42 protein-coding genes and 1 pseudogene (2 of these 43 running past the window's edge) are annotated in these 57,671 nt (G+C 39.9%); 21 read left to right on the forward strand and 22 right to left on the reverse strand.

What is annotated here, in order from left to right; all coding sequences use genetic code 11:
- From glpA to EJF25_RS13455, 6 genes are all read left to right on the forward strand, one after another.
- Positions 1 to 1,438, forward strand: partial view of an anaerobic glycerol-3-phosphate dehydrogenase subunit A gene (glpA, locus tag EJF25_RS13430; protein ID WP_125041575.1) — the 3' portion only. 185 nt of this gene lie to the left of the window's left edge; the window shows 1,438 of its 1,623 coding nt (coding positions 186-1,623); the start codon falls outside the window, past its left edge; its stop codon occupies positions 1,436 to 1,438.
- A gap of 9 nt (positions 1,439 to 1,447) precedes the next feature.
- Positions 1,448 to 2,692: a glycerol-3-phosphate dehydrogenase subunit GlpB gene (gene glpB / locus EJF25_RS13435; RefSeq protein WP_125041576.1), complete on the forward strand. Its 1,245-nt coding sequence runs from the start codon at positions 1,448 to 1,450 to the stop codon at positions 2,690 to 2,692.
- Between the two features lie 7 nt (positions 2,693 to 2,699).
- Complete coding sequence (gene glpC / locus EJF25_RS13440; RefSeq protein WP_125041577.1) at positions 2,700 to 3,956, forward strand: anaerobic glycerol-3-phosphate dehydrogenase subunit GlpC; 1,257 nt, start codon at positions 2,700 to 2,702, stop codon at positions 3,954 to 3,956.
- Between the two features lie 33 nt (positions 3,957 to 3,989).
- Positions 3,990 to 5,333, forward strand: coding sequence for a glycerol-3-phosphate transporter (glpT, locus tag EJF25_RS13445; protein ID WP_125041578.1), 1,344 nt, complete (start codon positions 3,990 to 3,992; stop codon positions 5,331 to 5,333).
- 397 nt (positions 5,334 to 5,730) lie between these two features.
- A complete protein-coding gene (locus EJF25_RS13450) occupies positions 5,731 to 7,404 on the forward strand; it encodes a glycoside hydrolase family 20 protein (protein ID WP_160119416.1) in 1,674 nt (557 codons plus the stop codon).
- Positions 7,405 to 7,710: 306 nt separating this feature from the next.
- The gene (locus tag EJF25_RS13455; protein WP_125041580.1) at positions 7,711 to 8,394 is read left to right on the forward strand and encodes a tetratricopeptide repeat protein; all 684 of its coding nucleotides are present in this window, start codon (positions 7,711 to 7,713) and stop codon (positions 8,392 to 8,394) included.
- 29 nt (positions 8,395 to 8,423) lie between these two features.
- Here EJF25_RS13455 and EJF25_RS13460 read toward each other — a convergent pair whose 3' ends face one another.
- The 4 genes from EJF25_RS13460 to EJF25_RS13475 are packed head-to-tail and all read right to left on the reverse strand — an operon-like array spanning position 8,424 to position 11,244.
- Positions 8,424 to 9,704, reverse strand: coding sequence for a zinc-dependent metalloproteinase lipoprotein (locus EJF25_RS13460; protein WP_125041581.1), 1,281 nt, complete (start codon positions 9,702 to 9,704; stop codon positions 8,424 to 8,426).
- A gap of 60 nt (positions 9,705 to 9,764) precedes the next feature.
- Positions 9,765 to 10,526 carry a biotin--[acetyl-CoA-carboxylase] ligase gene (locus tag EJF25_RS13465; protein WP_125041582.1) on the reverse strand — a complete coding sequence of 254 codons (762 nt, stop codon included), beginning with the start codon at positions 10,524 to 10,526 and terminating at the stop codon, positions 9,765 to 9,767.
- Positions 10,510 to 10,866, reverse strand: coding sequence for an MmcQ/YjbR family DNA-binding protein (locus EJF25_RS13470; protein WP_125041583.1), 357 nt, complete (start codon positions 10,864 to 10,866; stop codon positions 10,510 to 10,512). The genes EJF25_RS13465 and EJF25_RS13470 overlap by 17 nt, the downstream gene beginning before the upstream one ends.
- A 12-nt stretch (positions 10,867 to 10,878) precedes the next feature.
- Positions 10,879 to 11,244, reverse strand: a complete 366-nt coding sequence (locus EJF25_RS13475) for a YraN family protein (protein ID WP_125041584.1) — start codon at positions 11,242 to 11,244, stop codon at positions 10,879 to 10,881.
- Between the two features lie 67 nt (positions 11,245 to 11,311).
- On the opposite strand from EJF25_RS13475, the gene EJF25_RS13480 reads away from it, so the two are divergent.
- Both EJF25_RS13480 and EJF25_RS13485 read left to right on the forward strand, forming a co-directional pair.
- Positions 11,312 to 11,545: a hypothetical protein gene (locus EJF25_RS13480; RefSeq protein WP_025074073.1), complete on the forward strand. Its 234-nt coding sequence runs from the start codon at positions 11,312 to 11,314 to the stop codon at positions 11,543 to 11,545.
- Positions 11,546 to 11,549: 4 nt separating this feature from the next.
- Positions 11,550 to 11,987: a nucleoside deaminase gene (locus EJF25_RS13485; RefSeq protein ID WP_125041585.1), complete on the forward strand. Its 438-nt coding sequence runs from the start codon at positions 11,550 to 11,552 to the stop codon at positions 11,985 to 11,987.
- Positions 11,988 to 12,039: 52 nt separating this feature from the next.
- Here EJF25_RS13485 and EJF25_RS13490 read toward each other — a convergent pair whose 3' ends face one another.
- The 3 genes from EJF25_RS13490 to EJF25_RS13500 form a co-directional block, all read right to left on the reverse strand.
- Positions 12,040 to 12,345, reverse strand: coding sequence for a DUF4834 family protein (locus EJF25_RS13490; protein ID WP_125041586.1), 306 nt, complete (start codon positions 12,343 to 12,345; stop codon positions 12,040 to 12,042).
- A 66-nt stretch (positions 12,346 to 12,411) separates the two neighbouring features.
- A complete protein-coding gene (gene pssA / locus EJF25_RS13495) occupies positions 12,412 to 13,119 on the reverse strand; it encodes a CDP-diacylglycerol--serine O-phosphatidyltransferase (protein WP_125041587.1) in 708 nt (235 codons plus the stop codon).
- Between the two features lie 10 nt (positions 13,120 to 13,129).
- Complete coding sequence (locus EJF25_RS13500; protein WP_125041588.1) at positions 13,130 to 13,816, reverse strand: phosphatidylserine decarboxylase family protein; 687 nt, start codon at positions 13,814 to 13,816, stop codon at positions 13,130 to 13,132.
- 161 nt (positions 13,817 to 13,977) lie between these two features.
- Here EJF25_RS13500 and dnaE point away from each other — a divergent pair, with 161 nt between their 5' ends.
- The 3 genes from dnaE (at position 13,978) to EJF25_RS13515 (ending at position 18,547) form a co-directional block, all read left to right on the forward strand.
- Positions 13,978 to 17,784 (forward strand): DNA polymerase III subunit alpha, encoded by a 3,807-nt coding sequence (dnaE, locus tag EJF25_RS13505; protein ID WP_125041589.1) that lies wholly within the window; start codon positions 13,978 to 13,980, stop codon positions 17,782 to 17,784.
- 62 nt (positions 17,785 to 17,846) lie between these two features.
- A complete protein-coding gene (gene trxA, locus EJF25_RS13510; protein ID WP_125041590.1) occupies positions 17,847 to 18,161 on the forward strand; it encodes a thioredoxin in 315 nt (104 codons plus the stop codon).
- A 50-nt stretch (positions 18,162 to 18,211) separates the two neighbouring features.
- Positions 18,212 to 18,547: a hypothetical protein gene (locus EJF25_RS13515; protein WP_125041591.1), complete on the forward strand. Its 336-nt coding sequence runs from the start codon at positions 18,212 to 18,214 to the stop codon at positions 18,545 to 18,547.
- Between the two features lie 78 nt (positions 18,548 to 18,625).
- Here EJF25_RS13515 and EJF25_RS25720 read toward each other — a convergent pair.
- The 8 genes and pseudogenes from EJF25_RS25720 to EJF25_RS24915 all read right to left on the reverse strand — a co-directional run.
- A pseudogene (locus tag EJF25_RS25720) lies at positions 18,626 to 19,422 on the reverse strand (RHS repeat-associated core domain-containing protein); the annotation flags it as partial.
- Between the two features lie 426 nt (positions 19,423 to 19,848).
- Entirely contained in the window at positions 19,849 to 20,394 is a 546-nt protein-coding gene (locus EJF25_RS13525; RefSeq protein ID WP_125041593.1) for a hypothetical protein, read from the reverse strand.
- Complete coding sequence (locus tag EJF25_RS26340) at positions 20,379 to 22,097, reverse strand: RHS repeat domain-containing protein (protein ID WP_306308333.1); 1,719 nt, start codon at positions 22,095 to 22,097, stop codon at positions 20,379 to 20,381. The genes EJF25_RS13525 and EJF25_RS26340 overlap by 16 nt, the downstream gene beginning before the upstream one ends.
- A 135-nt stretch (positions 22,098 to 22,232) precedes the next feature.
- Positions 22,233 to 22,997 (reverse strand): hypothetical protein, encoded by a 765-nt coding sequence (locus EJF25_RS13535; RefSeq protein ID WP_125041594.1) that lies wholly within the window; start codon positions 22,995 to 22,997, stop codon positions 22,233 to 22,235.
- Positions 22,998 to 23,126: 129 nt separating this feature from the next.
- Entirely contained in the window at positions 23,127 to 23,639 is a 513-nt protein-coding gene (locus EJF25_RS13540; RefSeq protein WP_125041595.1) for a hypothetical protein, read from the reverse strand.
- A gap of 1 nt (position 23,640) precedes the next feature.
- Positions 23,641 to 27,159 carry an RHS repeat domain-containing protein gene (locus tag EJF25_RS25730; protein WP_125041596.1) on the reverse strand — a complete coding sequence of 1,173 codons (3,519 nt, stop codon included), beginning with the start codon at positions 27,157 to 27,159 and terminating at the stop codon, positions 23,641 to 23,643.
- A 166-nt stretch (positions 27,160 to 27,325) separates the two neighbouring features.
- Positions 27,326 to 30,496 carry an RHS repeat domain-containing protein gene (locus EJF25_RS13550; RefSeq protein WP_125041597.1) on the reverse strand — a complete coding sequence of 1,057 codons (3,171 nt, stop codon included), beginning with the start codon at positions 30,494 to 30,496 and terminating at the stop codon, positions 27,326 to 27,328.
- A 158-nt stretch (positions 30,497 to 30,654) separates the two neighbouring features.
- Positions 30,655 to 30,750 (reverse strand): smalltalk protein, encoded by a 96-nt coding sequence (locus EJF25_RS24915; protein ID WP_160119417.1) that lies wholly within the window; start codon positions 30,748 to 30,750, stop codon positions 30,655 to 30,657.
- A gap of 2,159 nt (positions 30,751 to 32,909) precedes the next feature.
- On the opposite strand from EJF25_RS24915, the gene EJF25_RS13555 reads away from it, so the two are divergent.
- Positions 32,910 to 34,142, forward strand: coding sequence for a spore maturation protein (locus EJF25_RS13555; RefSeq protein ID WP_125041598.1), 1,233 nt, complete (start codon positions 32,910 to 32,912; stop codon positions 34,140 to 34,142).
- Between the two features lie 12 nt (positions 34,143 to 34,154).
- Positions 34,155 to 34,568: an rRNA maturation RNase YbeY gene (gene ybeY, locus EJF25_RS13560; RefSeq protein ID WP_125041599.1), complete on the forward strand. Its 414-nt coding sequence runs from the start codon at positions 34,155 to 34,157 to the stop codon at positions 34,566 to 34,568.
- A 216-nt stretch (positions 34,569 to 34,784) separates the two neighbouring features.
- Here the strand turns inward: ybeY and EJF25_RS13565 are convergent, their stop codons facing one another.
- From EJF25_RS13565 to EJF25_RS13590, 6 genes are all read right to left on the reverse strand, one after another.
- Entirely contained in the window at positions 34,785 to 37,337 is a 2,553-nt protein-coding gene (locus tag EJF25_RS13565) for a zinc-dependent metalloprotease (RefSeq protein ID WP_125041600.1), read from the reverse strand.
- A 17-nt stretch (positions 37,338 to 37,354) separates the two neighbouring features.
- The gene (locus tag EJF25_RS13570; RefSeq protein ID WP_125041601.1) at positions 37,355 to 38,266 is read right to left on the reverse strand and encodes a hypothetical protein; all 912 of its coding nucleotides are present in this window, start codon (positions 38,264 to 38,266) and stop codon (positions 37,355 to 37,357) included.
- A 10-nt stretch (positions 38,267 to 38,276) separates the two neighbouring features.
- Complete coding sequence (locus EJF25_RS13575) at positions 38,277 to 39,734, reverse strand: RagB/SusD family nutrient uptake outer membrane protein (protein WP_125041602.1); 1,458 nt, start codon at positions 39,732 to 39,734, stop codon at positions 38,277 to 38,279.
- 13 nt (positions 39,735 to 39,747) lie between these two features.
- The gene (locus tag EJF25_RS13580) at positions 39,748 to 43,287 is read right to left on the reverse strand and encodes a TonB-dependent receptor (RefSeq protein WP_125041603.1); all 3,540 of its coding nucleotides are present in this window, start codon (positions 43,285 to 43,287) and stop codon (positions 39,748 to 39,750) included.
- A gap of 21 nt (positions 43,288 to 43,308) precedes the next feature.
- Positions 43,309 to 44,505: a FecR domain-containing protein gene (locus EJF25_RS13585; RefSeq protein ID WP_125041604.1), complete on the reverse strand. Its 1,197-nt coding sequence runs from the start codon at positions 44,503 to 44,505 to the stop codon at positions 43,309 to 43,311.
- Positions 44,506 to 44,761: 256 nt separating this feature from the next.
- Positions 44,762 to 45,331 carry an RNA polymerase sigma-70 factor gene (locus EJF25_RS13590; RefSeq protein ID WP_125041605.1) on the reverse strand — a complete coding sequence of 190 codons (570 nt, stop codon included), beginning with the start codon at positions 45,329 to 45,331 and terminating at the stop codon, positions 44,762 to 44,764.
- A 1,340-nt stretch (positions 45,332 to 46,671) separates the two neighbouring features.
- On the opposite strand from EJF25_RS13590, the gene mnmG reads away from it, so the two are divergent.
- The 7 genes from mnmG (at position 46,672) to EJF25_RS13630 (ending at position 54,369) form a co-directional block, all read left to right on the forward strand.
- Complete coding sequence (mnmG, locus tag EJF25_RS13595) at positions 46,672 to 48,558, forward strand: tRNA uridine-5-carboxymethylaminomethyl(34) synthesis enzyme MnmG (protein ID WP_125041606.1); 1,887 nt, start codon at positions 46,672 to 46,674, stop codon at positions 48,556 to 48,558.
- Between the two features lie 50 nt (positions 48,559 to 48,608).
- A complete protein-coding gene (locus tag EJF25_RS13600; protein WP_125041607.1) occupies positions 48,609 to 49,139 on the forward strand; it encodes an adenine phosphoribosyltransferase in 531 nt (176 codons plus the stop codon).
- Between the two features lie 75 nt (positions 49,140 to 49,214).
- Positions 49,215 to 51,047, forward strand: coding sequence for an excinuclease ABC subunit UvrC (gene uvrC, locus EJF25_RS13605; RefSeq protein ID WP_125041608.1), 1,833 nt, complete (start codon positions 49,215 to 49,217; stop codon positions 51,045 to 51,047).
- A gap of 482 nt (positions 51,048 to 51,529) precedes the next feature.
- On the forward strand, positions 51,530 to 51,982 hold the full coding sequence (gene dtd / locus EJF25_RS13610) for a D-aminoacyl-tRNA deacylase (RefSeq protein WP_125041609.1): 453 nt from the start codon (positions 51,530 to 51,532) through the stop codon (positions 51,980 to 51,982).
- Positions 51,983 to 52,050: 68 nt separating this feature from the next.
- Positions 52,051 to 52,389: a nucleotide pyrophosphohydrolase gene (locus tag EJF25_RS13615; RefSeq protein WP_125041610.1), complete on the forward strand. Its 339-nt coding sequence runs from the start codon at positions 52,051 to 52,053 to the stop codon at positions 52,387 to 52,389.
- Positions 52,376 to 53,278: a deoxyribose-phosphate aldolase gene (deoC, locus tag EJF25_RS13620; RefSeq protein ID WP_125041611.1), complete on the forward strand. Its 903-nt coding sequence runs from the start codon at positions 52,376 to 52,378 to the stop codon at positions 53,276 to 53,278. The genes EJF25_RS13615 and deoC overlap by 14 nt, the downstream gene beginning before the upstream one ends.
- Before the next feature lie 410 nt (positions 53,279 to 53,688).
- Positions 53,689 to 54,369, forward strand: a complete 681-nt coding sequence (locus EJF25_RS13630) for a DUF1266 domain-containing protein (RefSeq protein WP_125041612.1) — start codon at positions 53,689 to 53,691, stop codon at positions 54,367 to 54,369.
- Here the strand turns inward: EJF25_RS13630 and EJF25_RS13635 are convergent, their stop codons facing one another.
- Positions 54,370 to 55,344 (reverse strand): polyprenyl synthetase family protein, encoded by a 975-nt coding sequence (locus tag EJF25_RS13635; protein ID WP_125041613.1) that lies wholly within the window; start codon positions 55,342 to 55,344, stop codon positions 54,370 to 54,372.
- An 87-nt stretch (positions 55,345 to 55,431) separates the two neighbouring features.
- Here EJF25_RS13635 and polA point away from each other — a divergent pair, with 87 nt between their 5' ends.
- On the forward strand, positions 55,432 to 57,671 hold the 5' portion of the coding sequence (gene polA / locus EJF25_RS13640; protein WP_125041614.1) for a DNA polymerase I. Its footprint extends 601 nt past the window's final position; 2,240 of the gene's 2,841 nt are visible here — the first part of the coding sequence; it begins with the start codon at positions 55,432 to 55,434; its stop codon lies off the right edge, out of view.

Below are 57,671 nucleotides of genomic sequence, written 5' to 3' on the forward strand. Positions count from 1 at the left end.
TGTAAACGACCATGAATCGGCCGCTGAATGTATTAAAGAGAATATAATATTGCGCCGTATAGCAAGTCACTGTGTAGAAGGGACTTCCGGTTTATTTATTTCTTTACCGGAAGATGATATAAATTATCAGTCAACATTCATAAACAGTTGCCGGAAAGCGGGAATTGAAGCGGAAGCGATTGATCCGAAGGAAGCACTTCTTCTGGAGCCTTCGGCAAATCCTAGTTTGATTGGGGCGGTAAAAGTCCCGGATGGTTCTGTTGATCCGTTCCGATTGACTATTGCCAATATTCTGGATGCACGTATGCATGGGGCAACTACTCTAACCTATCATGAAGTGATTGAATTCATCAAAGAGCAGGATCGTGTAGTGGGTGTTTGTGTGCTTGATCATAAAACGAAGGAAAAGAAAAACTTCTATGCACCTGTCACAGTAAATGCCGGAGGTATTTGGGGGCATCATATTGCAGAGTTGGCAGGAGTCAGAGTAAATATGTTCCCGGCTAAGGGAGCTCTGTTGATTTTCGGTCATCGTGTGAATAATGTTGTGTTGAACCGTTGCCGTAAACCTGCCGATGCGGATATTTTGGTGCCGGGGGATACTATTTGTGTAATTGGTACTACCTCCAGTCATATTCCATATGATGAAATTGACCATATGCATGTTACACCGGATGAAGTCAGAATCCTTTTGGAAGAAGGAGAGAAGCTGGCACCTTCATTGGCTACTACCCGTATTCTTCGTGCGTATGCCGGAGTTCGTCCTTTGGTGGCTGCCGATGATGATCCTTCCGGTAGAAGTATTAGCAGGGGTATTGTGTTGTTGGATCATGAAAAACGCGATGGACTTGGTGGATTCGTAACCATTACGGGCGGAAAGCTAATGACTTACCGGTTGATGGCGGAATGGGCAACTGATCTGGTTTGTAAGAAACTAAGTGTAGATAAGGTTTGTCGGACGGCTGAAGTTGAGTTACCCGGATCAAGAGGAGTGGTAGACATAAAGGATAAGAAAGAATCTGTCACTATCTCAATGGTGAGAAAGGCGGAAGAAGGACGACATGGTGAACTTGCCAGCAGGATTGCCAATAATAATAAATTTGATGACAGTCTTGTGTGTGAGTGCGAAAGTGTAACGGTCGGTGAAGTAGATTATGCTTTTAATGAGTTGGATGCTGATACGTTGGTTGCACTTCGTCGTCGTACTCGCTTGGGGATGGGGACTTGCCAGGGAGAACTTTGTGCTTGTCGGGCTGCCGGATTATTGGGGAAGGCACATCAGTGTTCCGGTCGGGCAAAAGCGGACTTGGTTGCTTTTTTGAATGAGCGTTGGAAAGGTATGTATCCCATTGCCTGGGGTGAATGTTTGCGTGAAAGTCAGTTTTCGGCGTGGGTGTATGACAATGTATGTGATTTAGGCTCGACTGACAAAATATGATAAAGACTTATGAAATTTGATACAATCATAATAGGAGGAGGGCTTGCTGGATTAGTCTGTGGTATCCGTTTGCAAGAGAAAGGACAGAACTGCGTTATTATATCCACCGGACAAAGTGCATTGCATTTTTCTTCCGGATCTTTGGACTTATTGGGTAAGTTGCCCGATGGTTCCGAAGTCGTTCATCCGTTGGAGGCTATTGGACAATTGGAAGAGTTTCATCCTTATCGAAAGATTGGGGTTGAGAAAGTAAAGCAATATGTAGAAGATACCAATCTGTTCATGGAACGTTGTGGAATTTTGGTACAAGGTAATTCGGATAGAAATCATTATCGGCTGACTCCGATGGGAATGTTGAAGCAAACTTGGCTTACATTTGAAGACTTTACTACGTTTGAGAATCGTGAGAAGTTTCTCTGGTCGCGTGTAGCCATTATTAATTTTGAAGGATTTCTGGATTTTTACACACAGTTTATTGCAGACTCATTTGAGGCGCATGGAGCTATGTGTACAGTTTCTTCTATCAGTTTGCCTCCCGTAGAGAAATTGCGATCTAATCCTACGGAAATGCGTTCGGCTAATATAGCGCGTGTATTTGATTCGTATGAATCAATTAATCAATTGGTTGCGACACTTCAACCGGTGTGTGACGAAGTAGATATGTTGGTGCTTCCTGCCGTTTTTGGTTTGTCATCTCCCATACCGATGCAATATTTGAAACAACGTTTGGCGAAACCACTTTGTCTAGTGGCTACAATGCCCCCTTCCGTGCCGGGAATACGTACCCAACAGCAATTAACTCGCCGCTTTATTGAATTAGGAGGAACCTTTATGATGGGAGATACTGTAGAACGTGGGAACATTGTAGACGGACAGATAAAAGGAATAGTTACGACGAATCACGGTGATATTGAATTGTCGGCAGATAATTATGTACTGGCTTCCGGAAGTTTCTTTAGCCGGGGGATTATTGCCCGTCCTGATTCTGTATATGAACCGGTGTTTAATGTAGACGTTTACTTTGATGAAGATCGTGCAAAATGGTATCAAACCGATGTTTTTGCTTCTCAACCTTATATGAACTTTGGCGTAAAAACCGATGTAGATTTTCATCCGATGATGCAAGGTAAGAAAATTGATAATTTATATGCTATCGGCTCTATTCTGTCGGGATTCAATCCCATGCAAGAAGGGTGTGGAGCGGGTGTTTCCATCCTGTCTGCCATGAACGTAGCCGATAAAATAGTTAAATAAGAGTATTATGAACTCACAGCAATATAATATAAGTAACAACAACTTCGAGCAATGCATCAAATGTATGATCTGTACGGTGTATTGTCCCGTAGTACCTGTCAATCATGATTTTCCCGGTCCCAAACAGGCAGGACCGGACGGAGAGCGTTTCCGGTTGAAAACGCCCGACTTTTTTGATCCGACTCTTAAATATTGCCTGAATTGTAAACGCTGCGAAGTTTCTTGTCCTTCTGGGGTACGGATTGGCGATATTATTCAGGCAGCACGAATTAAGTATAATCGTTCGAAACCGAAACTACGTGATATGATGTTAGCTAACACTGACATAGTAGGAACGATGTCTACTAAGTTGGCTCCAGTAGTGAATGCAACCCTTAAGTTGAGTTCGGTAAAAAAGGTAATGGATGCTGTACTTCGGATAGATCATCGGCGTACATTTCCCCAATATGCTTCGCAAACTTTTGAAAGTTGGTATCATCAGCAAGCGGAAGCAAAACAGGATTCTTATCAGCGTCATGTGAGTTACTTTCATGGTTGCTACGTGAATTATAATTTTCCGCAGCTAGGAAAAGATCTGGTGAAGATAATGAATGCAATCGGTTATGGAGTGCATTTATTGGAACACGAAAAATGTTGTGGAGTGGCGTTGATCTCTAATGGACTTATTTCGCAAGCTAAGAAGCAGGCATTGCACAATATAAAGGCGATTCGTCAGTCGGTGATTGAGAATAATCGTCCTGTGTTGGCGACTTCGTCTACCTGTGTGTTTACTCTGCGTGATGAGTATCCTCATTTGCTGGATATTGATAATGCGGATGTTCGGCAGAGTACGGAACTTGCTACTCGTTTTATATTCCGGTTGGTAGAGTCGGGAGAGGTAAAACTAGCTTTCAAGAAAGATTATCACAACAGGATTGCTTATCATACTCCCTGCCATATGGAGAAATTAGGATGGTCTATTTATTCCACTTCTTTGTTGCGAATGATCCCGGGGGTGGACTGTGTAATGCTTAACTCGCAATGTTGCGGCATTGCAGGAACCTATGGATTTAAAAAAGAGAATTACGAAACTTCACAAGGAATCGGTAATCCCCTTTTTCGCCAGATTCAGGAGTCGCATGTCAGTTATGTTGCTACCGATTGCGAAACTTGCAAATGGCAAATTGAGATGTCTACTCCGACACGTGTCATGAATCCGATCTCCATTTTAGCTGATGCATTGGATGTGGAAGCAACTATTGCACTGAATGGTATTAAAATATAAAAACGGAAAACACATTACGAAAAACGATATACTATGTCACACTTTCTCACTCCCCCTGCTTTTAAGGCTGAAATACCGGCAGGAAAAATTGATAAACAGTATAAAAGGCTTCGTTTACAAGTCTTTATAGGAATCTTTGTGGGCTATGCCGGATATTATCTGGTACGTAAAAACTTTACGATGGCTATGCCGGAATTAGAGCAGATGGGGTATGACCACGCAGCTCTTGGTTTTGCCATTTCTGCCAATGCCATAGCTTATGCTTTGTCTAAGTTTTTAATGGGTAGTGTTTCTGACCGCAGTGATGCCCGGAAGTTTCTTCCATTGGGTTTGTTGCTTGCAGCCGGAGTAACCTTTGTTCTGGGAACTCAATGGGGGACATCATCCATTATTATGATGTTTATTCTTCAGTTCCTGATTGGTTGGTTTCAAGGGATGGGATGGCCTCCTTGCGGGAGGGTGATGACCCATTGGTTTTCGATCAAAGAGCGGGGGACTAAGATGTCTATTTGGAATTGTGCACATAATGTAGGAGGGGCGTTGGTAGGACCAATGGCGGCTTATGGACTGATTTGGTCGGGAAGCTGGCGTTTCGGAACTTTCTGTTTTCCGGCTTTTGTGGCTCTATTTATTGCTATACTTGCTTATCTGTTGATCCGTGATACTCCTCAATCCTGTGGATTGCCTTCCATTGAGAAATATCGAAATGATTACCCGAAAAACTATAGTGCTAAGAGTGAAGAGGTACTGACGACGAAAGAGATCTTTTTCAAATATGTCTTGAATAACCGTACTCTTTGGTTTATAGCGATTGCTAATGCTTTCATTTATATGGTACGTTATGGTTGTCTGGATTGGGCTCCTACTTATTTGCAGAATGTGAAAGGGTATAACTTAAAGGATATTGGCTGGGCTTATTTTGCTTATGAATTTGCAGCCATTCCGGGGACAATTATTTGTGGCTGGTTGAGTGATAAGATTTTTAAAGGACGTCGTGCCATTACGATTATGATTTATATGGTGCTGACTGCCATATTTATTGCTATCTATTGGTTTAATCCTTCGGGACATGCCATGATCGATGTTATCTGCCTGATCATGATTGGTTTCTTAATCTATGGTCCTGTCATGTTGATCGGAGTTCAGGCTTTGGATCTTGCCCCTAAAAATGCAGCGGGAACTTCAGCCGGTCTGACCGGATTCTTCGGCTATTTTTTTGGTACAGCTTTACTGGCTAATATAGGTGTCGGATTTGTAGTTGATCAATTTGGATGGAATTGGTATTTCATCATGATGTTGATAGCTTGTGCGCTGGCATTTCTGTTTGTGACATTTACATATAAGGAAGAGCAATATTTAGTGAAGGGAAATAAATAATAATAAGCGTGTTGTTTGCATATGTCTGGCATAGCATGTATATGATTCTATATATATCTTTGCCGGACTTGCTTTTACTTCTTGTCAAATCTCAAAATATCTTTAGGGACTGCGTATTGGCATAAAAAAGAAAATGAAGAGGATGTTTAGGTTTATGTTCTTTGTTATCTGAAGGATTTTCTATAACTTGCCACTGTTTATCAGTCTGGTCTATACATAATACTCCGTGATTCTTTACATACGATTGGATCGTTATATTTAAAAGGAAGAAAGATAACAACGGCCCGCTGATAAATTCCTTTGTTAAACCATAATAGTTTCTTTATATATGAGAGATAAGAATAGTATGCAATTTATTATTATATTATGCAGTGTTTTGATTTGCACAACGAGTACAATGGCAAGTAATATACTGTTCAAAAATGGGAAATCAAAATATCAGATAGCTATCTCTGCTGAAGCCTCTTCATCCGAACAAACTGCTGCTAAGGAGTTACAAGCATACATTAAGCAGATAGGTGGAGTAGAACTTCCTATTACTAACTCGCTGAATTCTAATGGTCCAAAGATATTTGTAGGTTATAATGATAGAGTCAGCCAACTTGTTGGAAAACAAGATATCACACCTGACTATGAGGGTTTCACTTACTGTAATAAGGGGAAGCATCTGATCATATATGGAGGTAGTAAGCGTGGCACCATGTATGGAGTATTTAGTTTTCTGGAAGATCAGTTTGGAGTGCGATGGTACACACCAAATTGCACAAAAGTGCCCAAACTAAAGAAATGGAATTTTGTTACTTTACATCATAGCGAGGAGCCTGCTATTCAATATCGCTATTCTAATTATTTTGTGACAGAAAATGTGTCACAGTGGAGTGCACACAATAAAGAAAATATGAAATGGGGACCGGTAGATAATTTATATGGAAATATAGAAGCATACTGGAATGCACATACCATGGGACAGCTGGTTACAGCTAAAGAATTTTTCAAAGAACATCCGGAATATTTCGCACTAAGAAATGGTAAACGTATTGATAATGGACAGCTATGTTTATCGAATCCTAATGTGTTGGACATTTGCAAGAAACGGTTATTTGAAAAGATGAAATCGTTGCCGGGATACAGAATATTTAGTCTTTCACAAAACGATAATCAGTCTTTCTGTGAATGTCCTAATTGCAAGGCCATGGAAGAGCGCTATGGTGGTCATTCAGGGCTTATTATATGGTTTGTAAATCAAGTTGCTGACGAAGCCCAATTGTTGTTTCCACAGAAATATATTGGTACTTTTGCTTATCAGTATTCCCGTAAACCACCTGTAGGTATTCGTCCAAAGGACAACGTAGTAGTACGCTTATGTAGTATAGAGTGTTGCTTTGCTCATCCGATTACAGCAGAATGTCCTCAGAATAAAGCATTTGTAGACGATATGAAGGCTTGGAGTAAAATAGCTCCTCATCTGTTTATTTGGGATTATATTGTCGATTATGCCCAATACATAGCTCCATGGCCGAACTTTCAGGTGCTGGGACCAAATATTCAAGCATTTCGTGAACATAATGTCATTGGTGTCTTCGAAGAAGCACAATATCAATCCGGTGGAGCCGAGTTTGACGAGATGAAGGCATGGGTGGCAAATAAACTTTTATGGAATCCACAACAGGATGTTAACGTATTGGTAAAAGATTTCATAGATGGTTACTATGGTAACGCAGCACCAAAAATTATGGAATATTACCTACTTTGTCAGTCGTTGGTTAATCCGCAGACTCACTTTGGTATCTATATTAGAGAGAATGATCCAATATACTCTGATGAGTTTATTCAGAAAGGCTTTTCGATTATTAATGGTGCCAAACAAGATGCAGAAAACGATACAATAAAAGAACGTGTAGAGCGAGTGAGTATGCAACTGTTATACTTACAAAGTGTGCGTAATAGAAAGAAATCTATAGAAGATGGAACTTGGGCTGAATTTGTAAGATTGGCCCGACGCTATAATGCCAAACCTAGTGAAGGGCAAACTTTGGATAGTTTTATCTCAAGCTTTGAAGCTAATAATTAATAAGGGTTTACGTATCATGAATTGTAAAATACTTATTAGTTTATATCTCTATTGTCCTGTATTGCTATTACTAAGGCAAAGTGAGGTTGTTCAATAATGATAAGCAGAAGTATCTGTCATTCAGAATAAAGGGAAGAATCTCTTTTTTTTTAACACGAAGGGAAGATTCATAACTTCAACAATGAATGAATTTACTATTGAGGAGGATTTGAACAAACACTTAAATAAAATGCTTATTCCTCGAACAATATTTGTTTTTTATTGTATCTTTGTGATGTTGCAAACTAAATGACAATATAACAGATTATGAGAACCTTAACTATCCTTTTTTTCTCTTTATTGACAATGCCGTTGATGCTGAATGCTCAAACGGTAGAAGATATGTTGTCTAAGGTATCAGCTGCTATCGAAGCAGATCAGCAGGGACAGGCTGTTAGTTATTTTCGTCAAGCTATCAAATTGGAAATTAACCGATCTGAAATGTATTACTGGACAACTGTGGATAAGAATAGTCTCATTTGTCCCAAGTTGGCGAATGAGATGGCGACAGCTTTTAAAAAGAACCGTAATTATGATAAAGCATATTTGTTTTATAAGGAATTGTTACAGAAAAGTCCCGGTAATGTTGATTATCTCGAGGCCTGTGCTGAGATGCAGGTTTGCCGGGGACAAGAGAAAGATGCCTTGCGTATCTATGAGCAATTACTGAAGGTTGATTCCGATAATCTGGCTGCAAATATCTTTCTGGGTAATTATTACTTTTTGATGGGAGAACAGGAAAAGAAGAAAATGGAAAATGAATATAATAAGATTTCTTCTCCTACAAAGATGCAGTATGCGCGTTATCGGGATGGATTGTTCCGGCTGTTTTCCACTGAATATGAGAAGGCAAGGGCTTCTTTGAAAAAAGTAGTTCAGAAATTTCCTTCTACAGAAGCTAAAAAGACGTTGGATAAGATACTATCTATAGAGAAAGAGGTGAATCGTTGATACGGTTCACCTCTTTCTTTTTCTGTTATTTATTTCACAATACGTATTGGCAAATCAAGTGGTCCATCGCTTGCAGCACGTGCACTTGTAGATTGTCCTATCTTGGGCCCTGGTATTAATGGGCTATACATCAATACGTGACGGACACGCGCGAATTGGTCAGAAGTAAATTGATTCAAATAACTATAAGAATAATCCATTATATTGCGCGAGGTGAATTCCTCTCCCGTATTGCAATTAACCCGTAGAGCGAGTATCGAGAAAGAGGAACCGTAATTCTCTCTTGCGAAATTATCATATTCAAACTTGTTATAAGGGGGAGTATCTTCACAATAATCACTATCGATACAAGCATTTACTGTTTCACCGTTTCTTTCATTGAATACATGATGTAATCCTAAATAATGTCCAAGTTCGTGTGCTACAGTGGCATTAATATTTCCATCCATGGTATGATCGTTGATATAAATACTGTTGATGGATACACAATACGGAAATTTCAAATTACTTTTCCTGAGAAATGATTTGTCTGTCTCGACAAGTCCTTTCAAAAAATTCTTTCCTTTGGTGGAAAAGGGTAGGTTGGATATACCTAAAATAATAGTATTGGGTTTAGTCCGTTTGAAATTGTAAACCATTACATTAATATAAAGGTTAGGTTCCCATAGATAATTTACATATCCTTTAGTTTCGTCTTCCATGAATTTCTCACAGTCTATTGAATAACTCTCCGGCCATTTAATATATTCCACGCCCGGAGTAGTCATCTTATTCCCTTCGGGATCAATCGTTGCAAGTGTAAAAGTCAGATTCATATCTATACTTTTATTGGCATCTTTATAAAGTTTATTGACCTCTGTGAGTATCTCGGAAAGAATGTTTGGATTGACATATTGCAAGGCATCTGCCTTGTCTTCATAAAAGACATGAAAGATAACTGGAAGCTTGTAGTGATACTCTTTAGCTGTACTGTTTAAAGCTTTCTGATTTATTTGAATCTTTTTGCTGGCTTTACTACTCATAATTGTTACCGTAGCATCTCTGGAGCTACCATCCAGATTGGCGACAACAGATAGAACTAATTCTCCGTCGCTATCTCCTTTTTCTTTAAAAGGGATACACCATTGCTGATCGCTACTTACTTTCCAAGCAGAATTACTTTCAATATTTATTCTTAATGTCTCACCGTTTCCATCTACATTTTTAAAAGTAGATTCGGAAAGTTTCAATGAACTGGAATCTGTATCAGAATCAGTACAATTAATAAATAAAAGTAATAGTGGTAATAAGAAAATTAATCTTGTTTTCATAAATCAGAGCTTTCTTAGTATAATATTTTCCTCAAAGATAATGTTTTGTTTTATAACTAGTTATCTTTCTAAGATATATTCTACTTCTTTAAACATATAATCTCGCTTTTTCAGTCCTTCATCTTCTAATATTAATCTTCCTTCCGGTTCTACCTGAACAATACGTGCAAGAAATATTCCATTAGCATCTCTATACAGATGTAAACCGTCTTTTCTGAAAAGAGACTCTTTATAACGGTTGGCAATCAATTCAACCTGATTTTGTCGAAGTAAAGTGTAATAATCCTGAATACGGATCATAATGTTTTTTAGTATTGTAAATATATCGTATTCTTTCTGAGTAATCTGTAGTAATGATACAGGATTTGGAGCCTGACTGAAAAATGCTTTCTGATTAATATTGATACCAATTCCTGCAATGCTTTGATTAATCAGTTTTCCCATCAAATCATTTTCAATCAGCATACCGCATATTTTTTTCTCTTTCCAATAAATATCATTCGGCCATTTGATAGAGATATCCGTAGTATAAATATCCAATTCGTCCTTAATTCCTAAAGATATAATCTGGGAAATAAGAAACTGCCGACGTGCTTCCAGAAACTTTGGAAAGAGGACAAAACTGAATAGAAGATTCTTACCGATCTGTGATTCCCAGGAATTGCCACGCTGACCTCTTCCGGCTGTTTGAAAGTCGGTAATGACTGTAGTTAGTTCTTCTACTGCCTGTTGGCTGCAAAGTGCTTGCAGATAGCTGTTTGTAGAACTTGTTTCGTTCAAATGAACTACGTGGAAAGGAAATTTATCAGAGGAGAGCATCATATTCGGCACGTAACTTTTTAGTAAACTTCTTGATAACTTCTTCGTAGGAATGATCAACCAATTCTTTCATTAATTTATCATCCACATCACTGTTAAAACGGACACTATTCCAGTATTTCTTATTGAAATGATAGGCTCCTTCTATCCCGGAATAACGCTCACGTAGTTCGATAGCCCGATCTGGATCGCATTTTAATGAAATTGTTTTTGCTTCTTCTAAATCGATAAGAGCAAACATTTTATTCATCACTTTCATGACGAGTGATACATCATCAAAAGGAAAAGACTCAGTTACTCCTTTTTTGCTCAAGCAATATTCTCTGATTATTTCTACATTCATACATATACTTTATTAAAACAGAGGAGGATAAAATGCCTCCTTTATATGTTCTATCTTAAAATCGGTCTTGTTGCCCACTACCGTAATGATATCGAAACGTACGGAGGCATCGATCTGAAATAATTTTATATAAGTATCGGCAGCGCGTACAGTTCGTCTTATTTTGGGTAGATCAACAGCGTCTTCCGGCATGGTAAATTGTGTGTTGTTACGAGTCTTGACTTCCACGATTACTAACTCGTTATCTTTTGCCGCAACAATATCCAGTTCGAAATGTCCTTTTCTCCAGTTTCGATGCCGAATGACGTAACCGTTATCCTCGAGATAAGCAACTGCGGCATTTTCACCAGCCTTCCCTAATTCATTATGTTCAGCCATCTTTTTTCGCAAATTTACTGTTTTTATTCTTTGTTTTTACAGAAGTAAAAGTAATTTTGCAGATGATATGAGAAAAAGAAGTAAAAAGTGCTTGAAGATGCACGTCGAGAGTGTTAAACGGGAACGACGTATGAGCATTTTGTTAAGCGAAGATGAACAGCAGATTGTTGATCGTTATCTGGAGAAATATAAGATAACGAACAAATCGCGTTGGCTTCGTGAAACGATTCTCATGTTTATTCATAAAAATATGGAAGAAGATTACCCTACACTTTTCGGAGAACACGATATGAGACGTTGATATTATGCTGGACGATACCTATTTTATGAAACAAGCTCTGATTGAGGCACGCAAAGCAGGCGAACGGGGAGAAGTTCCTGTTGGTGCTGTAGTGGTTTGTAAAGAGCGGATTATTGCACGTGCACATAATCTTACAGAAACTTTGAATGATGTAACTGCTCATGCTGAGATGCAGGCGATTACTGCTGCTGCCAACGTGCTGGGAGGTAAGTATTTGAACGAATGTACGCTATATGTTACAGTAGAACCTTGTGTAATGTGCGCAGGTGCTATTGCATGGGCGCAGATGGGGAAACTGGTTTTTGGTGCCGAGGATGAAAAGCGTGGTTATCAAAAATATGCAACTCAGGCATTGCATCCCAAAACAACTGTAATAAAGGGCGTGTTAGCAGATGAATGTGCAAGGTTGATGAAAGACTTCTTTTTGTCTAAACGAAAGTGAAAGACACTTATTTAAATACATGATCAAATCAGTAAGGAAAGATCATAATTAATTATTTATCTTCCTTTATCTCTTCAAAATCTACGTATTCACCTTCATCTTTAGAAAAGATTTTCTTATGCCTGTGAGGCTTATTATTGTCAGTGACAACTTCTTCCGCATTACCGGATGAATTATTGGTTGCAGAATTATAACCGGAACGTTGTTGCTGGCTGCTATTATTATATCCGGTTTGTCTTGGTCGAGAGGAAGAACTTCGTCCAAATCCGAAAATAGCTCTTAAAATGGCTCCAACAATTGAAAGACCAAATAAGATAATAACACCTAGAAATATAAGGAAGAATAAAATTATATACATTGGGCTATGATTTTTATATTGTACATTGATGAAATCTATAGTACAACAAACGTGCCAAGAGATTGTTTATTTACTTTTTCTTGTAAAAAGTGAAAGTAGAATATACCAGACGATGATTGCAGCAAACCCACTTATACCTAGGAAAATGAGGAATGGAATACATACAATCAGGAAAATGAAACTTATTTTATTGCTGCTCCATGATAAATTCTTAAACTTCAAAGAAAACATCGGAATTTCTGACACAAGTAACCATGAAAACAGACAAACCAGAATCAACAGATAGACAGGATGGCAGTTAGTTGAAACTAACCAATCGTGTGCTCCTACTACTAGAGAAGCCCAGAACAAAGCATTTGCCGGGACCGGCAGACCTACAAAAGAACTGGTCTGACGTGTGTCGTTATTGAATTTAGCTAAACGCAATGCTGAAAAAACAGAAACCAGGAAAGCGGTATACGGCAGATAAGCTGCTATAAAACTGATATTTGCCGGATAGTACATCTCTTTAAATAAAGAGAATACGATCATTGAAGGAGCCACACCGAAACTAATGTCGTCAGCCAAAGAATCCAAGTCTTTTCCAATTACAGAATGAGCATTTAAAGCACGTGCCAGCAAACCGTCAAAAAAATCGAAAACAGCACTTAAAATGATGAAAAGCAGTGCCATCTCATATTGGGCTTCGAAAGCCATGATACAAGCGATACAGCCGGAGAAAAGGTTTAGGCAGGTTACTGTATTTGGTATGTTGTTCTTAATAACATTTGTCATTGTGACCGAATTATTTAAGTTTGGCAATAACCGTTTGGTTACCCGTAGTTAATTGTCCCATGCTGACACAGACTTCTGTGCCGATAGGGAGATATACATCTACACGTGAACCGAATTTGATAAATCCCATGTGTTCGTCAATGTAGCATTCTTCACCCACTTCTGCATAGGTAACGATACGACGTGCTACGGCTCCGGCAATCTGGCGGGTAAGTATTTCCACTCCTTCAGGGGTTTCGATGACTACTGTAGAACGCTCATTCTCTGTGCTGGCTTTCGGCAGCCAAGCTTTCATAAAGTTACCGTTGTGATGTGCCACCTTCTTAATGGTACCATCTACCGGATACCAGTTGGCATGTACATTTACGATACTCATGAAAATGGAGATCATCAATCGGCGATCGTGAAAATACTCATTCTCCTCTACCTCTTCGATAACAACAATTTTACCATCAGCAGGAGCAACAACTATTTTTTCTGTATCTTTTCCGAATAAACGGATAGGACAACGGAAGAAATTGACCATTAGCAGATAAACTGCAATACTGGCTACTGCCATTACGTAAAAAGGTATCTTACAATCAATTCCCCAATAAAGAGCCGCATTGATTAGTAGCAATAGCAAGAAGCTAGCCCATAATATATGTGTTCCTTCGTGGTGAATACGTATCTTTTTTAATTTCTTTAGTCGGCCCATGAATACTGTTTAATGATATTGTGTGCAAAAATATACTTAATTTAAAAAATCAGCAAGTAAATGAGCATAGAAATGCAAGTGTTGATAACTTTTTGAGGATTATTTTTGTTTATAACAAGGGAGGTAGTAATTTTATGCCTTCAATTTAACTACTTATCATTATGCAGGATTTCGTTCATTTACACGTCCATACGCAATATTCTCTTTTGGATGGTCAAGCTAGCGTAGCTCGCCTGGTTGATAAAGCCATGCAAAATGGAATGAAAGGTATTGCCGTGACCGATCATGGGAATATGTTCGGTATCAAGGAATTTACGAACTACGTCAATAAGAAAAACAGTGGTCCGAAAGGAGAAATCAAGGATCTGAAAAAGAAAATTGCAGGAATTGAAGCAGGTACGGTAGAGTGTGAGGACAAAGAAGCGGAGATTGCTGCTTGCAAAGCTAAAATAGTAGAGGCGGAGAATAAGATTTTCAAGCCGATAATCGGTTGTGAGATGTATGTGGCACGCCGCACAATGGAACTGAAAGAAGGTAAACCCGATCAAAGTGGCTATCACTTGATTGTGTTAGCCAAGAATGAGAAAGGTTATCATAACCTTATTAAATTAGTATCGCACGCGTGGACACGTGGATACTATATGCGTCCACGTACCGACCGTAGTGAGTTGGAAAAGTATCACGAAGGGTTGATTGTATGCTCGGCTTGTTTGGGTGGAGAGATACCCAAACGGATTACTAATGATCAGTTTGCTGAAGCAGAAGAAGCCATCCAATGGTATAAGAATCTGTTCGGCGATGATTTTTATCTGGAGATGCAGCGGCATCAGGCAACGGTTCCTCGTGCTAATCACGAATGTTACCCGTTACAGGTAAAAGTAAACAAGTACTTGCAGGAATATGCACAGAAGTTCAACATAAAGTTGATCTGTACCAACGATGTCCATTTTGTTGATGAAGAAAATGCCGAAGCACATGACCGATTGATCTGTTTGAGTACAGGTAAGGATTTGGATGATCCGTCCCGTATGCTATATACCAAACAGGAGTGGATGAAAACCCGTGAGGAAATGAATGAACTCTTTGCGGATGTACCCGAAGCTTTGAGCAATACGTTAGAGATTTTGGACAAGGTGGAGATCTATTCTATTGACCATGCTCCTATTATGCCTACTTTTGCCATTCCTGAAGAATTCGGAACAGAAGAAGAATATCGGAAGAAATTTACGGAAAAAGATCTTTTTGATGAATTCACTCAGGATGAACATGGTAATGTAGTCTTGAGCGAGGAAGATGCAATAGCAAAAATCAAGCGTCTAGGGGGATATGATAAATTGTACCGTATCAAACTGGAAGGCGATTATCTGGCCAAGTTGGCTTTTGACGGAGCCAAAAAAATATATGGTGAACCTCTATCGGATGAGGTTAAGGAACGTATGAATTTTGAGTTGTACATCATGAAGACGATGGGTTTCCCGGGATACTTCTTGATTGTGCAAGACTTTATCAATGCTGCCCGTAAGGAATTGGGGGTATCGGTAGGACCGGGACGTGGTTCGGCTGCCGGCTCGGCTGTTGCATACTGTCTGGGGATTACAAAGATCGACCCTATCCAGTATGATTTGCTGTTTGAGCGTTTTTTGAATCCGGACCGTATCTCATTGCCTGATATTGATGTCGATTTCGATGATGATGGTCGTGGTGAGGTACTTCGTTGGGTGACTAATAAGTATGGTCAGGAGAAAGTAGCCCACATCATTACTTATGGTACGATGGCAACCAAGCTGGCAATCAAAGATGTTGCGCGTGTGCAGAAGTTACCTCTTTCCGAATCTGATCGTTTGGCAAAGCTGGTCCCGGATAAAATCCCCGATAAGAAACTGAATTTACGGAATGCTATTGAATATGTTCCGGAATTACAAGCTGCTGAGGCATCTTCCGATCCTCTGGTAAGGGATACGATTAAGTATGCTAAAATGCTTGAAGGAAACGTTCGCGGTACAGGCGTACATGCTTGTGGTACAATTATTTGTCGTGATGATATCACCGATTGGGTACCTGTAAGTACGGCGGACGATAAGGAAACGGGAGAGAAAATGCTCGTTACTCAATATGAAGGTTCAGTCATTGAGGATACGGGATTGATAAAGATGGACTTTCTCGGATTGAAGACTCTTTCTATTATAAAGGAGGCAGTCGAAAACATCCGTTTGAGTCGTAACCTGGAGATTGATGTAGACCAGATAGATATTACAGATCCTGCTACTTATAAGCTATATAGTGATGGACGTACCATTGGTACTTTCCAGTTTGAATCTGCCGGTATGCAAAAATACCTGCGTGAGTTGCAGCCCTCTACTTTTGAGGACTTGATTGCCATGAATGCTCTCTATCGTCCCGGACCGATGGATTATATTCCTGACTTTATCGATCGTAAACATGGTCGTAAGCCGATCGAATATGATATTCCGGTGATGGAGAAGTACTTGAAAGATACGTATGGTATTACTGTATATCAAGAACAGGTGATGCTTTTGTCACGTTTGTTGGCTGACTTCACCCGTGGCGAATCGGATGCGCTTCGTAAGGCGATGGGTAAGAAGCTGCGTGATAAACTGGATCACATGAAACCAAAGTTTATCGAAGGCGGTCGAAAGAACGGTCACGACCCGAAGGTGCTTGAGAAGATCTGGACCGACTGGGAGAAATTTGCTTCTTACGCTTTCAATAAATCACATGCTACTTGTTATTCGTGGGTTGCTTATCAAACTGCTTATCTGAAAGCAAACTTCCCACCGGAATATATGGCGGCTGTGATGAGCCGAAGTTTGTCGAATATTACCGATATCACCAAGTTGATGGACGAATGTAAGGCAATGGGGATTCAGACACTGGGACCGGATGTGAATGAGAGTAACCTTAAGTTTACGGTAAACCATGATGGTAATATCCGTTTCGGATTGGGAGCAGTGAAAGGCGTAGGTGAAGCTGCCGTACAAAGTATAATGGAGGAACGCGAGAAGAACGGGCCTTTTACAGGTATCTTTGATTTTGTGCAACGTGTCAATCTGAATGCTTGTAACAAGAAAAATATGGAATGCCTGGCACTTGCCGGAGGTTTTGACAGTTTTCCGGAGTTAAAACGTGAACAGTATTTTGCTGTTAATTCAAAGGGTGAAGTGTTCCTGGAAACATTAATGCGCTATGGTAACCGTTATCAGGCGGATAAATCAGCAGCTGTCAATTCTCTTTTTGGCGGTGAAAATGTGATTGATGTGGCTACTCCTGAAATCCCTCAAGATGTGGAGCGTTGGAGTGATCTGGATCGTTTGAATCGTGAGCGTGATTTGGTTGGTATTTACCTTTCGGCTCATCCCTTGGATGAATTTTCTATTGTTTTGGAACATGTTTGTAATACACGCATGGCCGAGTTGGATAATAAAGCGGATTTAGCAAGGCGTGAGATAACAATGGGAGGTATTGTAACCAGTGTGCGAAGAGGTGTTAGTAAAAACGGCAATCCGTATGGAATTGCTAAGATTGAAGATTATTCCGGTTCTGCCGAACTGCCATTCTGGGGAAATGATTGGGTGACTTATCAGGGATATCTGAATGAAGGAACGTTCCTGTATATCAAAGCTCGTTGCCAGCCTAAGCAATGGCGACAGGATGAATTAGAGATAAAAATAACCTCAATGGAACTGTTGCCGGACGTAAAAGAAGAGTTGATACAGAAAATCACTATATTGATTCCTTTATCAATACTCAACTCGGGATTAGTAACAGAATTGGCTACATTAACAAAGGAGCATCCCGGTAAAACGGAACTTTATTTTAAAGTAACGGATGATTCTGATGCCAATCGTATGTCGGTTGATTTAATCTCTCGTCCTATAAAACTTTCGGTCGGTAGAGATTTAATAACTTATTTAAAAGAGCGTCCTGAACTAGCTTTCCGTATAAATTGACTATATTTGTAGCGGAAATCAATTAGGAATCATTTATAATTAACACTTAATATTTAAATAAAATGGCTTTAGAAATTACAGATAGCAACTATAAAGAGCTTATTGCAGAAGGTAAGCCGGTTGTGGTAGATTTTTGGGCTCCTTGGTGTGGCCCTTGTAAAATGGTAGCTCCTATCATAGAGGAATTGGCAATCGAATTTGAAGGACAGGTACTCATCGGTAAATGTGATGTAGATGAAAATAGTGATGTGGCTGCTGAATACGGTATCCGTAACATCCCGACTGTTCTGTTTTTTAAGAATGGAGAAGTTGTTGATAAGCAGGTAGGTGCTGTCGGCAAACCGGTATTTGTGGAGAAAGTGAAGAAACTTTTGTAAAGGAAGTTTTCATTATACTTATAAATGTATCACTTAACACTTAAAAAATCATGGGAGTGGAAGACGAATTTTTATTTGAGGATGTTGATGACGAAAAGACCGTCGAATACATTAGGAATTATCTGCCGCAAGAACTGAAAGAGAAGTTCTCGGACGATGAGCTTTACTATTTTCTCGATTTAATTGACGAATACTATTCAGAAAGTGGTATCCTTGATGCTCAACCTGATGCAGACGGCTACGTTGAGATAGACTTGGATGCTATTGTTGAGTATATCGTGAAAGAAGCCAAAAAGGACGAAATGGGTGAGTTTGATCCTGAAGAAATTCTTTTTGTGGTTCAGGGAGAAATGGAGTATACTGACTCTCTGGATAAGGAAGACTGAGAAGAAGGCCGGTTCGTTGCAGATAAAGATTAATGAAAAGGCGTGTCAGCAGCCTGACACGCCTTTTTGTACTTTAATATACTTGTAAGGCTGAACATTATTCGTAGAAGTAAAAGTCCCACCAAACGGATAGCAATTGTTCGTCTCCTCCACATTCCCATCCTTGTCCGCCACAACCCTTACATTCCCCTGATGATTCTTCAAATAGAAATGGAACTTCCTATCCGGGAAACTCACATACCCGCCTCATTGAGCAACATCCTCAACACCCCATTCTCATAGATCGCATTCCCACAGTAATCCGTTGTTAAGGTAGTAGCACCCGTCTTATGCACAGTACGAAGCTTAGTTCGTCAGCAACATATTCATATTCAACACTGTTACCACCCAAAGATTACCTGATCAGGCAAATTTAAAAAATTATACCCAATACTACTAATATTCTTGTTTAAATCTTTAGTCAGATTACCATTTTTATCATAAGCATACTCCACCGTCTGATTGGAATTGTCTTTGAATTCACTTCCATTACCATAAACCGAACTTGTGGCAATGTCCTTTACCGCCTGCAACTGATTGCCATTATACGTCAAAGTCAGATTGTCAATCAGCCCGTAGCTGTTTGCATCCGTCTGCCCGTAACGTTTCAGGCCTAAGATATTTCCCATCTTGTCATAAGCGGTAATCTGCTCATTGAATCGGTTCGTATTTGAGGCAAGCGTAGCGCCTTCCCCGTAGAGAGCATCCTTCAACCTGGAAAGCCTGTCATATTTGTAGAGGTAAGCATATTTTTGGATGGCTGCCGCAGTCTCGGTCCATGAAGCGGGGGGAGTGGCCGAGGTCAGCAAGTCCGAAGCTGCCGGAGGCAATACCATCCGTAGATTCCCGTAGTTGTCATAAACGTAATAGGTATCGAGCAGCACCTCCCCGTCCATTACACGTGAAAGGAGGATCCGGTCCGTAGCCCGGTCCTTGAATTCCAGGGTGATGTGTCCGTCCTCGTCAGTAGTCTGCGTACAGTCGAGAGTACCTGTCGCATAGTCCTGACGGTAGGTGAGGCTGTCCGCTGAAAGGGAATAGATACGCGCTCAATTTAGGGTAGAAGGTCAGGTAATACGCCAGTCCTTGTCGGTTCTGGTTAGTAAGGAAAGAAGTTGGCACAGGATTTTCGCTGTATTGAAAGAGGTAGAGTTGGTAAACATTTATAGAATAAACATTCCAATATATAAAATACCCTGATATAAATTATCTTTAATCAGACAACCTATATCAGGGTAAGACACTCTTGGGAATATTTGAGTCTACTTCCAGTGATCAATAGCTTCTCTTATCTTCATAATAGTTTCAATAGGTAGTTTATTTTTAGAAACAATACGTACACCATTTACTAAAAAAGCAATTTGGAACATTCCATTCTTATATTTAGAATAAAGTTTTTTAGGTACTTTTGATAAAGTCATCCCGTTTACTATATAAAACTGAGACAAAGATGAACCATGAGATTGATAGTTGTCTTTAAAAAAATTATAATCATCATACGATATGAATTTATCTTTTTCAAGTAAAAACACTTCTTGTCCATATTTATTCCATAGAAATAGCTTCATAAAATAAGCTGAAGTACCTAAGCCAACAATGCAGGAAATAAGAAATCCTATAGGTATTCCTTCCCCAAGACTTGCCATATAGACAAATGAACCTATAAGTATAAAACTTATAATTATAGGGGGAATTAGTAGCAAATTAGTTGCCACTTTATTGGATTCTTCGCCCCATAAATACAAACAAATACCATTCTCTGATATTTCTAATTTATAAGATTGTTCATTTACTATTGTTGTTTCCATTTTTGATAATCTAAACTTCTATTTTTTAAAGCATTTTGATGTGTCCCATAATTTTCTATAGTATATTTACCTCTATTTAACATCTGGAATCTATTCCAAGGAGAACTTATCGTGTACCAAGATTTTGGAATTAGATTCGTAGGATCTAATGGTGTAGGAATCCAGTTCATAGGATTTTTTACTATTTGCAAATAACCTCTAAACATGTTCTGATAAACATTTTCATTTCCATTTACACCATTATCTGCAGCCCATCTCACAAAATTATATTGAAAGCCTGTTGGATCTGTATCACCATTTTTAAAATCTTTTACTTTACTTTCTCCTACTACATATTTATATTCGTATAAATCAAATCCTGTTTCAGGATCTTTTCCATATAATTCAATTGCAGCATAATTCCCTTTATTTTCTCCAGAAACAAATTCACGTAGTATATATTTAACTCCTCCTTTTATTTTTATAGGAATAAATTCCTCTGCTAATAACCCCATACCATTAGTTCTAAAGTTTAGTAAATTGTAATCCCAGATTTCATCATCAGGCACAGTATCACAGCCCATAGGGTCTATATAATTCACGGAATTATTGACACTATAAACATACGGACTCATGACACTGTTTTTCTCACTCATCAGGTCCATCACATGCCACCTCCCTATCGCCGCATCATAATGTCTCGCCCCATAATCATACCAGCTCAATCCATTCCTCGTATCCAACTCCTTACCATTATACTTAAAAGGCTGAACACTATTGGTTGATGTAAAAGTACCACCAAAAGGATAATACGCATTCGTCTCCTCAACATTGCCATCCTTATCTGCTACCACACGAGTATTACCCTGATGATCCTTCAAATAGAAATGAACCTTCCTATCCGGGAAACTGACATAACCCGCATCATTGAGCAACATCTTCAACACCCCGTTCTCATAGATCGCATTTCCACAATAATCCGTCGTTAAGGCAGTAGCCCCCGTCTTATGTACCGTACGAAGCTTCGTTCCGTCAGCAGCATACTCATACTGCACGCTGTTACCATCCGCAAAGATTACCTGATCAGGCAAATTTAAAAAATTATACCCGATACTACTAATATTCTTGTTTAAATCTTTAGTCAGGTTACCATTCTTATCATAAGTATACTCCACCGTCTGATTGGAATTGTCTTTGAATTCTGTTCCATTACCATAAACCGAACTTGTGGCAACGTCCTTTACCGCCTGCAACCGGTTACCGTTATACGTCAAAGTCAGATTATCAATCAGCCCGTAGCTGTTTGCAGCCGTCTGCCCGTAACGTTTCAGGCCTAAGATATTTCCCATCTTGTCATAAGCGGTAATCTGCTCATTGAATCGGTTCGTATTAGCGGCAAGCGTAGCGCCTTCCCCGTAGAGGGCATCCTTCAATCTGGAAAGCTCGTCATACGTGAAACGATAACCTCTTTGGCTCGTTTCCGTTCCTGCCTTCCACAACATACTGCTGATGTTGCCATTATAGCAAGGGGTATTCCCCGTTATTGCCTCCTGATAATTCAGCGTTTGACTGAACAGCGTCCCTGTAATACTCTTCGTCCAAGAACGAATGTTATAAGCATACTCCGTTTTCAGCCTAGCATTCCCGTTTCGCCTGTCCCACTTCAAACGTCCCACTTCATCGTAGGTGTTATCCACCAGAGTCACCGCCGCGGCATTGTCCAATTGGTAAGTTGTTTTTAACAGACGTTCCGCCGGGTCATAGGTATGAACATATACTTCTGTCCGGGTGTCCGACCCGACAGTATGTACTTTCCTGACTTGCGTAGGATTTCCCGGGAAGTCGTAGGCAGTAAATATCTAAGGAATTCCATTCGATCCTATAAAGTTATACCGGTCATAATAATTTACGCTCAATATAACAGGGGTGGTCAAGGCGACTTTTGAGGGAAGCGTATATCCTTTCAGCTCATTAGTCTGATTCGTGCCTGTTAACCGGGTAGCTTTCACCACTACGTTCTTTAACGGATCATTTGCATGATTCAGCGTATTCTTGCAGGTTCCCGTCAAGACGATCCTTCCAAAAACATCGGGTATGCTGAAGGACCATTCCCCTTTGGAACGTTGCATTCCGTCCTGTACGAAGATAGGACGGTCGGCTGAATCATACACTGTATAGACGGGATCGCAACCGGGAAGTTTCTTGTAGATGCAACGGTTCCGGCCGTCATATTTGTAGAGGTAAGCATATTTTTGGATGGCTGCCGCAGTCTCGGTCCATGAAGCGGGGGTAGTGGTCGAGGTCAGCAAGTCCGAAGCTGCCGGAGGCAATACCATCCGTAGATTCCCGTAGTTGTCATAAACGTAATAGGTATCGAGCAGCACCTCCCCGTCCATTACGCGTGAAAGGAGTACCCGGTCCGTAGCCCGGTCCTTGAATTCCAGGGTGATGTGTCCGTCCTCGTCAGTAGTCTGCGTACAGTCGAGAGTACCTGTCGCATAGTCCTGACGGTAGGTGAGGCTGTCCCCAGAAAGGGAATAGATACGCACGCTCAATTTAGGGTAGAAAGTAAGGTAATGCGCTAGTCCTTGTCGGTTCTGGTTGGTAAGGAAAGAGGCTTGCACAGAATGTACGCTGTATTGAACAGGTAGAGTTGGTAAACATTTATAAAATAAACATTCCAATATATAAAATACCCTGATATAAATTATCTTTAATCAGACAACCTATATCAGGGTAAGACAAATGATCAGTTATTCAAAATCAGGATGCCAAAAATTGTACTTTCCCGTTTTTATACGATCTACAATATCCCAAGGACTTACAACAAGCCCAATTTCTGCTTTTCTGTTTTCTCCCTCTAACTTTCCAACATCAGTAAAGGTCTTGTCATTGATATGCCATACGCGCCATCTATATGATATCTTAACCGGCTCTTCTCCTAATTTAAGAGCTCCATCACTTGAATATCTAAATAAAATATGACTTGTATCCCCTACATCAGCGATACTTCCCACTTTCTCCCACAAAGAGAGTTTAAGACCCAAATTGGTTATACAATGAGCATAAAACTCTACCTCGCCATTCACTATTTCTGATAAAGTAGGATGTTCATCCAAAGTATACACCTTTTCGAAAGCTCTGATAACATCACTATTAAATAGAGTTAAATCAAATGCTATCAGTTGGAAATACTTTATACCGGATTCTGATACTTTCACAGAAAAGACATCTCCAATTTTTGTTCTGATTCTTTTTGCTACCATATTATTTTATACCATATTGTCCCCAGTTTTTAGGGGCGATTGAATTGATTTTATTTAATAATTGTCCTCCGTTTTTTCCCATTCCATACTGGTTAATTAGAGTTTGCTCCCATACCCGGGCTTGAGTCCTTGTCAGATTTTCAGCGCCTTTAACAGGTATAAACTTTAATGTAGCTCTTGCCGTTCCTGAATGCAAATGTTCCAAAAACCTGACGGATGGATCACGCCCTGTTATGCCTACATATCGAACCGTTCCCGAAGCGTCTACCCCCGTATAAACAGAATGGGTTCCAACAGCCGCTTCATTACCAATAGAAGAAGCTTCTGCAGCTTGGGCAATACTACTACCGCTTTTGGAGGCAAATTGTCCGACTAACTTTCCAATTCCCAAACTTAATAGTTTGCCTCCCAGCAAAACAGTTCCCTGTTCTACCAGAAACTCTCCTACGGGACGGGCTATTGCATCAACTCCTCTGCTGGTTAGTCCATTGAACAATGCTGATTTTGAGTCTTCAGACAGAGGACTTTGATTGCCTAAGAACTGCTTCTGTAATTTTCCGCTGCCAGAAATTAAGTCGAATGCATTTACTGCTTGATTCGCAATGATACCACCATTCTGATAGGCGTTTAGATACAGACCATCTCCCAACGATATAGAAACGGATGAACCGAGTCTTTCATATCCCTCAATTTCTTCGTCGCCTTCTATCCAACGATAATTTCCGTTATTGTCGCGATACCAATCTTCTCCGGTAGGATCTATTTTATCAATCGGCCCATTGTTACAATAAACATATGGAGACAAATAATTGTACTTTTCACATTTGGGATCTATTGCATGCCACCTCCCTATCGCCGCATCATAATGTCTCGCCCCATAATCATACCAGCTCAATCCATTCCTCGTATCCAGTTCCTTACCATTATACTTAAAAGGCTGAACACTATTGGTTGATGTAAAAGTACCACCAAAAGGATAATACGCATTCGTCTCCTCAACATTGCCATCCTTATCTGCTACCACACGAGTATTACCCTGATGATCCTTCAGATAGAAATGAACCTTCCTATCCGGGAAACTAACATAACCCGCATCATTGAGCAACATCTTCAACACCCCATTCTCATAGATCGCATTACCACAATAATCCGTCGTTAAGGTAGTAGCCCCCGTCTTATGTACAGTACGCAACTTTGTTCCGTCAGCAGCATATTCATATAAAACACTATTACCTCCCGCAAAGATTACCTGATTAGGCAAATTTAAAAAATTATACCCAATACTACTAATATTCTTGTTTAAATCTTTAGTCAGATTACCATTTTTATCATAAGCATACTCCACCGTTTGATTGGAATTGTCTTTGAATTCTGTTCCATTACCATAAACCGAACTTGTGGCAACGTCCTTTACCGCCTGCAACTGGTTACCGTTATACGTCAAAGTCAGATTATCAATCAGCCCGTAGCTACTTACAGCCGTCTGCCCGTAACGTTTCAACCCCAGAATATTTCCCATCTTGTCATAAGCGGTAATCTGCTCATTGAATCGATTCGTATTAGAGGCAAGCGTAGCGCCTTCCCCGTAGAGGGCATCCTTCAATCTGGAAAGCTCGTCATACGTGAAACGATACCCCCTTTGGATCGTTTCCGTTTCTGCCTTCCACAACATACTGCTGATGTTGCCATTATAGCAAGGGGTATTCCCCGTTATTGCCTCCTGATAATTCAGCGTTTGACTGAACAGAGTCCCTGTAATACTCTTCGTCCAAGAACGAATGTTATAAGCATACTCCGTTTTCAGCCTAGCATTCCCGTTTCGCCCGTCCGACTTCAAACGTCCCACTTCATCGTAGGTGTTATCCACCAGAGTCACCGCCGCGGCATTGTCCAACTGATAGGTGGTCTTTAACAGACGTTCCGCCGGGTCATAGGTATGGGTATATACTTCTGTCCGGGTGTCCGACCCGACAGTATGTACTTTCCTGACTTGCGTAGGATTTCCCGGGAAGTCGTAGGCAGTAAATATCTTATCCTCTCCTCCCAGAGAATTGTTTCCCCGCTGCTGGATCATACGTCCCCTCTCATCGTAATACATCACCGAGTACAGGTATCCCGATACCGTCCCATTGCCGGATATCTTAGCCGTCAGTGTGCCTGTAAGCAAGCCTTTGACTCCCACTGTCCTGAGCTGGTCATACCCTGCTACTTTTTCGTAAGCAGTGGCAGCGCCCGAAGGAATTCCATTCGATCCTATAAAGCTATACCGGTCATAATAATTTACGCTCAATATAACAGGGGTGGTCAAGGCGACTTTTGAGGGAAGCGTATATCCTTTCAGCTCATTAGTCTGATTCGTGCCTGTTAACCGGGTAGCTTTCACCACTACGTTCTTTAACGGATCATTTGCATGATTTAGCGTATTCTTGCAGGTTCCCGTCAAGACGATCCTTCCAAAAACATCGGGTATGCTGAAGGACCATTCCCCTTTGGAACGTTGCATTCCGTCCTGTACGAAGATAGGACGGTCGGCTGAATCATACACTGTATAGACGGGATCGCAACCGGGAAGTTTCTTGTAGATGCAGCGGTTCCGGCCGTCATACTTGTAGAGATAAGCATACTTCTGTATCGCTGCCACAGTCTCGATCCATGAAGCGGGTGTAGTGGTCGAAGTCAGTAAGTCCGAAGCCGTCGGAGGCAATACCATCCGTAGATTCCCGTAGTTGTCATAAACGTAATAGGTATCGAGCAGCACCTCTCCGTCCATTACCCGTGAAAGGAGGACCCGGTCCGTAGCCCGGTCCTTGAATTCCAGGGTGATGTGTCCGTCCTCGTCAGTAGTCTGCGTACAGTCGAGAGTACCTGTCGCATAGTCCTGCCGATAGGTGAGGCTGTCCCCAGAAAGGGAATAGATACGCACGCTCAATTTAGGGTAGAAGGTCAAGTAATGCGCCAATCCTTTTTGGTTCTGGTTGGTAAGGAAAGAGGTCTGCACCGGATGTTCCTCCCAGTCCTTTCCGGGACCGAACTGTTGTCTGATCCGGTTCAGAGAAGAGTTTTCGTAGACGGGATAGCTCCAGGGGGCAGTGTCTTTGCCGTAGTAAGCGGCCGCCCGGGCTATGTCCCCCACCACATAAGGTTCCATGTATTTGCCGCCGGAGGTATTCGCGCCTACAGGCAGGTAACGGAAAGATTCCCGGTTAAGCCCGTCATAGCTTTGCAGGTTTACCAGGTCTTCTCCGTTAGGGGAGAGGCCATGCAGGATGTTCAGGTTAGGATTACCGAAGCGGTCGTAGTATTGGATTTCACGCCGCATCTGATTCTCACTCAATCCGGCAAGTCCGGAAGTCTTTACCCGCGGAGTCACAGTGATGATGTGAGGCTGCCCGGCACTGGTGTGCATATACAGGGTGTCCCGGGATTGAGCGGAAGCACCGGCGGGATATAGGGACAGGACCAGGAACGAAAGGAGGGTTCCCAATGTCCGCAGATTTCTGATAGTTCGTATCGCTTTCATAATTATTCGTTATTTTATTCTATTTTTGATTCTTGTATCATTCTTGTATTACTCTTATTCACAAGCTTACTTTATCAGCTATGCTAAAAGCCGTAGTCACATTTGGTGAATCCGTCAGTCGGTATCCGCCACAGGGATATCCGGCCTTTAGCATACCCGACTCCCGTTACTTCTCCCCCAAGTGATAGAGATACTGTTGCAGCAGTACTTTGTTCGCGGCCGAGTCCAGGTAATAGCTCCTTGTCAGCCGGTTGAAACCGTCGTACTCATGCCGGGTGGTGATTCCATTGGGATCGGTGACAGCTATCACCCCCTGCAACGGTTCGTATTCGCAGGTGTACACATTCGCTTCCGATAAAGAAGTACGCAAAAGCTGCAGGGACTGTAGCATGGCCGGGGCAGGCATCATGTCTCCTGCCCAACCGTCTGCCTCGCCGGCGTCCACTCCCATGGCGGCCAGTACCTCCGATCGTGTGGCATTCTCTATCATGGCAACCGGGAAGCGGCCCCGGTATCCCCAGAGATATGTAATGGGAGTTCCGTCCTTGCTGTGTACCTCCGCCACATTGTTATATAAGTCGTAAGCCGTATAAACCACCTCATCACGAAATTCTGTTTCCCGGTCCGTCGCGGAAACCACCCGCTCGGGCAGGCTTGTACCTTCCTTGAAAAGGATACGGTTTTCTTTCCAGCTACCCCCTTCCGTATGCCGGTGCATCGAGAGTATCCCCGGGAATTGCCCGTCCAGATAATCGTACTCGTCAATAGTGAGACCTTCGTCACTGCGGCTGGTAGTTATCTTACGAGGTTCCAGAGAAATTCCCGACAGATGAGAAAACTTATACTCGAATGTCTTATTTTCTTTATAAGACTCAAACTCATAAGGGGGCTGGTCACGAGGTACCTGCTCACGAGTTTCTATGGTATATTCTCTTGTAAGGAATGTATACGACCCCGGATCCAGATAGAAGGTAGACTGGGCCGGACCACCGTCTTCCGCAGGATAGAACCTGCCGGTATTGAATACATTATCCCAGGAATAATCTCCCGGATTATTTTCGCAGACTTCCCGGCTGACAGAGATATGTCGTACCGGGATGTCGATGCTGACCACGCCTCCCGTACTGACATGTTCGTACTCATACTCCGTAGTGGATAAAAAAAAGCCATTATCCTTGTAACGGTCCACTCGCTTCAGTTTTCCTGCCAGCCATTGGTCGTCGGACATATTGATGTATTCATCCGGATGCTTTCCCGGATTGTTGGGAAGGGGGCATACGAGGCCTTTCAATTCTTTGTAAGAGTGACTTAACAGGTAATCATTCACTTGTTTCTCTTTTTTGACATAATTCAACTCAGGATCATATTGGTCCCATTCCAGTACGTTGTTGTACTCATGGCAAGGCACATGGTAGACATACTCTGTCACAAGGGCGGAACCGCCGCCTTCCACACTCTCCTTTACGTTACTGTAGAGAACAGGGCTTCCGTTGTGGAATGTGATCTCACTGACGGGATTGTTATGGATAACCGTCATACTCTGGAGATTGCCAGGTGAGAAAGGTACAAGAACGCTGGTCTGGTAATCCCGTTCGGTGACGATATGGGGAATGGCACCGCCACCCCAAATAACTCCCCAGCCGATGGATCCTTCCAGCCCATAACTGTATCTTTTGCGGACCGTCTTTTGTTCCTTGGGGTCGTAGGTGTGGATGGACTTGACCCGAAGGCCGCCAACCGGACGGAGGTACATCGCACCTTCTTCCTCCGGACCGGGATAGCCCATGGCGAAAGCTGCATGGTTTCCCTCATATTCGAAGTGTGTTTCCAAGCCTTGCGGGTCGGTGATTTGAATCAGCATTCCCAGATTGGTCCAGGTGGCATCAGCCTCCCGGTTCGCTCCTTTATAATCCAACAGCAGACGTATTTGCTGCCCATTTTTACTGTAAGTCAATATCTTGCGGAAGCTGGGGACTGTATTGACGACATACCGGTTTTCAGGACCGTTGCAGAATCCCCAATGGTCTACCACCTTTGTATCAATGGAAGGGACATTCAGGCCGCCGTTATAATTGAACTTATATGTCTTCGTCTCCACGCCGGGTGCCGAGATGCTGACGGAATCCAGTTTGGTCAGGCTGGTATGGGAGTTGTAGGTACTGAGGTAGAAACGGATGCTGCGTACCGGATTGCCATGTTCGTCGGTCACTTCGATGGTATCGTATGCATCGTTCCAGTACTCAGGACCGCCTACCGAGGTATAACTGATTTTCATCGTATTGCCCAGGAAACGGATATCGGTCAGCCGCGGAACTTCAACATCGTTGGGAAGGATGCTGCCCGAATTATCAATGTGGAGACTTTCGGAGTAACCACGTCTCAATTCCGCCTTATAGTCGTAATAGTAAGCGTCCGAACCGGCATTATAATCGGGCACTAAGGCATAGTTGTATTCCTGAAGAGGAAGATGTTCGGTCAGATTATATCCGTCTTCGGTTGGGTTCTTGTTGATGATTACTTCTCCAAACCCCATACATCCTTTGTTGGTTCCGGATGACTGGTGGGAAAGGATATCATATCCGAAGGTAACGGACGGGGTGGTTCTGTGTGGCGACCGGATACTGGTACAGTGCCAACGGTTGATGGATTGGGTATAGAATACTTTCTCTACCACGCCGTCGAACTCATAATAGTATCCTTTATCGTCGGTGATGCTCATTTTATCGCTTCTGTCCCAGTTTACTACATCATTGGTGCGGGGACAGGTGACCATGGGGCTTCCCCGATACAACATATATCCGCTTCCTCCTCCATGAGGCAGGGTGTAGGTAAAACGGTCCGGCTGGCTGTCGCGTATGCCGCGAACGACTTCGTCCATAAAGTTGATCTGGTCCATGCGTGAAAATCCGGGAGGGATACCGCGGTGATAGCTGCCATCGCACAGCCAGCCATAATTGCCAATGTCGTCCGTCCCACGTATCTCCCGGCTGACAGAGGGCTCAAGGCTGAGTGACCAGTTGGTGCCAGCCAGTCCACTACCTTCGTGAGGCTTGAGGCCGGAGGCGTGGTAGGATAAGGTGACGGGGATCGTGATGTCTCCCGCTACGATTTCATATAAAGGAATGCTGATTTGGGGTACGCCCGTACAATAGTCCACCGGATAGGAATGGAATTTGTCCAAAACGGCGGCTTCGGGGGAAACGGGGAAGATCTGGGGCATGTCCAGCTTGACCACTTGGCCGAATGTCGGTACTAGGGGAAGACATGCAAAGATAAGAAGCCGGAATAATTGTCCGGGAATCCGGAGTTTGTTATTTTTTGTAGGATTGGTTTTCATAAGAAGTCGATTTTTATAAATTGAATAATTGGTTTTTTAATAACTATCGGTAAACAATCCCTCTGCCGGAATAGAGCTCGTATCCACAGTGGGATTGTACCGGTGTTTGTGTCTTGAATCTGTTCACTGAATTCAATGACTCAGCTTGTTGAAGAATTCTACAGGTTCATAGCATTGGCACCCAACGCTCCAAGGACTGCTGAAGCTACGGCGATAATCGCTTTCAGGATGATATCCCATACTGATTTTTTCATTGCCATTGTCGTACACCTCCTTTCTGATGCTTTTAAATAGTTGTATTAATTTACATTCAATAGTGGTTTTGAGAGATTTGGATATTCTTTATATGTTGCAAATTGAGTGTACTGTTCCCTGTCATGGCGGAATCATCCGTCATGATAAATAGATAATATGATTATTTAAAGTGAATTATCTACTTTGTGAGGTGCTACAGTCTTCGGCCGTTCAATCAAGTCATTCTTACACTTTGTGCTGACGAATAAATATTACAGGGACGGGAACGGAGGGGGCCGGCACTGTTGCTGATAAAGTTTCCATCGGTTCGGATGACCATTATTAAGTAAGATATGTACGGGAGTGCATGAATAGTCTTGAACTTGTAGTACTTCAAATTTCTTTTTGCTGACAAGCTGCAATTCTTCGGTTTTCCTAATGAAGAAGGAGCAGTCTGTTGTTCTATGAATAGTTAATTTGTTCATGGTATAATTATTATTAGGGTGTTTATATTTTAAAATACTGGTTTTATTTCTAACTGTTACCATATGCTGATACACGTAACTCGGGGAGGATCGATGCAAGCCACAAGAAAATGAAAGCCTTATATTATATATTACTAATGGGGCCGTAAAAAATTCGATTGGAGCAGGGCTTTTAACAAAATTTAGTTTTGGTGCTGCCAAACAACTGTAAGACCTCAGTGTATTATGTTTCATATTTATTCCTCCTTTCTAAATGATCAAAACAGTTAGTATATCTGCGCATAAAACTCATATATCGATTTGTAGCTATCAAGTTTATCTATTGCAAATACTAACTAAACACATTGTCATAATGCAAATATACTAACTATATTGTAAATACCAAATATAATATTAGTATTTTATACTATTTAACTAATAACTATTAGCTAAAAAGCAGTATATGTAAGCATAATACGCAAATAAACCAAGAAAAATTGTAATTACAGCAAGATATTCGCTAACTCAAAGACTAACAATAGCAAATTAACCGAAGCGTGAGAATAAGTTTTTAAAGCCCCAACAATATATTAAATGACTGAAAAAGATTCATCTTATATGTCACACAGGGGGTACGTCCTGATTCAGGTATGATCTACTTTATCTCTAGGGAGTATAAAGCCATTATTTATTGTCACTTGTCACTTTTCGGAATTAAGTCTCAGATAATCAATGGTAAAGTGGTGATAATAGATAGGTGACAATAGAGTGACAATAGAGATTTATAACATTTCTATTGTCACTTTCATTTAACTATCTATCCACATAACACACTGATTTCCAGATATTACACATACTATTTTGAGAGTAGAAGGATTAGGGCATCTTACCCCTATTTCATTCGTTTTTTTAGAAAACCATAGTCTGTAATCATTGCATTAGTTGTTTTTTAGAGAGTTAATAGATTTGTTACCTTGCCATCATTCTCACGCTGGAAAAGTACAAAGAGCTACGTAAAGAACATGAGCAAATAGAGTAGAAGAAAACTTTGAGGAAACCCATGGAAACAGAAAAAGGCTACAGCCGTTTCCGCAAGGAATTTACAAAGAAATTTACATTGCATATCACTGACAAAACTTGAGTACACTATTTGTTTGTTTCAGATAAAGTATCCGTTTTCTCGTTTCTTGTATGTCAGCCATTTACTCCCCAATATACCATAAACTTAGTTCCTTCTTCTATTTCATTAATAAATAGATTGTTGTTCATTAATAGAAAACTTGCTCCCTACTAATAGATAACTTGTTCTCTATTAAGTGATAACTTTCTTTTCCTTTATACAAAACTATAACCGCAAGCTCCGGTTATATAACTGAAACTTTTGATTATATAATCAAAGGCTTCGGTTTCATAATCAGAACTTGCGGCTATAGCTTCTTTCCTACAAAAACACATTTTAGCTCTTGAAAGAACAAGTTTCCTTCCGATTAAAAGGAATTTATGCAGTACAAACTTACTGAAAAATATCGGTTTATAAGCGTTATTTCATAAAAGAATAGTTTTATAAATCCTTGTTTACACATATAATCAAGCTCCCAGTGGAAAATCTACAAAGAGATTGTGACCTCTTTTGTTAAAGAATACTTTCCTTCACTGCTAGTTTATTTGAAACGTTATACTTACTTTTGCATCCACATCATACATATATCAAAACTATGGTTCTGAATTATATCTGGATAGCCTTCTTCCTCATAGCTTTTGTGATAGCCCTTGCAAGAGTGCTATTTCTGGGAGATACGGAGATATTTACTGCTATTATGAATTCTACGTTCGACTCTTCGAAAACAGCCTTCGAGATCTCTTTAGGGCTAACCGGAGTATTAGCTCTTTGGTTGGGAATTATGAAAATCGGAGAGAATAGCGGATTAATAAGTTCATTGGCACGTTTTCTCAGTCCGGTGCTTTGCCGGCTGTTTCCGGATATTCCTAAAGGACATCCGGTATTAGGTTCCATCTTTATGAATATGTCTGCTAATATGCTGGGATTGGATAATGCAGCTACCCCAATGGGGTTGAAAGCCATGAAAGAATTGCAAGAATTGAATCCAAAGAAAGATACGGCTTCCAATCCGATGATTATGTTTTTGGTTATCAACACTTCCGGCCTCATCATTATTCCAATCAGTATCATGGTCTATCGTGCACAGATGGGTGCTGCACAACCGACAGATGTATTTATTCCTATTTTGTTGAGTACATTCATTTCTACTTTGGTAGGAGTCATTGCGGTCAGCATTGCTCAAAAGATAAACCTGATCAATAAACCGATTCTGATATTAATGGGTATTGTCTGCCTGTTCTTTTCAGGTTTGATTTATTTGTTTTTGAATATTTCCCGCGAAGAAATGGGAACTTATTCTACATTAATTGCCAATATCATCTTGTTCGGAGTCATCATTTTGTTTATTCTGACGGGAGTCCGTAAGAAAATCAATGTATACGATTCGTTTGTAGAAGGTGCTAAAGAAGGATTCACAACAGCAATACGTATCATTCCTTATTTGGTTGCTTTTCTCGTAGGCATTGCTGTATTCCGCACTTCAGGAGCTATGGATTATCTGGTAGGAGCTATCGGATCTTTTGTCGGCTTATTTAGAATCGATACTAGTTTTGTAGGTGCCCTCCCAACTGCATTGATGAAATCACTTAGTGGCAGTGGTGCTAATGGATTGATGATAGACACAATGAAAGAGTTGGGTCCCGATTCATTTGTCGGTCGAATGAGTTGTGTAGTACGTGGTGCTTCGGATACTACATTTTATATCCTTGCCGTCTACTTCGGTAGCGTAGGAATTACCAAAACCCGGAATGCAGTTACCTGCGGCTTAATTGCAGACTTTTCAGGGATAATTGCCGCTATCTTAATCAGTTATTTATTTTTCTTTTAAATCAGTTTTATTATGGCTGTAACTTATCAATCGGAAGGCATTAAAATGCCGGATCTCAAGAAAAGGGAAACAACGGAATGGATTAAAAACGTAGCTGCTTCTTATGGAAAAAGGCTGGGTGAAATCGCCTATATCTTCTGTTCGGATGAAAAGATACTGGAAGTAAACCGTCAATATCTGCAACACGATTATTTCACAGATATTATCACTTTTGACTATTGTGAAGGAGATCGTCTGTCCGGCGATTTATTCATCAGTTTGGATACTATACGAACCAATGCAGAACAATTCGGAACGTCTTATGATGACGAATTGCATCGGGTAATTATCCATGGAATTCTTCATCTTTGCGGAATCAACGACAAAGGTCCCGGTGAACGGGAGATTATGGAAGCTGCGGAAGATAAGGCATTAGCTATGAGATAAAATAATATCTTAGAAATATATCAAGAAAATCAAAGATATAACAAAACGTCCATTTTATATCGCATAATTAAGCCTGATATAAGGAACTCACATTGAAATCTTTGGTTTATCTAACTATATTCCGTATTCATAAAGATTGCACCCCAAAAGTTAGACACAAAACCTTTGGGGTGCATTTTAAATTTAAGAAATTCAAATTACGATAAGAACTTCAAGCTATTCATTGTTAGTCAATGCCCGTTTTATCTTAAGCGCCAAACTCTGATAATGAGCTCTAGTGGTGTTATCTCCCACTCTGGTTTTACTACGAATTAAATTATAACTCTCTATCAGTTTCTGATGTATCGCGGGATTCTTTATCATATCTACATTTCCTAACGGATTTAACTCAAATCCTGCTTTCTGCCAATCAACATTATCTGTCACTAACTGTTTTTCTACTTCATTCAGGTCTTTAAACCCGAATATGGAAGTTTTTTGTTTAGACAAACCGGATTCCCTTAGCAATTTATCGACATAAGTTATCTGTAGATTACGGTCATACATATCCAATTTAGCCCCGGATTTTGTTTTCCTCCACACGAAGTTATAAATATCATCCATAAACTCACTATAACGATAAGCCTCCTTAGGATAGATCTCTTCAAACAATACAAGGCTGGATGTAATAGAAGTAAAGAATAACCGGCTAATAACAATAGATTGCAGAGTACTTGGCGAATAGATTGGACCCGTATATTCAATGATATTCTTATCAAGCAACCAGTCCGGTAATTCCATCATAGTTTCCAACACAAACTTCAAAGCCTCCTTTTGTTCAGCTTTGGGGGCAAAACGTATGACTGGTTTTACATTATCCCGTCGCGGCTCATCAAAATAAATACCGCCAACAGAAACCATTGCGTGTAATAAATAACGCTGCATCTGCATAATAACTTCCTGATACGCTTCAGTAAGATGTTCATAGTGATTATCATCTTCCTTAGTCCATTCCGGTAAATTCTTCATGATAACCTTCAAATTTTTAAGACCATATATACCTGCTTTTACTGCATTGTCTCCAAGATCTTCAGACTTGCAGGAAGGATCTACTTCATTAATAAAAGGCTGGGGACCATATTTATACATCGGATCATGGTCTTTCTCTTTAATCCATTTACTCAACGTAGCTTTTTCTGCATCGGGTGATTCAGCCTCAAAGATAGGTTTATATCCCCATTTGATCGCAAACTTATCGTATACGCCCAAAGTCGGTGGAGTCAGCGCCACTCCTTCATCACCGGGTTGAGCAATATAATTAAAACGGGTATAATCCATAATGGAAGGAGTCGTACCATACTTTTGAGTAAAAGTAGCCGACCGCAAAGAGTCTACCGGAAATGAATAAGAAGCTCCGAAATTATGCATCAATCCCAATGTATGCCCGATTTCGTGAGCAGCCACATAACGCAATGATCCTCCCATCGTTTCATCATCAAACACTGCTTTGCGAACTTTCGGATCAACAGCAGCCGTTTGCACAAATCTCCAATTATGTAGTAATTGTACAATATTTGAATAGAAAAGCACATCCCCCTGAATGATTTCACCGGAACGCGGATCAGCGCAAGAAGGGCCCATCGAGTTCTGTACAGGAGTAGTAATCATCCGATAGCAGCTATAACGAATATCATCGGGATCAAAGTTGGGATCATCTTTCGGATAATCCTTAGCAATAATTGCATTCTTAAATCCTATCTCTTCAAAAGCCGGTTGCCAATCTTCAATTCCTTTTTTAATGTAGCTCCTCCATTTATCGGGAATGGCTGTATCTACATAATAAACAATTTGTTTCTCCGGTTCCACTAACTCTCCCTGTTTGTATCGCTCCAAATCTTCTGGTTTTGGCTGTAAATTCCATCTATCGATATAAGAGAACTCTTGCAAACCATCCTTTTTCTCTGTATAAAGCCTTTTGCCTTCGTCAAAATAGCCAATGCGGGTATCACTTAACCGGGGGCGCATTGTTTTCTCCGGCAATAGAATTATATTGCGTGTCATCGTAGCAGTAAATGGAGCTCCATCCACCGAATACCCCATCAACGTCTTAATATTGATATTCATGGGGAAACATTTCATTCCCAAAATAGAAGACTTTGTAGCGGACAAGCTTCCTTTCAAAGCTTTCTTCTTCATCAACACATCCATGATATTCTCTGAGCGGAAAGGACTAAACTCAGGAACATCAGTTATGAACAGTGCACTCATATCAATGACATATGCTGAGGAGTCGGGAGACAAACTCTCTATTTTATAGGCCTCCCAAATAGGATCTATAAAGTTCCGTTGAAAAGCAGCATACATATTTGAAGTGGTATCACATAAATTGCGTACCATTTTTTTATGCATATATACTTTATCCTTATCTGCCGAGAAAGTCACCAATACAGGATTATGAGGCATCTGTCCGGCGGAAACGTCCTTATTATTACTGATACTGGAAACTCTGGACGTTATCATAAAATCCCTATCCATCAGTTTTTTAGGTATTTCAAAATAATACTTATCCTTTACAATATGGATCTTAAACATTCCATCGATTGTCTTGGCATCCTTCAATAGCTTCTTATACTCCGTTGTACTATTTTTAGTAGAGTCTTTGGTTGCAGCCTGCTCTGTTTCCGCCTTCGCTTTCTTCTTTTTCTTTTTGAATATTTGGGTTTCAGCATTAGCAGTCACCACTCCGGTTGTCAATAACCCTACAATTAATAGTTTAAAAAGATTGTTCATATATTATTGTTTTAAGTCTATAATTCCAATTTAGATAAGTCAAATCCGTTTTCCAACATGGCTTCCCGAATAATATCATACTTTTTCTTCATGACCGGATATTTATCGCAAATCTCTTGTATTTCGACAGGTGTCTTCAGAAAAACAAAGTTCATCCATTGAGATAAATCCGTTTCTTTTGAAGGGGCATACAGCGAATACCAAGGAAAATCGGGATCCGCTTCATCCACAAACGAACGTTCCGGGTCATAACTGATCAAACCATAATGATAGAAGTCTGTATTATAAGGGGTAGCATCGTAGCCAAAATAAAACCAGTTCGGACTATAAATATCTGGTTCGACCTCCTCACTAGCCTCATAAAATGCATCCGAGATAATGAACAGTCCTCTAACCTGAGACATATACCTTGCCCAAAAACTAGCATTTACATCTGCCCTGATTTTATAAAATTCTTTCTGAGTCATCGTCTTTAGTCCAACAGTCACATTGCCTAAAGCAATAAAGCCTCCACTGGCATAGCAATTCAGAATCGCTGTTTCACCATAAGAATCCATTCGTACTTCTTCTGCCAGAATAATAGAAAACGGCAGATTCTTTTTCAGAAAATTATCCGGATACAAATCTAATAAAGTACGTTGCAAGAAGTCAATTCCATCATTTATCACCTCCTTATTTTGTTCAGGAGCCATAATCTTAATACCATTATCCGAAGTGAAATTAAATTCATAATCCGCTCCGGTAGGATTAGTAATGATCACTGTTTGATACTTCTGATAGAATTGATACCTGAAATGTTGAGTCGGGTCCGACGGATCATCTTTCAGGATATTGTATTTATCCAGTTGGTCGGGAATAATTAATGCGTCTTCATGGTAGCAGGAAGACATCCCAGCCAACAAACTGATTAATAGTATAAGTTTCTTCATAATCGGTCAATTATTTAACAGGTTCACTTTCCGGACGATCAAATAATTCAATCTCCGTATTTCTATCTTTCTCACTTTTAGGTATCGGAAGTACATAAGCTTTTTTATCTTCCAGTTTGAAGACATCACCGGCACCTTCAGTTTCTTTTGATGTATAAGTATGCTGAAGGGGCAACACTCCATATCTACGCAAGTCAAACCATCGGAATCCTTCAAAAGCTAGTTCCCGGCGACGTTCTTTACGTACTGTCTCGACAATGCCTTTTTCGTCAAGAGTCAAAGCAGTTGTTCCCGGCTTCATTCTGTATTCGCGGAGTTCGTTCAAGTCGGCAAGAGCCATCTCTGTATTACCTAATTCCGCATTTGCTTCGGCACGATTCAGATACGCCTCCGAAAGACGAAATGCATTCGAATATACAGTAGGTGAATTACGGCTCCACTTTAAAGGAGTATAAAGAGTACATTCTTTGGCAACCGGTTTTTTCTGCATACCTTTGGTAAATTTAAAGAAATTAGTCAGCCGTAAATCGTCTCCGGAATAGAGTTCCACCAACTCATCAGACACCACAAATTCTCCCATATATCTATAATCTTCTTTCATATACTCCTCAATTACTGTACTACCATACGACCAAAGAATCTCTTTATTAAGTAAAGAAAAAAAATAATGATCATCATTCTCCTTAAGTTTATAAAGAGGCTGGGAAGTCGATTTAAACACTGAATCAGCATACAAGATCGCTTTATCATACTTCTTCTGGAAAAGAGCAATACGGGATGCCAACAAATAAGCACTAGGTAAATTAGGACGGAATATAGTTTTTTCACCTCCTACTGTTTTGAAACATTGGATAGCCCGATTGATATCACCTTCTATTTTCGCATACACTTCTGCATTAGTAGATCTTTTCATCATCTTATCCGACAAACTAATTTCTTCATTAATCGGCACACAAAGATCCTTATCTGCTGTAGCAACTTCATAAGGCTGCCCATACAAGTTGGCAAGCATGAAATATGAGAAAGCCCTGATAAAATAAGATTCCCCGGCCAAATCATACCTTTCTATATCGGTTCCGTTCATTGCAGGAAGATTATCTATCATAATATTAACCATCAAAATCTTATGATAATAAGAAGTCCACGCAATATCAGCATAAAACTCATTGGTAATACCAATTTCAGGGTTCGACTGCCAGGTATAATATGCCCACATTTTCTCTCTAAAGTCATTTGATATAAACTTGGGATTGGTCCCATAATAACATTGGTCTTTCACATCATCTGTCATATATTCCAGATAAGGATGTAGATTTTCTTCATTGTTCAAAACTTCACCAAAGAATAACTCTTTATAGTCTTTAACCGACTTGGGTATCATCAAATCCTGTGAGCTTTCTTCCAGAAAGTCACCACAAGATGACAACATGCATATAAGCATTAAAAAATAGATTCTATATTGTTTCATCGTCTTTTCATTATTAGAGGATTATATTAAAACGAAGTGAATACGAGCGCTGTGGCGGGATACTTCTTGAACCAAACCCAATTTGTTCGGGATCTCTTCCTTTCAAAGCTTTATCTTTGATTACAAAAACATTCCCCGCATCAAAACTAACACTAGCACCTTTCAAATAAATAGATTTCAACCATTCACGCTTCAAGTCATAACGGATAGACATCGAACGACATCTGAGGAAGCTACCGGAAACAACTCTGAGATCACTCTTATTATACATATCCCATTTATTGTCAGCAATACGATAGGTTACCTCTTTATTGTTTATAGTTAAACTTTTATCGGACAACACCGGAATATTAGTTCTGTCTTCATCTCCCGGTTCTCTCCACCGATTTACAAATTCACTAGACATATTCTGGTCAGGATATGGAAGAAGTTGTCCGGAGGATTCATACAAATCATTCAAACGGATATTATTTCCAAAGCTAAATGAGAACAATGCATTCAATGTGATATTCTTATATTTCAAATAAGTAGAAAAACCTCCGGTCAAGTCCGGTTCCCGTTTTCCGGAGAAAACAAAGGCGTGATCATACATTTCCTGTTGCGAATGTACCACTGCATTTCCCTTTTCATCCTTCTCGTTCGTATCTTTAAAAGTAGGATAACCTTGAGCATCCAATTTATCAAATTTATATGAATAGAAACTATTTACAGCATGTCCATTGCTCACCAATGATCCTGAGATGTAATCTTGCCAAGTGAGTGCTGAATTACCTGCATTCAGGACTTTATTGTAGTTTTTTCCCGTATTGAACGACATACTCCACATCCAATCTTTAGTTTGAATAGGAACGAAAGAAACCGCTAAATCCCAACCTCTGTTCTCCACATCTCCATCATTGATAGAAACGCTGGATGCACCTGTAGAAGGCGCTACATTTTTCGTTACTACCTGATCGACTCCTTTTTTGTAATATACATCCAATGATCCATAGATTCTGTTGTTCCAAAAAGCCCAATCAACAGCAAGATTATATGAACGTGTTTTTTCCCATTTCAATTTATTATTCGGTAACTTATAAAGTTTGGATATGTATTCTTGGGGTAATGTTTCCAATGCTCCCAGACTCGCAATAAGGTTCGGTGTCTGATCCGGATGCACATTACCCTGAATTCCGTAGGAAGCACGAATTGCCAGATCATTTAGGAAATTGACATTCTTCATAAATTTCTCATTGATCACATTCCAACGTGTAGATACAGACCATATCGGTAAGAAACGCACACTTTTGTCTTGACCAAACTTATTGGAACCATCTGTGCGGATATTAAAATTAAAGATATATCGGCTGTCATAGACATATGCCGCAGTGGCATAAAGTGAAATCATATTATTCTTCGTGTCAGTCACCACATCCGGGTGCCCTCTCAATAAAGAGTTATATCTTACCCAGATAGTCGGATCAATATCTACAAAACGTCTCCCCCTCTCCGGTAAATAGCCGTATTGTGTGGATTTTAATCCATCATATTTAGAGGAATGAATTTCTTGTCCGATACTTCCGGATACCTCATGTATTCCGAAACTTTGTATTAAAGACAAACTGTTTCTCCACGTATATGATGTATTACGGGTATTGGTAGTTACTAATTCACCCCCGAAAGGAAGTCGACATTCCTTTGTAGAAAATTGAGTATCCTCTGCGGGATTCGGCAACATCGTTCCATAAGGTGTCATTCGCATAGAAGAAATATAAAATGACTGTTCGTCGGCCCAGTCTTCTTGTGCCACATTACTTCTGGAAACACCCAATAAAGATGAAAAACGCATCCATGAAGCAACTTTCCAATCCAAATCAATAGCCACATCTATGGAAGAATTATCATTTTTATTTCCGGTATGATTCAGTTCATTAATGATATTAAATGGTATACTACCCGTATAACCACTTTGATTTGCATAGAAGTACAAATCATTGGAAGCTGTTCTCAAAGGAATCGCTCGTGAAGTATTATATGCATATTCGTATACATCGATAGAAGTATGCGGATGATCTGTTTTAGAAAGAGAACCGCTTACCTTCAATCCCAGACGAATATTGCGATTAATCTTGGTATTTATCTTAGCCAATACATTATAGCGTTCCAAGCCCTCTCCTGTCGTGACACTCTCATCATTGGCATACCCAACAGACATGTAATAATCACCTTGTTCACTTCCACCTGTAACGGATACGGAATGCTGGTGAGTAAATGCCCTGCGAAACAACAAATCATACCAGTCCGTATTCAACCCTTTCAGCACTTTCACCTGATTTAGAAACTCCTGATAGGTAATATCTTTATTCCACAAATGTTGCAAAGCCCCTTCATATCCGATATCCGAAGGTTTGTAACTTCCAAAGCTCAATCCTCTTTCCTGCATCTCCATAGACATATCAATTCGGTCGGCAGAGTTCATGCGGAACATCTTATCATAAGTTGGTGGAGCCGTCATTCCCAAGGTAGCAGTATAGGAAATACTTGGTTTCTGTGCTTTTCCGCGTTTAGTAGTCACCACAATGACACCATTAGCCGCTTTAACACCATAAATAGCCGTTGCACTTGCATCCTTCAGAATATCTACACGTTCAATATCTTCCGGGTTTAAAGAACCGATAGCATTTCCGATCAGGTTTATTTTGTCGGGGCTGTTCAATTCTTCCGTAGAGATATTAACACGCTCTTCAAGGATAATTCCATCCACCACCCATACCGGTTCTCTATTTCCCGTAATTGAAGAAGATCCTCTGATTCTGATTTTAGGAGCTGCACCGGGAGTAGACGACATATTCATAACTGCCACACCTGGCAGACGTCCCTGCAACATCTTATCGACGGACATATACTCTCCACCCATCAGATCAGATCCTTTGATAGAAAGAATAGAACTGGCAAGTTTACGCCTATCAATCTCCTGATAACCAGTAACTACTATCTCGTCCAGTAATTTAGCATCCGGCACCAGTTGGAATGTTTGCTTTTTCTCCAAATTCAGTTTAGCAGTATTAATTTCCAATGTTTTCATACCGACAAAAGAGATGCGTACTATGGTATTGTCAGTTGGGAGATCCAGAGAGAAATTACCATTCGGATCGGTCATCGTACCCACATTCTGGTCTTTATCCACTATCAGTATCGTTACTCCTGATACCTCATCTCCCATATCATCGACCACCTTTCCTTCCAGTACACGTTTTTTCTGCTCTTTCCTTTTGATGACCACAATATCATTCTTTGTTGCATAAGTGAACCCCCTGGGCGAAAGTACCCGATTCAACAATAAATTCCAAGGCTCATTGGTAGCCTTCACTGTTACTAATGAAACCCCGTCAAACATCTGCGAGTTGTAAAGCATATTAATTCCTGCTTTTTCTTTGACCGCGTTCAAGAAAGTCTCCATTGTTACCTCTTTTAAATCAAGAGTCACCTTCCTCTCGTCAGAAGGAAGCGTCCATGCACTAAGGATCATACTCAATGCAAACAGACATAACATACAAATCTTTTTTTTCTCCATAACTACAATCCTAACTCAATATTACTCATTCTTATAAATCAATATTCTTTTCCCATTTATCTTATAGTAGATGTCGCCGGTCAATTCTAAAGCATCAAGAAACGTGTTTATTGCCCTATATCGCTCTACACTGCCGCTATAAGCAATGTCGCGTAAATCCGGTGTTTCATAGTAAACTTGTATATCATACCATCGTTCGAATGTTTGCATAATCTCTCCCAAAGTGCGGTTGTTAAAGCTATAAACACCGTTCACCCAACCAACATATTCATCCACGTTTACCGAACGTTTGCTTAATTCACTCGCCGAGATAACCGCCTGCTCACCCGGCAAAAGAGTGATTGTTTTATCTTCCGGAGTAGAAAAACTTACTTTCCCATGTACCAATGTAGTGTAGCAAACAGAAGCATCCCTATATGCGTTCACATTAAAAGCAGTTCCCAACACCGTAACTTCCCCCAAATGAGTCCGTACAACAAAAGGATGTTCTTCATCTTTCGTGACATCAAAATAAGCTTCCCCTTCGAGGATTACCATTCGACGTTTCCCTGCAAACTGTGTCGGATAGATCAACTTGGAACCTGCATTTAAATGAACCCTAGTCCCATCTGCAAGAACTACTGTATTTTCTCCTCCACGCGGTATCGCCAATTCATTTGATCTGATGGTTTTTTCTATGTTTTCTTTTATTTCCTGTTCCGTTGTAGCAGTTTGCTGATAGGTTAATACTCCTTCTTTATATTTCACCTTGACTCCATCGACTACTACATCTACTACCTTCTTCTCATGTATATCGATAGTATTTCCATCCGATAAAGTCAGCTGTGCTTGCTGTGTTCCGGGTTGAATCAAAATTTCATTTTCTTCTTGGGGGAGTTTAGTTTCCGAGAGAAAAAAGGCTAAACCAATAGCTAGAATAACAATTGCAGCAGCTGAGTACCATGCAACCCGAAGTAATAAAGATTTGCGTGATTTTGTTTTCTTTGATTCTATCTTTTCAAGGAATGCCAAATAAGCTCTCTCCGAAGAATAATTCTGATATTCATCAAATGCAGTTTTCAACGTTTCACTGTCTTGTAATTCCTCATAAACGTTCTGTAAATCAGGGCAATGAATCAGCCTTTTTTGGAATTCTTGTCGTTCCACTTCATTAGCCTCTCCCAGCAAGATCTTTTTCACTAATGCAGCATCCTGATAAATATTCTCACTGTTTTTCATGTTATTATCCTTTTTTTATTTAAAATTAATCATCATTTCTTTCTAATCGTTTATTATAAATATACACAGCAATCAAAAAGGGGTGACAAAAAGATGATATTTTTTCTAATAAATGAAAAAGAACAAAAACATATTGCAGACAAAACATATCATTATGTCAGCAAAATATGCATATGACAAACAGTTATAGCCAAGAAGAGAAGTCTTAACTATTTAATATAAATGTAAACGAGTATCAATTTAACTTTTTAATATTTTAAAAGAATAAGCAAAGAAGAATAGAATAAAAAGAGTCTCCCAGCTTTTCCCTAAGAAATTTATAGCTGCGGCTCTTCTGTGTTTTGACGGTATTAATACTCACTCCCAAACGTTCTGCAATCTCGTCCCAAGTGTACCCTTCAATTCTCATCAAGATAATTCGACGCTGTTCAGCAGGAAGTTCTTCAATATGAACGTATAACTGACGGATGATTTCCTCTTTTACCGTCAATACATAAACCATATCTTCGTCTTGAGAATCTTCATCCTTGGCAAGAGAGTTTAAAATAGAATCATGGATTTGATTATTACGAATATACAATAAGGCATTATTATAACAGACTCGATAAAGATAATTGGTCAATTCTTTTATATCAGTGAAAGTACGCCTACTTTCCCATACAGAGATAAAAACATCCTGTACTAAATCTTCTACAGCATCCGGTACAGGTAATATTTTAGCAACATAAACGCATAAAGCAGCATAAAAACGATCATAAAAAACGCTCCATATCTTTTCATCCTTCCGATTCAACTCTGCTACTAAAATGCTGCTTTTGTCTTTCATATTGCTTTGCTATTCTCCTCTAATAAAATGTTCTCCTCTAATAAAAAAGGATATCTATCGCCCGGAAACTGCTTTCGCGACTTCGAATGCAAATATATTGTTTTTTCTTTAAACATCAGTTAAGCTATTTTAAATAGAACAGAAAATCTACTCTACACATAAAGATGAAAAAGTTTTTTTTCCGTCACTCATCACACTCCTATACATAAATAGCTGAATGAAAGCACTTAATAGCGTGATGATAAGGTGTGACGACAGGTGATGGAAACAATTTCCATCACCTGGCAAAAAAAATCTAAAAACTTTTGAAACCGGTAGATTCATCCTTTGGAACCAAAAGTTTCATACAAGTGAAACTAAAGGTTTCAAAGCGTGGAACTAAAAGTTTCAAGGCTTGAAACCAATAGTTTCACCGCTTGAAACCGGTAGTTTATACGCTCGAAAACAGGAACAGATATATACCATACGTTTATTGTCTCTTTACCTTGATTTCTTTGACATAATAGAACAGCTTTTATTCGTATAAAAAGACCCGCATTATTGAATAAAAGATCCATAATACCTCCAAACCAAAGACAATCGATAAACACTTTAAAGAAAATACTAACGAATAGGAAAGGACTAAAAACAAAAAAAGAGCGAATAATTCCGCCCCACCTTTAAAGAATCCCCCATAAATGGGATTCTTTTTTTCTGCATCTTCACTTTACTTGTTACCTGAAAAACTACTCTTTTACTCAAAATACCTAATAAAAACTACCTTGCTACCTAAAAACTAATCTTAAATCTAATCCTTAATTTTATAAACTAATACTTAATACCTTTTTCACCTTTTCTAATACCTAAAAATTCTTTAAACTAAAACTAAACTATAGAGTAGTTTCACAACTACGCTGCAAAGTTACGTCGGATTTGGAAAAATGCAATAGTTCCTATTCTAAAAAACAGTTAATAGCTTATTTTATTGACTTATATCAAGAGAAAAGGAGAAGATTAAGTGCAAAATGACTTTTACCTTTCTTTTTTACTCTCTTTTCTAAAAATGGGGTTCACCAATTTTCTATTTACACTTAAAATCCGATCCTGTTCGAAGTAACAAAAAGACAGTAATAACGACGATTCAAAATCATAAATTCAAAATATTACCGATTAGAAAGTAAATATCACCCACAATTTATTCCAAGTAAAACGACATTCTGCATATTTCTAATTTAAAATTAAAGAGATTTTTTTATTCTCTCCGACACCTAGCCGCAATTTTTGGAAGCAAAAACGGGCAGCGGATACAACTCTCGCAACTTTTCCGTAACTTTGCAGCGTTAGATAATAAATAAGATAGAATGGATTTTAAGTACGACGTTATTGTAATTGGTGCCGGACATGCTGGTTGCGAAGCAGCAGCTGCCGCTGCAAATCTTGGTTCCAAAACTTGTCTCATCACAATGGACATGAACAAGATTGGCCAGATGAGTTGCAACCCGGCCGTAGGAGGAATCGCCAAGGGACAAATAGTACGCGAAATAGATGCACTCGGCGGACAGATGGGATTAGTGACTGACGAAACCGCCATTCAGTTCAGAATCTTGAACCGTTCGAAAGGACCTGCCATGTGGAGCCCGCGTGCTCAATGCGACCGCGCCAAATTCATTTGGTCCTGGCGTGAGAAACTTGAAAACACTCCCAACCTTCATATCTGGCAAGATACAGTATGCGAACTTCTCGTTAAAAATGGAGAAGTCACCGGATTAGTTACAGCCTGGGGCGTTACCTTCAAAGCCAAATGCATAGTACTTACAGCAGGAACTTTCCTAAACGGTCTTATGCACATCGGTCGCCACAAACTTCCAGGAGGAAGAATGGCCGAACCGGCTTCTTACCAACTTACCGAATCCATCGCTCGTCATGGTATTGATTATGGTAGAATGAAAACCGGTACGCCGGTACGTATTGATGCTCGCAGCGTTCATTTTGATCAAATGGAAACACAGGAAGGAGAAGCTGACTTCCACAAGTTTTCATTCATGAATACCAGTGTCAGCCATTTAAAACAACTGCAATGCTGGACGTGTTATACCAATGAAGAGGTACACCACATTCTTCGTGAAGGATTACCGGATTCTCCTCTATTCAACGGACAAATACAAAGTATCGGTCCACGCTATTGCCCGAGTATAGAAACCAAAATCGTTACTTTCCCGGATAAAAACCAGCACCAATTGTTTCTGGAACCGGAAGGGGAAACTACACAAGAGTTATATCTCAACGGCTTCTCTTCTTCCCTCCCAATGGATATACAGATCGCCGCACTAAAAAAGATTCCGGCTTTCAAAGATTTAGTAATCTACCGACCGGGATATGCCATCGAATATGATTACTTCGATCCTACCCAACTAAAACATTCGTTGGAATCGAAGATTATTAAGAATCTATTCTTTGCCGGACAAGTGAACGGAACTACCGGTTACGAAGAAGCAGGCGGACAAGGAATAATTGCCGGTATCAATGCCCACATCAATTGCAATGGTGGAGAACCTTTCACACTTGCACGTGACGAAGCTTATATTGGCGTATTGATCGATGATCTTGTAACCAAAGGTGTAGACGAGCCTTACCGTATGTTTACCTCGCGAGCAGAATATCGAATCCTTCTTCGCATGGACGATGCAGATATGAGACTTACCGAACGGGCATATAAACTAGGATTAGTCAAAGAAGACCGCTACCAGCTGCTCAAGAGTAAAAAAGAAGCTGTAGATCAAATCATAGCCTTCACGCATAGTTATTCGATGAAACCGGCATTAATTAATGATGGACTCGAAAAGATAGGAACAACTCCCCTACGCCAAGGATGCAAGCTGATCGAAATTCTAAACCGTCCGCAAGTAACAATAGAAAACATAGCACAATATGTTCCTGCATTCCAAAAAGAACTGGATAGAGTAACAGCATCGGATACGGATCGTAAAGAAGAAATCCTTGAAGCTGCTGAGATATTAATAAAATATCAAGGTTACATCGATAGGGAACGTATGATTGCAGAAAAGCTTGCCCGTCTGGATAGTATAAAAATCAAGGGCAAATTCGACTACGCTTCTATCCAATCTCTATCTACGGAAGCCCGTCAAAAACTGGCAAAAATAGATCCGGAAACAATTGCCCAAGCAAGCAGAATTCCAGGAGTATCGCCAAGCGATATCAACGTATTACTAGTACTTTCAGGACGATAAGCGGCAACGTTTCACGTGAAACAAAAGAATTAAAGAAACGATATAAAGCAATGATTATGAGCAAAGAAACGCTAATCAAAAGTATTCGTGAAATACCAGATTTCCCTATTCCGGGAATCTTGTTCTATGATGTAACCACCCTGTTTAAAGACCCTTGGTGTTTGCAAGAGTTATCCAATATCATGTTTGATATGTATAAGGATAAAGGTATTACTAAAGTAGTAGGTATAGAATCAAGAGGATTCATTATGGGGCCTATACTAGCTACCCGCTTAAATGCAGGATTTGTTCCAATTCGCAAGCCGGGAAAACTTCCAGCAGAAACTCTTGAAGAAAGCTACGATAAAGAATACGGCAAAGACACTGTACAAATCCACAAAGACGCAATCGACGAGAACGACATAATCCTTTTGCACGACGACTTATTAGCAACAGGAGGAACTATGAAAGCAGCTTGCGCGCTTGTGAAAAAGTTAAAGCCTAAAAAAGTATATGTAAACTTCATCGTCGAACTAAAAGATTTGAATGGTATCTCAATGTTCGGAGATGATGTAGAAGTAGAATCAGTATTGTCATTATAAACTTATTGATTATATTTGCAGGGCGTAGCTGTATAGCTACGCCCTTTTTATTTCAGTTCTTCATCTCTAAAGATTATGAATACAGATTCAGTAAACCCAACCAGCGAATACCTGAAAGGTATTGTGGCAAATCTTCCGGAAAAGCCAGGTATTTACCAGTATCTAAATACCGAAGGTATCATTATATACGTTGGAAAGGCCAAAAACTTAAAGAAAAGAGTCTATTCGTATTTTAGCAAAGAACACGAACCGGGTAAGACTCGTGTATTGGTCAGCAAAATCGCCGATATCCGCTATATCGTTGTCAATTCGGAAGAAGATGCACTATTATTGGAGAATAACTTGATAAAGAAGTATAAACCCCGCTACAATGTACTATTGAAGGATGATAAAACTTATCCCTCAATATGTGTACAAAATGAGTATTTTCCCAGAGTTTTCAAAACAAGAAAGATTATCAGAAATGGTTCGTCCTATTATGGCCCATACAGCCATATCCCTTCCATGTATGCTCTACTCGATTTGATAAAGCACCTATATCCATTACGCACCTGTAATCTAAATCTTACCCCTGAAAATATTCGGGCTGGTAAATTCAATGTCTGCTTGGAGTATCACATTAAAAATTGTGCAGGACCTTGCGTTGGACTACAATCACAGGATGAGTATCTAAAGAATATCGATGAAATCAAGGAGATATTAAAGGGAAATACTCAGGATATTAGTCGTATGCTGCTAGAAAAAATGCAAGAACTGGCAAGTGAGATGAAGTTTGAAGAGGCACAAAAGATGAAGGAGAAATACCTTTTGATAGAAAATTATCGCTCGAAATCTGAAGTGGTTAGCTCTGTTCTGCATAATATCGATGTCTTTTCCATTGAAGAAGATGAATCCAATTCAGCCTTCATAAATTATCTACATATCACAAATGGTGCCATTAATCAGGCATTTACTTTCGAATATAAAAAGAAACTGAACGAGACAAAAGAGGAGCTACTAACACTCGGTATCATTGAGATGCGGGAACGCTATAAAAGCCTGTCTCGAGAAATCATTGTTCCATTTGAATTGGATATGGAGCTGAATAACGTTAACTTTACCGTCCCTCAGCGCGGAGATAAAAAGAAACTATTAGAACTTTCGATTTTGAACGTAAAGCAATATAAAGCTGACCGTATGAAGCAAGCGGAGAAGCTCAATCCGGAACAGCGAAGCATGCGCTTAATGAAGGAAATACAGCAAGAACTACATTTAGATAGATTACCCATGCAAATTGAATGCTTTGATAACTCCAATATACAAGGTTCGGACGCTGTAGCGGCATGTGTTGTATTCAAAAAAGCCAAACCATCAAAGAAAGATTACCGTAAATACAATATAAAAACTGTAATGGGACCTGATGATTATGCTTCAATGAAAGAGGTAGTAAGAAGACGTTATCAACGTGCCATTGATGAGCAATCACCGCTTCCGGACCTGATTATTACCGATGGTGGTAAAGGCCAAATGGAGGTTGTCAGAGAGGTTATTGAAGATGAATTAAAGTTGAATATACCTATCGCCGGACTAGCTAAAGATAATCGTCACCGTACTTCAGAACTATTGTTTGGATTTCCACCACAAACCATCGGAATCAAACAGCATAGTCCCCTATTCCGTCTACTCACCCAAATACAAGATGAAGTACACCGTTTTGCTATTACTTTCCATCGGGATAAACGCAGTAAACGACAAGTAGCCTCTGCATTAGATACCATTAAAGGTATCGGTGACAAGACAAAAACAGCTTTATTGAAAGAATTTAAAAGTGTAAAAAGAATAAAAGAAGCGTCATTAGAAGATATATCTGCAATCATCGGTGAAGCAAAGGCCAAAATCGTAAAGGAGGGATTAAACCAGAATATTTAGTATCTGAAATACTTTTTGTATATAAACGGGTAAAGTACTATCATATCTCGATCCAATGGTTCTGCTTTTCAATATTAAGAACAATAGCAAGAACTAGACTCCAGTAAATAGAGTTTATTCTCTATATAGGATAGTAATTAACTTAAAAAAACTTTCTTAATTTGCTTAACCAGAGGCTTACGCTGACAGAGATATTGAGTGTGCCAAAACTAAGATGCCCACTCTAAAAAGTTTTAGATTGCAATTAACAAGTATAAAAGAGCTATATCAAACTCGATTTTTGAGTAATGATACGGCTCTTTTCATTGCTGATAAGGGTGGCCAAGTTTCAGATTAAAAGTCCTCTTTCTCTAAAATTGAGTTTTAAATTCATCCTCTTTAAATCTTCAAACAAATATAACGAGAATAATATTTCCTCTATTCCATCATTTTATCTGCCGAATTTCGTAAATTTGCCTTCCGTAAATATAACAAAAGAATCAATGAGAGTAGTAATTCAACGTGTTAGCCATGCTTCAGTAACTATCGATAAGCACTGTAAGTCTTCTATCGGTAAAGGAATGCTGATATTAGTTGGAATTGAAGAAACTGACGGAAAAGAGGACATTGACTGGCTTTGCAAAAAGATAGTAAACCTTCGCATTTTTGATGATGAAAACGGTGTTATGAATAAATCTATTCTGGAAGATGGAGGTGATATTTTAGTTATCAGCCAATTCACTTTACACGCATCCACTAAAAAAGGGAACCGTCCTTCGTACATCAAAGCTGCCAAACCAGAGATCTCTATCCCACTCTATGAACAATTCTGTGAAGATCTGAGCAGTGCATTAGGAAAAGAAATCGGCACAGGAACTTTCGGTGCAGATATGAAAGTTGAACTTTTAAATGATGGTCCTGTTACTATATGCATGGACACTAAAAATAAAGAATAAAATCAATCTGTGATGAGAGGAATCAATTCCTTCCTATCGACGATTCAATCCACTTAAACCGTTATATTATGACTCTGGAAGAAGCTCAGAAGCAAGTAGACCAATGGATAAAAACATACGGTGTCCGTTACTTTAGCGAATTAACCAATATGGCTGTCCTGACCGAAGAAGTCGGAGAATTAGCGCGTGTCATGGCACGAAAATATGGTGACCAATCCTTCAAGGAAGGTGAAAAAAACAACATTGATGAAGAAATAGCCGACATTTTATGGGTACTTCTTTGCATCGCTAATCAAACAGGCGTCAATGTTACTGACGCTTTCCAGAAAAGTCTGGAAAAGAAAACAAAGAGAGACAATAAAAGACATATTAATAATCCAAAACTGAACGATCATGGAAGAGAATAATTCACAACCTAGTAAGTATGAAATCGCTCTGGCGAAATACAATACCAATCTGAATGATGCAGATATACAAGCTCGCGTAGCCGATCTGATTGAAAATAAAGTGCCGGAAAACAATACAGAAGAGGTTAAAAAGCTCCTGTTCAACTGCATTGATCTGACCACACTGAACACTACAGACAGCGACGAAAGCGTCATGCGCTTTGCTGAAAAAGTGAATCAATTCGATGATGAGTTTCCCGAGCTGAAGAATGTAGCGGCTATCTGCGTATATCCTAATTTCGCCGCCATCGTTAAGAATACATTAGAAGTAGAAGATGTCAATATCGCCTGTGTATCAGGAGGTTTTCCATCATCTCAAACCTTCATTGAAGTGAAAATTGCAGAAACTGCATTAGCCATCGCCGACGGAGCAAACGAGATAGATATCGTAATCTCTGTAGGTGAATTCCTGAGTGGTGACTATGAAACGATGTGCGACGAAATCCAAGAACTGAAAGATACCTGCAAAGACCACCATCTCAAAGTGATTCTTGAAACAGGTGCTTTGAAAAGCGCTTCCAACATCAAAAAGGCTTCTATCCTATCCATGTACTCAGGTGCAGATTTCATCAAAACATCGACTGGGAAACAACAGCCTGCCGCTACCCCCGAAGCTGCATATGTGATGTGCGAAGCTATCAAAGAATACTACCAAAAAACAGGAAATAAAATAGGATTCAAACCCGCCGGAGGTATCAATACTGTAAATGATGCACTCATTTACTATACAATCGTCAAAGAAATTCTTGGAGAGGGATGGTTAAACAATCAACTTTTCCGTCTGGGAACAAGCCGGTTAGCAAACCTTCTGCTTTCTGATATCAAAGGCGAAGATATCAAATTTTTCTAAAAGACAGATTAACAATTACATATAACTACCGCACAACTCTCGTTATAAAGATGAGTGTTGTACGGTAGTATTTATTTAAGAAAAACTAAAATTACTTATTGCTACTATTTACTTTTTCATTATCTTTGTGATATATTTAGTTATAGTATTTCTCTATAACTATTTGAAATAGAGAACGTTTTATTTATTGCCTACTCCTGGAATTCGGCAAAAATTCAAAGTTATGAGCGGTGATAAGCAAACGGGTCTCACGCACCTTCACGTATACATTTTTGTTATATATCGAACGGAGCGTGGGACTGTTGCTTGTATCGTCATAACGGCTTGCCGAAGCCCCAGGAAAGATATCAAGTGGCAGTTCTCACGCTTTTCGGTAAATCCTACACCATATTATAATAAGAAGTATATTGATGAAAATACACTTAAAGACCTTACGATTTAATCATAACCCTTTAAATCTGCTTCTCAATACAAAGAGAAAACAAGGATTACGTATCGGCTATATGCATGCTACACTTGAAAACTTTTGCCTCAATAGTATTGAGACAAGGGTACCCAAACAAGAAGTTATCAAATTTCTCACCAATAAATTCAACTGTGTTGATACTGATTCGACCCGCAATATGTTACAATTCCTGATGAACGAAGGAGACAGAATATCTTATGCCATACAAACTCCTTTTTTGCTATCAACAGACAACTTGAATGAGTTTGAAACGATAATACGTAAACGCTTTTTCGGAGTAGAACGGTTTGTTCAACAAGGCAAGAATCTATATAACTTCGTAAAATACGCAGAGGAAAGAAGAGATCCAATCATTTGGATAAATGATCTTGAAAGAGGAATTATCGGCTGTGATATGGGATTAGCAGTCACAATCGCCCGCGCAGCACATGAGTGTGGATATATAACTAGAGATGAAACTTGGGAATACATCGAACAAGCAAACACTTTTTACGCCGAAGTCCTTAGTACTCCAGAAGAAATAGATAAAAGCTGTCTTATCGGAAGAGCTATAAAATCAGATAGAATAGAAGATTGGGAACAACTAATTTTATGCTATTCGCTTTTGAGTAAATTCAGGAAATGATCATTTCTCACGATCGACTACATAATCCAGATAAGTCTCCAAAGCAGCCCGCACCTCTGAATCCGGCAATAACCTTAACAAATCAAGAGCTTTTTGCTTATATGCATTCATTGTCTGAATGGCATATTCAATTCCCCCATTTTCTTTGGTAAATGCAATTAAACAAGCTATTTCTTCCATGCTGGCTGTACCCTCTTTTATCTTGAATGCAATTTCACGCATTCGCGCATCCTGAGTTGCATTCAACACATACAAAGCGGGTAAAGTAAGTTTTCCTTCAAGCATATCATTGCCCGTCGGTTTACCTATCTCTTTGCTATCAAAGTAATCAAAAATATCGTCTTTAATCTGAAAACAAATACCTATATATTCACCCAATAGACGGGCAAATTCAGTATTCTCCTCTCCTACTTCTACCGAATAAGCTGCCGCTTTTGTACAAGCCGCAAAAAGAGCTGCCGTCTTCTTACGAATCACATCAAAATAGACCTTTTCGGAAAAACTGTGGTTGCTTACATTCGATAACTGAAGCAATTCTCCTTCAGCAAGATCCTGCCCCAATGAAGATACGACTTGTATGATATCATGGCTTTTAGTAAGTCCGGCATGAACCAGACTGGTAGCTAACAGGTAATCTCCTGTCAATACCGACACCTTATTATTAAAAACAGCATTTACCGAAAGCTGTCCCCGGCGCTCGGTACTCTCATCCACTACATCATCGTGTACCAGACTGGCAGTATGAAGAAGTTCTAAAGCTACAGCTGCATGAAGAGTACTTGGACGGATTGCACCATAGAGGCGTGCGACTAAAAGGACGAGAATAGGACGCATCATCTTACCATTCCTCTGACGTATATAAGCTATTACACTGTCGAGCAATGCATTCGAACTGGAGAGAGAACTGTCAAAAAGGTCTCTGAAATCCTCAAGTTCAGTCGTTATTGGTTTTTTGATGCAAGTGATACTATCCATTCACACACAATTTGAGTACAAATGTAATAATAAAACGTTTAATACGGTATTTTTTTGTACTTTTACCATGAAAAATTAAATAAATCTATGGAGTCAGACAATAAATTATTTCTTTTAGACGCTTACGCACTGATATATCGGGCATATTATGCCTTTATTAAAAACCCTAGAATCAATTCCAAAGGATTTAATACTTCAGCTATCCTCGGATTTGTCAATACGCTTGAGGAAGTACTGAAGAAAGAGAATCCTAGCCATATAGGAGTAGCTTTCGATCCCGCCGGTCCTACTTTTCGCCATGAAGCTTTTGAGCAATATAAAGCACAGCGAGAAGAAACTCCGGAAGCCATCCGCCTATCCGTACCTATTATTAAAGATATCATTCGTGCTTATCGGATACCTATCCTTGAAGTCGCAGGCTTCGAAGCTGATGATGTGATCGGAACTCTTGCCACCGAAGCCGGAAAGCAGGGTATCATTACTTATATGATGACTCCTGATAAAGATTACGGTCAGTTGGTAACAGACCATGTATTCATGTACCGCCCTAAACACACCGGTGGTTTTGAAGTAATGGGTATCGAAGAGGTAAAAGCAAAGTTCGACATTCAATCTCCTGCTCAAGTAATTGATATGCTTGGTCTGATGGGGGATTCATCGGATAATATTCCCGGTTGTCCCGGAGTCGGAGAAAAGACTGCTCAAAAATTGATTGCCGAATTCGGAAGTATCGAAAATCTGTTGGAGCATACGGATCAATTGAAAGGAGCTTTGAAAACAAAAGTGGAAACGAATCGGGAATTGATCACTTTCTCCAAATTTCTGGCAACGATCAAAATTGATGTTCCTATCCAACTTGAAATGGATTCACTCATTCGCGAACAGGTAGACAAAAATTCACTTCGTCAGATTTTTGAAGAATTGGAATTTAGAACGCTCATCGATCGTGTTCTCAAAACAGAGAACTTCGGAAGTGAAACAGCAAATGGAAATAAAACGATAAGTAAAAGTCCCCTCTCTCCTCTTCCTCTTTTTCCCGACGAAGAAGGACCAATACAAGGCGATTTGTTTGCGAAATTTGCGGGCAACGGGGCAGACGACTCAAAAAAAACAAATCTAGATACGTTAGAAACGCTAGGATGCAATTATCAACTCATTGATACAGAAGAGAAAAGAAGTGAAATTATTCAAAAGTTACTTACATCCAAAATTCTTTCGTTAGATACGGAAACCACGGGAACCGAACCAATGGACGCCGAACTAGTAGGAATGAGTTTCTCTATTGAAGAAAATCAAGCTTTTTATGTACCGGTTCCACCGGAACGAGACGAAGCGTTAAAAATCGTCAATGAGTTCCGCCGGGTTTTTGAAAATGAAGATTCTTTGAAAATCGGACAGAATATCAAGTATGACATGATCGTTCTCCAGAATTATGGAGTAGAAGTAAAAGGTCCGCTCTTCGACACAATGATTGCTCATTATGTTCTTCAACCGGAACTTCGACATGGGATGGATTACCTGGCAGAAATTTATCTCCATTATCAGACTATCCATATTGATGAGCTTATTGGTCCGAAAGGCAAGAATCAGAAAAACATGCGTGATCTGGACCCTAAAGACGTTTACCGTTATGCGTGTGAAGATGCAGATGTGACACTGAAACTAAAGAATGTTCTCGAAAAAGAGTTGAAAGCTAACGATGCCGAACGCTTATTCTATGACATTGAAATGCCTCTTGTACCGGTATTAGTTAATATAGAACGTAATGGAGTACTGCTGGATACAGAAGCACTCAAACAGTCGTCAGCTCATTTCACAGCCCAAATGCAAAGTATTGAGCAAGAAATCTACCAATTAGCAGAAGAATCATTCAACATTGCTTCTCCGAAACAAGTCGGAGAGATTTTGTTTGACAAACTAAAGATTGTAGAGAAAGCCAAAAAGACTAAGACCGGCCAGTATATTACATCGGAAGAAGTACTCGAAAGTCTCCGTCACAAACATCCCATAGTGGAAAAGATTTTGGAACACCGCGGATTGAAGAAGTTACTGGGAACATACATCGATGCGCTTCCCCAACTTATCAATCCTCGTACGGGACGGGTACATACGTCTTTCAATCAAACTGTAACCTCTACCGGACGACTTAGTTCAAGTAATCCAAATTTACAGAACATTCCTATCCGCGATGAAAACGGTAAAGAGATTCGCAAAGCATTCATTCCCGATGAAGGTAGCCTTTTCTTCTCTGCCGATTATTCTCAGATTGAGCTACGCATCATGGCACACCTCAGCGAAGATAAGAATATGATTGACGCTTTTCTCAG

This window comes from Bacteroides faecalis, assembly GCF_003865075.1.
Lineage (GTDB): Bacteria > Bacteroidota > Bacteroidia > Bacteroidales > Bacteroidaceae > Bacteroides > Bacteroides faecalis.

Coding starts and splice junctions, on each gene's coding strand:
- glpC (WP_125041577.1), top strand. CDS start 2,700: ATGAACTCACAGCAATATAATATAAGTAACAACAACTTCGAGCAATGC.
- EJF25_RS13615 (WP_125041610.1), top strand. CDS start 52,051: ATGACTCTGGAAGAAGCTCAGAAGCAAGTAGACCAATGGATAAAAACA.
- ybeY (WP_125041599.1), top strand. CDS start 34,155: ATGGCTGTAACTTATCAATCGGAAGGCATTAAAATGCCGGATCTCAAG.
- EJF25_RS13635 (WP_125041613.1), bottom strand. CDS start 55,344: ATGGATAGTATCACTTGCATCAAAAAACCAATAACGACTGAACTTGAG.
- EJF25_RS13450 (WP_160119416.1), top strand. CDS start 5,731: ATGGCAAGTAATATACTGTTCAAAAATGGGAAATCAAAATATCAGATA.
- EJF25_RS13565 (WP_125041600.1), bottom strand. CDS start 37,337: ATGAACAATCTTTTTAAACTATTAATTGTAGGGTTATTGACAACCGGA.
- EJF25_RS13600 (WP_125041607.1), top strand. CDS start 48,609: ATGATTATGAGCAAAGAAACGCTAATCAAAAGTATTCGTGAAATACCA.
- mnmG (WP_125041606.1), top strand. CDS start 46,672: ATGGATTTTAAGTACGACGTTATTGTAATTGGTGCCGGACATGCTGGT.
- EJF25_RS13500 (WP_125041588.1), bottom strand. CDS start 13,816: ATGGGCCGACTAAAGAAATTAAAAAAGATACGTATTCACCACGAAGGA.
- EJF25_RS13460 (WP_125041581.1), bottom strand. CDS start 9,704: ATGAAAACAAGATTAATTTTCTTATTACCACTATTACTTTTATTTATT.
- EJF25_RS13585 (WP_125041604.1), bottom strand. CDS start 44,505: ATGAAAAACAGTGAGAATATTTATCAGGATGCTGCATTAGTGAAAAAG.
- glpB (WP_125041576.1), top strand. CDS start 1,448: ATGAAATTTGATACAATCATAATAGGAGGAGGGCTTGCTGGATTAGTC.
- deoC (WP_125041611.1), top strand. CDS start 52,376: ATGGAAGAGAATAATTCACAACCTAGTAAGTATGAAATCGCTCTGGCG.
- EJF25_RS13480 (WP_025074073.1), top strand. CDS start 11,312: ATGAGAAAAAGAAGTAAAAAGTGCTTGAAGATGCACGTCGAGAGTGTT.
- trxA (WP_125041590.1), top strand. CDS start 17,847: ATGGCTTTAGAAATTACAGATAGCAACTATAAAGAGCTTATTGCAGAA.
- EJF25_RS13490 (WP_125041586.1), bottom strand. CDS start 12,345: ATGTATATAATTTTATTCTTCCTTATATTTCTAGGTGTTATTATCTTA.
- EJF25_RS13525 (WP_125041593.1), bottom strand. CDS start 20,394: ATGGAAACAACAATAGTAAATGAACAATCTTATAAATTAGAAATATCA.
- pssA (WP_125041587.1), bottom strand. CDS start 13,119: ATGACAAATGTTATTAAGAACAACATACCAAATACAGTAACCTGCCTA.
- EJF25_RS13485 (WP_125041585.1), top strand. CDS start 11,550: ATGCTGGACGATACCTATTTTATGAAACAAGCTCTGATTGAGGCACGC.
- uvrC (WP_125041608.1), top strand. CDS start 49,215: ATGAATACAGATTCAGTAAACCCAACCAGCGAATACCTGAAAGGTATT.
- EJF25_RS13515 (WP_125041591.1), top strand. CDS start 18,212: ATGGGAGTGGAAGACGAATTTTTATTTGAGGATGTTGATGACGAAAAG.
- dtd (WP_125041609.1), top strand. CDS start 51,530: ATGAGAGTAGTAATTCAACGTGTTAGCCATGCTTCAGTAACTATCGAT.
- EJF25_RS13465 (WP_125041582.1), bottom strand. CDS start 10,526: ATGATGCTCTCCTCTGATAAATTTCCTTTCCACGTAGTTCATTTGAAC.
- EJF25_RS13630 (WP_125041612.1), top strand. CDS start 53,689: ATGAAAATACACTTAAAGACCTTACGATTTAATCATAACCCTTTAAAT.
- EJF25_RS25730 (WP_125041596.1), bottom strand. CDS start 27,159: ATGAAAGCGATACGAACTATCAGAAATCTGCGGACATTGGGAACCCTC.
- EJF25_RS13570 (WP_125041601.1), bottom strand. CDS start 38,266: ATGAAGAAACTTATACTATTAATCAGTTTGTTGGCTGGGATGTCTTCC.
- EJF25_RS13555 (WP_125041598.1), top strand. CDS start 32,910: ATGGTTCTGAATTATATCTGGATAGCCTTCTTCCTCATAGCTTTTGTG.
- EJF25_RS13540 (WP_125041595.1), bottom strand. CDS start 23,639: ATGGTAGCAAAAAGAATCAGAACAAAAATTGGAGATGTCTTTTCTGTG.
- EJF25_RS13590 (WP_125041605.1), bottom strand. CDS start 45,331: ATGAAAGACAAAAGCAGCATTTTAGTAGCAGAGTTGAATCGGAAGGAT.
- EJF25_RS13580 (WP_125041603.1), bottom strand. CDS start 43,287: ATGGAGAAAAAAAAGATTTGTATGTTATGTCTGTTTGCATTGAGTATG.
- EJF25_RS13550 (WP_125041597.1), bottom strand. CDS start 30,496: ATGAAAACCAATCCTACAAAAAATAACAAACTCCGGATTCCCGGACAA.
- EJF25_RS13470 (WP_125041583.1), bottom strand. CDS start 10,866: ATGAATGTAGAAATAATCAGAGAATATTGCTTGAGCAAAAAAGGAGTA.
- dnaE (WP_125041589.1), top strand. CDS start 13,978: ATGCAGGATTTCGTTCATTTACACGTCCATACGCAATATTCTCTTTTG.
- EJF25_RS13475 (WP_125041584.1), bottom strand. CDS start 11,244: ATGGCTGAACATAATGAATTAGGGAAGGCTGGTGAAAATGCCGCAGTT.
- glpT (WP_125041578.1), top strand. CDS start 3,990: ATGTCACACTTTCTCACTCCCCCTGCTTTTAAGGCTGAAATACCGGCA.
- EJF25_RS13575 (WP_125041602.1), bottom strand. CDS start 39,734: ATGAAACAATATAGAATCTATTTTTTAATGCTTATATGCATGTTGTCA.
- EJF25_RS24915 (WP_160119417.1), bottom strand. CDS start 30,750: ATGAAAAAATCAGTATGGGATATCATCCTGAAAGCGATTATCGCCGTA.
- EJF25_RS13455 (WP_125041580.1), top strand. CDS start 7,711: ATGAGAACCTTAACTATCCTTTTTTTCTCTTTATTGACAATGCCGTTG.